At 68.3% G+C, this 55,920-nt stretch carries 58 protein-coding genes and 1 tRNA gene (1 of these 59 only partly in view); 19 read left to right on the forward strand and 40 right to left on the reverse strand.

The features are described from left to right. The 3 genes in view from AB0M02_RS41990 to AB0M02_RS42000 are tightly spaced (each overlapping or abutting the next) and all read left to right on the forward strand, a layout consistent with a single transcriptional unit that may run on beyond the window. Positions 1 to 1,116, forward strand: the 3' portion of a protein-coding gene (locus tag AB0M02_RS41990) for a hypothetical protein (RefSeq protein ID WP_364238000.1). Its footprint begins 756 nt before the window's first position; the window shows 1,116 of its 1,872 coding nt (coding positions 757-1,872); the start codon falls outside the window, past its left edge; the stop codon is at positions 1,114 to 1,116. Next, positions 1,109 to 1,993 carry a hypothetical protein gene (locus tag AB0M02_RS41995; protein ID WP_364238002.1) on the forward strand — a complete coding sequence of 295 codons (885 nt, stop codon included), beginning with the start codon at positions 1,109 to 1,111 and terminating at the stop codon, positions 1,991 to 1,993. Before AB0M02_RS41990 ends, AB0M02_RS41995 begins: the two co-directional genes overlap by 8 nt. Next, the gene (locus tag AB0M02_RS42000; RefSeq protein ID WP_364238003.1) at positions 1,990 to 2,742 is read left to right on the forward strand and encodes a hypothetical protein; all 753 of its coding nucleotides are present in this window, start codon (positions 1,990 to 1,992) and stop codon (positions 2,740 to 2,742) included. Before AB0M02_RS41995 ends, AB0M02_RS42000 begins: the two co-directional genes overlap by 4 nt. Here the strand turns inward: AB0M02_RS42000 and AB0M02_RS42005 are convergent. After that, a complete protein-coding gene (locus AB0M02_RS42005; RefSeq protein WP_364238005.1) occupies positions 2,726 to 3,841 on the reverse strand; it encodes a DNA cytosine methyltransferase in 1,116 nt (371 codons plus the stop codon). The two genes, AB0M02_RS42000 and AB0M02_RS42005, sit on opposite strands and share 17 nt — an antisense overlap. 54 nt (positions 3,842 to 3,895) lie before the next feature. Further along, entirely contained in the window at positions 3,896 to 4,369 is a 474-nt protein-coding gene (locus AB0M02_RS42010; RefSeq protein WP_364238007.1) for a very short patch repair endonuclease, read from the reverse strand. A 145-nt stretch (positions 4,370 to 4,514) separates the two neighbouring features. Between AB0M02_RS42010 and AB0M02_RS42015 the strand changes: the two genes are divergently transcribed. Next, a complete protein-coding gene (locus AB0M02_RS42015; protein WP_364238009.1) occupies positions 4,515 to 5,354 on the forward strand; it encodes a phosphoribosylaminoimidazolesuccinocarboxamide synthase in 840 nt (279 codons plus the stop codon). Between the two features lie 25 nt (positions 5,355 to 5,379). Further along, positions 5,380 to 7,602 (forward strand): LLM class flavin-dependent oxidoreductase, encoded by a 2,223-nt coding sequence (locus AB0M02_RS42020; RefSeq protein WP_364238011.1) that lies wholly within the window; start codon positions 5,380 to 5,382, stop codon positions 7,600 to 7,602. Here AB0M02_RS42020 and AB0M02_RS42025 read toward each other — a convergent pair. Next, complete coding sequence (locus AB0M02_RS42025; protein WP_364238013.1) at positions 7,599 to 7,784, reverse strand: hypothetical protein; 186 nt, start codon at positions 7,782 to 7,784, stop codon at positions 7,599 to 7,601. The genes AB0M02_RS42020 and AB0M02_RS42025 overlap by 4 nt on opposite strands. Beyond that, positions 7,781 to 8,080, reverse strand: coding sequence for a hypothetical protein (locus AB0M02_RS42030; protein WP_364238015.1), 300 nt, complete (start codon positions 8,078 to 8,080; stop codon positions 7,781 to 7,783). The genes AB0M02_RS42025 and AB0M02_RS42030 overlap by 4 nt, the downstream gene beginning before the upstream one ends. Before the next feature lie 280 nt (positions 8,081 to 8,360). Here AB0M02_RS42030 and AB0M02_RS42035 point away from each other — a divergent pair, with 280 nt between their 5' ends. Then, a complete protein-coding gene (locus tag AB0M02_RS42035) occupies positions 8,361 to 9,251 on the forward strand; it encodes a helix-turn-helix transcriptional regulator (protein WP_364238016.1) in 891 nt (296 codons plus the stop codon). A gap of 89 nt (positions 9,252 to 9,340) precedes the next feature. Here the strand turns inward: AB0M02_RS42035 and AB0M02_RS42040 are convergent, their stop codons facing one another. Further along, positions 9,341 to 9,577: a DUF397 domain-containing protein gene (locus AB0M02_RS42040; protein ID WP_364238017.1), complete on the reverse strand. Its 237-nt coding sequence runs from the start codon at positions 9,575 to 9,577 to the stop codon at positions 9,341 to 9,343. Between the two features lie 599 nt (positions 9,578 to 10,176). On the opposite strand from AB0M02_RS42040, the gene AB0M02_RS42045 reads away from it, so the two are divergent. Beyond that, complete coding sequence (locus AB0M02_RS42045) at positions 10,177 to 10,455, forward strand: hypothetical protein (RefSeq protein ID WP_364238018.1); 279 nt, start codon at positions 10,177 to 10,179, stop codon at positions 10,453 to 10,455. A 119-nt stretch (positions 10,456 to 10,574) separates the two neighbouring features. Here the strand turns inward: AB0M02_RS42045 and AB0M02_RS42050 are convergent, their stop codons facing one another. The 4 genes from AB0M02_RS42050 to AB0M02_RS42065 all read right to left on the reverse strand — a co-directional run bounded on the left by AB0M02_RS42050 (position 10,575) and on the right by AB0M02_RS42065 (position 15,244). Then, positions 10,575 to 11,387, reverse strand: a complete 813-nt coding sequence (locus AB0M02_RS42050) for an SAM-dependent methyltransferase (protein ID WP_364238019.1) — start codon at positions 11,385 to 11,387, stop codon at positions 10,575 to 10,577. A 106-nt stretch (positions 11,388 to 11,493) separates the two neighbouring features. Further along, the gene (locus tag AB0M02_RS42055) at positions 11,494 to 13,098 is read right to left on the reverse strand and encodes a diguanylate cyclase (protein WP_364238020.1); all 1,605 of its coding nucleotides are present in this window, start codon (positions 13,096 to 13,098) and stop codon (positions 11,494 to 11,496) included. A gap of 113 nt (positions 13,099 to 13,211) precedes the next feature. Further along, entirely contained in the window at positions 13,212 to 14,780 is a 1,569-nt protein-coding gene (locus AB0M02_RS42060) for an MDR family MFS transporter (RefSeq protein WP_364238022.1), read from the reverse strand. Continuing rightward, the gene (locus AB0M02_RS42065) at positions 14,777 to 15,244 is read right to left on the reverse strand and encodes a MarR family transcriptional regulator (protein WP_364238024.1); all 468 of its coding nucleotides are present in this window, start codon (positions 15,242 to 15,244) and stop codon (positions 14,777 to 14,779) included. Before AB0M02_RS42065 ends, AB0M02_RS42060 begins: the two co-directional genes overlap by 4 nt. Before the next feature lie 105 nt (positions 15,245 to 15,349). Between AB0M02_RS42065 and AB0M02_RS42070 the strand changes: the two genes are divergently transcribed. Continuing rightward, the gene (locus AB0M02_RS42070; protein WP_364238026.1) at positions 15,350 to 15,940 is read left to right on the forward strand and encodes a TetR family transcriptional regulator; all 591 of its coding nucleotides are present in this window, start codon (positions 15,350 to 15,352) and stop codon (positions 15,938 to 15,940) included. Between the two features lie 92 nt (positions 15,941 to 16,032). On the opposite strand, the gene AB0M02_RS42075 is transcribed toward AB0M02_RS42070, so the two are convergent. Then, positions 16,033 to 16,590 carry a helix-turn-helix domain-containing protein gene (locus AB0M02_RS42075; protein ID WP_364238028.1) on the reverse strand — a complete coding sequence of 186 codons (558 nt, stop codon included), beginning with the start codon at positions 16,588 to 16,590 and terminating at the stop codon, positions 16,033 to 16,035. A 90-nt stretch (positions 16,591 to 16,680) separates the two neighbouring features. Here AB0M02_RS42075 and AB0M02_RS42080 point away from each other — a divergent pair, with 90 nt between their 5' ends. Next, positions 16,681 to 17,433, forward strand: a complete 753-nt coding sequence (locus AB0M02_RS42080; protein ID WP_364238030.1) for a dienelactone hydrolase family protein — start codon at positions 16,681 to 16,683, stop codon at positions 17,431 to 17,433. Here AB0M02_RS42080 and AB0M02_RS42085 read toward each other — a convergent pair. The 12 genes from AB0M02_RS42085 to AB0M02_RS42140 form a co-directional block, all read right to left on the reverse strand. Continuing rightward, positions 17,430 to 17,780 (reverse strand): hypothetical protein, encoded by a 351-nt coding sequence (locus AB0M02_RS42085; RefSeq protein ID WP_364238032.1) that lies wholly within the window; start codon positions 17,778 to 17,780, stop codon positions 17,430 to 17,432. The genes AB0M02_RS42080 and AB0M02_RS42085 overlap by 4 nt on opposite strands. 6 nt (positions 17,781 to 17,786) lie before the next feature. Beyond that, entirely contained in the window at positions 17,787 to 19,412 is a 1,626-nt protein-coding gene (locus AB0M02_RS42090) for a polysaccharide deacetylase family protein (RefSeq protein ID WP_364238034.1), read from the reverse strand. Beyond that, entirely contained in the window at positions 19,412 to 20,593 is a 1,182-nt protein-coding gene (gene wecB / locus AB0M02_RS42095; protein WP_364238036.1) for a UDP-N-acetylglucosamine 2-epimerase (non-hydrolyzing), read from the reverse strand. Before wecB ends, AB0M02_RS42090 begins: the two co-directional genes overlap by 1 nt. A 49-nt stretch (positions 20,594 to 20,642) precedes the next feature. Next, positions 20,643 to 21,977 carry a glycosyltransferase family 2 protein gene (locus AB0M02_RS42100; protein WP_364238038.1) on the reverse strand — a complete coding sequence of 445 codons (1,335 nt, stop codon included), beginning with the start codon at positions 21,975 to 21,977 and terminating at the stop codon, positions 20,643 to 20,645. A 347-nt stretch (positions 21,978 to 22,324) separates the two neighbouring features. Continuing rightward, positions 22,325 to 23,248 carry a hypothetical protein gene (locus tag AB0M02_RS42105; protein WP_364238040.1) on the reverse strand — a complete coding sequence of 308 codons (924 nt, stop codon included), beginning with the start codon at positions 23,246 to 23,248 and terminating at the stop codon, positions 22,325 to 22,327. Between the two features lie 92 nt (positions 23,249 to 23,340). Further along, complete coding sequence (locus AB0M02_RS42110) at positions 23,341 to 23,970, reverse strand: ATP/GTP-binding protein (RefSeq protein ID WP_364238042.1); 630 nt, start codon at positions 23,968 to 23,970, stop codon at positions 23,341 to 23,343. After that, positions 23,948 to 24,409 (reverse strand): DUF742 domain-containing protein, encoded by a 462-nt coding sequence (locus tag AB0M02_RS42115; protein WP_364238044.1) that lies wholly within the window; start codon positions 24,407 to 24,409, stop codon positions 23,948 to 23,950. The genes AB0M02_RS42110 and AB0M02_RS42115 overlap by 23 nt, the downstream gene beginning before the upstream one ends. Further along, positions 24,406 to 24,852: a roadblock/LC7 domain-containing protein gene (locus AB0M02_RS42120; RefSeq protein WP_364238046.1), complete on the reverse strand. Its 447-nt coding sequence runs from the start codon at positions 24,850 to 24,852 to the stop codon at positions 24,406 to 24,408. Before AB0M02_RS42120 ends, AB0M02_RS42115 begins: the two co-directional genes overlap by 4 nt. Beyond that, positions 24,849 to 27,932, reverse strand: a complete 3,084-nt coding sequence (locus AB0M02_RS42125; protein ID WP_364238048.1) for a nitrate- and nitrite sensing domain-containing protein — start codon at positions 27,930 to 27,932, stop codon at positions 24,849 to 24,851. The genes AB0M02_RS42120 and AB0M02_RS42125 overlap by 4 nt, the downstream gene beginning before the upstream one ends. After that, positions 27,919 to 29,088, reverse strand: a complete 1,170-nt coding sequence (locus tag AB0M02_RS42130) for a hypothetical protein (RefSeq protein WP_364238050.1) — start codon at positions 29,086 to 29,088, stop codon at positions 27,919 to 27,921. Before AB0M02_RS42130 ends, AB0M02_RS42125 begins: the two co-directional genes overlap by 14 nt. Before the next feature lie 431 nt (positions 29,089 to 29,519). Further along, positions 29,520 to 31,190 (reverse strand): DUF885 domain-containing protein, encoded by a 1,671-nt coding sequence (locus tag AB0M02_RS42135; protein WP_364238052.1) that lies wholly within the window; start codon positions 31,188 to 31,190, stop codon positions 29,520 to 29,522. 44 nt (positions 31,191 to 31,234) lie between these two features. Continuing rightward, the gene (locus AB0M02_RS42140) at positions 31,235 to 32,296 is read right to left on the reverse strand and encodes a PHP domain-containing protein (protein ID WP_364238053.1); all 1,062 of its coding nucleotides are present in this window, start codon (positions 32,294 to 32,296) and stop codon (positions 31,235 to 31,237) included. Positions 32,297 to 32,395: 99 nt separating this feature from the next. On the opposite strand from AB0M02_RS42140, the gene AB0M02_RS42145 reads away from it, so the two are divergent. Further along, entirely contained in the window at positions 32,396 to 34,246 is a 1,851-nt protein-coding gene (locus AB0M02_RS42145; protein WP_364238054.1) for a M48 family metallopeptidase, read from the forward strand. Then, the gene (mtnA, locus tag AB0M02_RS42150; RefSeq protein ID WP_364238055.1) at positions 34,246 to 35,208 is read left to right on the forward strand and encodes an S-methyl-5-thioribose-1-phosphate isomerase; all 963 of its coding nucleotides are present in this window, start codon (positions 34,246 to 34,248) and stop codon (positions 35,206 to 35,208) included. Before AB0M02_RS42145 ends, mtnA begins: the two co-directional genes overlap by 1 nt. Here mtnA and AB0M02_RS42155 read toward each other — a convergent pair. The 3 genes from AB0M02_RS42155 to AB0M02_RS42165 are packed head-to-tail and all read right to left on the reverse strand — an operon-like array spanning position 35,205 to position 37,538. Beyond that, a complete protein-coding gene (locus tag AB0M02_RS42155) occupies positions 35,205 to 35,777 on the reverse strand; it encodes a DinB family protein (RefSeq protein WP_364238056.1) in 573 nt (190 codons plus the stop codon). The genes mtnA and AB0M02_RS42155 overlap by 4 nt on opposite strands. A 38-nt stretch (positions 35,778 to 35,815) precedes the next feature. Further along, the gene (locus AB0M02_RS42160) at positions 35,816 to 36,769 is read right to left on the reverse strand and encodes a prephenate dehydrogenase/arogenate dehydrogenase family protein (protein WP_364238058.1); all 954 of its coding nucleotides are present in this window, start codon (positions 36,767 to 36,769) and stop codon (positions 35,816 to 35,818) included. Between the two features lie 10 nt (positions 36,770 to 36,779). Then, positions 36,780 to 37,538: a peptidoglycan DD-metalloendopeptidase family protein gene (locus AB0M02_RS42165; RefSeq protein ID WP_364238059.1), complete on the reverse strand. Its 759-nt coding sequence runs from the start codon at positions 37,536 to 37,538 to the stop codon at positions 36,780 to 36,782. A gap of 116 nt (positions 37,539 to 37,654) precedes the next feature. Between AB0M02_RS42165 and AB0M02_RS42170 the strand changes: the two genes are divergently transcribed. The 4 genes from AB0M02_RS42170 (at position 37,655) to AB0M02_RS42185 (ending at position 39,407) form a co-directional block, all read left to right on the forward strand. Next, positions 37,655 to 38,041, forward strand: coding sequence for a hypothetical protein (locus AB0M02_RS42170; protein WP_364238061.1), 387 nt, complete (start codon positions 37,655 to 37,657; stop codon positions 38,039 to 38,041). Positions 38,042 to 38,129: 88 nt separating this feature from the next. Further along, complete coding sequence (locus tag AB0M02_RS42175; RefSeq protein WP_364238063.1) at positions 38,130 to 38,333, forward strand: hypothetical protein; 204 nt, start codon at positions 38,130 to 38,132, stop codon at positions 38,331 to 38,333. Positions 38,334 to 38,457: 124 nt separating this feature from the next. Next, complete coding sequence (locus AB0M02_RS42180) at positions 38,458 to 38,964, forward strand: tRNA adenosine deaminase-associated protein (RefSeq protein ID WP_364238065.1); 507 nt, start codon at positions 38,458 to 38,460, stop codon at positions 38,962 to 38,964. Beyond that, a complete protein-coding gene (locus AB0M02_RS42185; RefSeq protein ID WP_364238066.1) occupies positions 38,961 to 39,407 on the forward strand; it encodes a nucleoside deaminase in 447 nt (148 codons plus the stop codon). Before AB0M02_RS42180 ends, AB0M02_RS42185 begins: the two co-directional genes overlap by 4 nt. Positions 39,408 to 39,641: 234 nt before the next feature. On the opposite strand, the gene deoD is transcribed toward AB0M02_RS42185, so the two are convergent. Then, a complete protein-coding gene (gene deoD / locus AB0M02_RS42190; RefSeq protein ID WP_364238068.1) occupies positions 39,642 to 40,349 on the reverse strand; it encodes a purine-nucleoside phosphorylase in 708 nt (235 codons plus the stop codon). Between the two features lie 115 nt (positions 40,350 to 40,464). Between deoD and AB0M02_RS42195 the strand changes: the two genes are divergently transcribed. Continuing rightward, positions 40,465 to 40,554: transfer RNA gene (locus AB0M02_RS42195), tRNA-Ser, on the forward strand. A 706-nt stretch (positions 40,555 to 41,260) separates the two neighbouring features. Here the strand turns inward: AB0M02_RS42195 and AB0M02_RS42200 are convergent. The 10 genes from AB0M02_RS42200 to AB0M02_RS42245 all read right to left on the reverse strand — a co-directional run bounded on the left by AB0M02_RS42200 (position 41,261) and on the right by AB0M02_RS42245 (position 50,050). Then, a complete protein-coding gene (locus AB0M02_RS42200) occupies positions 41,261 to 42,514 on the reverse strand; it encodes a site-specific integrase (protein WP_364238070.1) in 1,254 nt (417 codons plus the stop codon). A 13-nt stretch (positions 42,515 to 42,527) separates the two neighbouring features. Next, positions 42,528 to 42,740 carry a helix-turn-helix domain-containing protein gene (locus AB0M02_RS42205; protein ID WP_364238071.1) on the reverse strand — a complete coding sequence of 71 codons (213 nt, stop codon included), beginning with the start codon at positions 42,738 to 42,740 and terminating at the stop codon, positions 42,528 to 42,530. Between the two features lie 326 nt (positions 42,741 to 43,066). Continuing rightward, positions 43,067 to 44,290, reverse strand: a complete 1,224-nt coding sequence (locus AB0M02_RS42210; RefSeq protein ID WP_364238073.1) for a DUF3631 domain-containing protein — start codon at positions 44,288 to 44,290, stop codon at positions 43,067 to 43,069. Further along, positions 44,287 to 44,544 (reverse strand): hypothetical protein, encoded by a 258-nt coding sequence (locus tag AB0M02_RS42215; RefSeq protein WP_364238074.1) that lies wholly within the window; start codon positions 44,542 to 44,544, stop codon positions 44,287 to 44,289. Before AB0M02_RS42215 ends, AB0M02_RS42210 begins: the two co-directional genes overlap by 4 nt. Continuing rightward, complete coding sequence (locus AB0M02_RS42220) at positions 44,541 to 45,425, reverse strand: bifunctional DNA primase/polymerase (protein WP_364238099.1); 885 nt, start codon at positions 45,423 to 45,425, stop codon at positions 44,541 to 44,543. Before AB0M02_RS42220 ends, AB0M02_RS42215 begins: the two co-directional genes overlap by 4 nt. A gap of 170 nt (positions 45,426 to 45,595) precedes the next feature. After that, a complete protein-coding gene (locus AB0M02_RS42225; protein ID WP_364238075.1) occupies positions 45,596 to 45,871 on the reverse strand; it encodes a hypothetical protein in 276 nt (91 codons plus the stop codon). A gap of 22 nt (positions 45,872 to 45,893) precedes the next feature. Further along, positions 45,894 to 46,178: a hypothetical protein gene (locus tag AB0M02_RS42230; protein ID WP_364238077.1), complete on the reverse strand. Its 285-nt coding sequence runs from the start codon at positions 46,176 to 46,178 to the stop codon at positions 45,894 to 45,896. Between the two features lie 137 nt (positions 46,179 to 46,315). Further along, on the reverse strand, positions 46,316 to 48,481 hold the full coding sequence (locus AB0M02_RS42235) for a cell division protein FtsK (RefSeq protein ID WP_364238078.1): 2,166 nt from the start codon (positions 48,479 to 48,481) through the stop codon (positions 46,316 to 46,318). Positions 48,482 to 48,970: 489 nt separating this feature from the next. After that, positions 48,971 to 49,765 carry an ABC transporter permease gene (locus AB0M02_RS42240; RefSeq protein ID WP_364238080.1) on the reverse strand — a complete coding sequence of 265 codons (795 nt, stop codon included), beginning with the start codon at positions 49,763 to 49,765 and terminating at the stop codon, positions 48,971 to 48,973. A gap of 33 nt (positions 49,766 to 49,798) precedes the next feature. Continuing rightward, positions 49,799 to 50,050, reverse strand: a complete 252-nt coding sequence (locus AB0M02_RS42245) for a DUF6284 family protein (RefSeq protein ID WP_364238082.1) — start codon at positions 50,048 to 50,050, stop codon at positions 49,799 to 49,801. Positions 50,051 to 50,415: 365 nt separating this feature from the next. Between AB0M02_RS42245 and AB0M02_RS42250 the strand changes: the two genes are divergently transcribed. Then, on the forward strand, positions 50,416 to 51,219 hold the full coding sequence (locus AB0M02_RS42250) for a GntR family transcriptional regulator (RefSeq protein ID WP_364238083.1): 804 nt from the start codon (positions 50,416 to 50,418) through the stop codon (positions 51,217 to 51,219). A gap of 33 nt (positions 51,220 to 51,252) precedes the next feature. Further along, positions 51,253 to 52,071 (forward strand): glycosyltransferase, encoded by an 819-nt coding sequence (locus tag AB0M02_RS42255; RefSeq protein WP_364238085.1) that lies wholly within the window; start codon positions 51,253 to 51,255, stop codon positions 52,069 to 52,071. Between the two features lie 39 nt (positions 52,072 to 52,110). On the opposite strand, the gene AB0M02_RS42260 is transcribed toward AB0M02_RS42255, so the two are convergent. Genes AB0M02_RS42260 through AB0M02_RS42270 form a run of 3 tightly spaced genes read right to left on the reverse strand, consistent with a single transcriptional unit; the run spans position 52,111 to position 53,815 of the window. Further along, positions 52,111 to 52,950: a helix-turn-helix transcriptional regulator gene (locus AB0M02_RS42260; RefSeq protein ID WP_364238087.1), complete on the reverse strand. Its 840-nt coding sequence runs from the start codon at positions 52,948 to 52,950 to the stop codon at positions 52,111 to 52,113. A gap of 10 nt (positions 52,951 to 52,960) precedes the next feature. Beyond that, positions 52,961 to 53,476: a DUF6879 family protein gene (locus AB0M02_RS42265; protein ID WP_364238088.1), complete on the reverse strand. Its 516-nt coding sequence runs from the start codon at positions 53,474 to 53,476 to the stop codon at positions 52,961 to 52,963. A gap of 3 nt (positions 53,477 to 53,479) precedes the next feature. After that, positions 53,480 to 53,815, reverse strand: a complete 336-nt coding sequence (locus AB0M02_RS42270; RefSeq protein WP_364238089.1) for a hypothetical protein — start codon at positions 53,813 to 53,815, stop codon at positions 53,480 to 53,482. 778 nt (positions 53,816 to 54,593) lie between these two features. Between AB0M02_RS42270 and AB0M02_RS42275 the strand changes: the two genes are divergently transcribed. Continuing rightward, positions 54,594 to 54,815, forward strand: a complete 222-nt coding sequence (locus AB0M02_RS42275; protein WP_364238091.1) for a hypothetical protein — start codon at positions 54,594 to 54,596, stop codon at positions 54,813 to 54,815. A gap of 34 nt (positions 54,816 to 54,849) precedes the next feature. Here the strand turns inward: AB0M02_RS42275 and AB0M02_RS42280 are convergent, their stop codons facing one another. Beyond that, positions 54,850 to 55,614 (reverse strand): hypothetical protein, encoded by a 765-nt coding sequence (locus AB0M02_RS42280; protein WP_364238092.1) that lies wholly within the window; start codon positions 55,612 to 55,614, stop codon positions 54,850 to 54,852. Positions 55,615 to 55,920: the final 306 nt, after the last annotated feature.

Below are 55,920 nucleotides of genomic sequence, written 5' to 3' on the forward strand. Positions count from 1 at the left end.
GTGCGAGAGCGCAGCCCTCACGAAGCCGCGACCTTCCTTGCGTCGTCGATCCTCTGGCACCTGTGGCCCAAGATGGTTCCCGATCGGGACGGGATGCGGATGCGTTTCTCTGTAGGGGTGGACGGCCGTCGAGTTCCCGTGCCCGCGCCCGAGAAACTCGAAGATCTGGCGCCCTTCGTGCAGGCCTTGAAAGAAATCCGGGACGACCGAGGCGACAGTTACGCGCGAACTGTGCCACCGAAGAACGCCGGTTCGGTGGCGTTCGCGCTGGGCGTCGCCGACCGAACCAGCCGTCGCGAGCTTGTGACCGCGGCTCGTCCGTTCTCAGGTCCGACCCGTCACATCGCGCGCATGCGTGTCGCCGAACTTGTTGTCGACTACTTCGAGGGTCCGCCGCATCCCGACCCGCTGCTGTCGTACGCGGGCGTGTTCAGAGCATCGGAGGACGCCGACGAGTTGTTCGCCTCCGCTGAACCACCCACTCACGACGACTGGGTCTCCAAGGGACTCAGTGGTTCGGCTCGTGGCGTGGTTCAGGGCCTTCGCGCCTTCCTGATGAAGCGCATCGACGAGCGACTCGGATTCGGCTCTCAAGCAGGCGGTTCGGGCGGGAAAGGCCTCGGGCAACTGGCTGCACGCCTGGGATCGGTCATCCCACCGCGACTCGCCGATGATGAGAGCAGCGAGGAGTTCGGCAGCAACAGCAACATGTCCGACGGTGGCGACACCGGCGGGCCCGTTGGTGGGCGCGCGGTTCGCGGCTCACGGACCTCGACCGGTGGCAAACCGCGTCTCGTGGGATCACCGCGCCTGCATCTTCACGAGGGCCGGCCATTTCTCGTAGCAGTCGTGAAGGTGCCCGCTGCAACGACCGGGCGGACACTGACGGCAGGGGTCGACGTCGTGGTCGAAGGCGGTGGCAAGGAAGGCGAACCGCCTGCGGGGATGAGCCCTCCGACGGTGCTGCAATGGCAGTCGGGTGACGGCGCGACCATTGTGCGTGGTACCGACATCCGAATCCCTGCGGGAGGAGAGTCCGACTGGTACGTCCTGGCTGATTACGTGCCGGACGCGGTGATTCGATTTCGCATCGGGCAGGTGATGAGCAATGGCTGACGTTCTGCCCTACTTCGTTCCGGCGCCCGGGACAGTCATCTGGGAGCCTTGGCAGTTGTTCGACGGTCAGGAATGGTCCGCACTTCCTGACGAGATCGATGGTTGGGATCCGGGAACGGATCTCGAGGTGGCCCGAAGGGTAAGGGTCGATGGCGGTCGCCTGCGGGACGAGACCGGTCTTGACCTGGCCGACGTCGTACTGGCTGTTTCCTGGACCAGCTCGACGACCAGCATGACCGATGCTGCTCCGCTTGTGTCGTTCGATCAGGACGGGTCAGCAATCGCCCATGCGGCTCTTCCCGGTGAACGAATCTCGGGTCTGCTCAAACTGCGCAGCACGATAAGCATGGTGCGGCCGCCCACGTCGTATCGCCCTGGAGTGGCGTGGATCCCCGGATCGGTGCTGTCCGAGCACACGCATCAGGTGTTGCTCGACAGTTCATCCTCGATGTTCCCGACCCATGAGATCGACTTCGCGGGGACCAGGTTGTCGCCCGAGGCGAGTTGGCATCTCGAGACCACCACCGATATGTCAGCGGCGTTCTTCGCCACGTTCCGCGTTCTCATCAACAAGCGGGACACAGAACTGAGCAGGGCGGTGGCACGGGGTGCCAAGGACCGCCGTCAACAGGCGCTGCTGGACGAGCTCGAATCTGGCGTGGCTGAGCTATTGCTGGAGATCGCGGTCCATTGCCGAGAAGAACTCGACGAGAGGGCGGACTGGCCATCCGACTCGGTGGGCGACGTGCTGTCGAGGATCGTGCGCTCCTCCAGGCTGACGCAGCAGGCGCCATCGACTCCGCAGGAACTTGCAGACTTCCGGACTGCGCTCACCGGAGCCGTCCGGGCCGGAGGTAAAGGTCGGGTGTTTCAGTGACCGTGCTGTGGCCGTATATACCCGAGGCTGTGGCGGTCGCGTTGTATGCCGAGGTGGCCGACGGGAAGCAGATGGTGCCGGCATCGGCCCACGAGAGCCAGTTGTGGGCGCCTGTCGGAGCCCGAATCAGCACTCGGCAGGTCACGGATCTGGTCACAACCATGGTCGGCGTCGCGGAACGTTTCGGATTCCCGACGCCCGCCCCGGCGGAACGTCGCATCGCCTTCGACCGTGAAGCCGCCTTCCTGATCCGTGCGGGTATGGATCTGACCTGGTCGGAAGCGGGGAACCGCGGTATCTGGTCCTTTATGTCGCTCGTCGCGCTGCCGCATCTCACCGAGTGGCGGTTCGGCACCGACAACAACGAGCGCTGGATTGCGACCGACCTCACGCGGCACACCTGGGCACGGCTGTGGTGGCAGGCCGTCGTATTCGAGGGACGTGAGTCGTTGCTCGCTGCGCTTTCGGAGAGCGATCTGAACCAGCTGCTGGAGCGTCGCAGTATCGGGGGCGACCGACGTCTGGTCGCTGCTATGGCAAGCGCGATCATCGATGTTCCCGCTGACCTGTCACGCCGACTCTTGATCCGCGACGTCAGCCGCCGGCTGCGCCGTTACCTGGCCTTTGTCGACGTGAAGGCGCTCGACGACAGCCAGGTGGACATGCTCTGCCGCAAGTTGTGTACCGACAGCGTGCGTCTGCTACGTCCCGAGGACGGGCCCGTCGTCGGATTCAGCCCGTCTGGCTGATCCGTGCCGCGATGTGCGTGGCCATAGCCTCGGCGAGCTGCACCGGAACGGCGTTGCCGATCTGCCGAGCGATGTCGTTCTTGGTGCCGCACCATTCGAAGGTGTCCCTGAAGCCCTGCAAGCGAGCTGCTTCGTGGTGACTGATCGTGCGGTTCTCGACCGGGTGCAGGTAACGCCCCTTCTCCGGTTTGAAGAACTCGGTTCGGATCGTCACCGAAGGGCGGTCCCATCGCAGTCGGGCCATCACGTCCATCCCCGCCGTGCGCCCGATCCAGCACTTCGCCATCAGCTCGATCGGGAGGCTTCGCCGATCGCCGCCCTCCGGGATGTTGTTCATGCGGTCGATGGTCAGTTGCCGGTAATTCCGGGCTAGATCGAGGTCGGATGCTTTGAACCGACCCGGAAGCGACTTCCGGAAAAATGTTGTTGAGCTGGCGGGAAGTTCGGTGTTGCCGGGGTCGACGCTGAACTGCAGGTCACCGATCTCGTCACGTACCGTCCGCCATTCAGCCTCACGAACCGTCGGAGCAGGGATCTCGACGGCAGGGAGATCCCTGTGGGTACCGATGACGATGAAGCGTCGGCGCAACTGGGCAGCGCCGTAGTCGGTCGCGCGGACAACCGCGAACCGGAGCTGATAGTTCTGCAGCCGACCGTTGGCGGTCTCAGCCTTCAGCGAGGCAAATTCCTGTGACTTACCGAACTGTGGAACGTTCTCCAGCAGGAAAGCCCGGGGGCCGCTCCGGTTCAGTACATCGACGTACATGTTCCACAGCTGATTGCGCGGATCGTCGGGGTCACGCCTTCCCAGGGTTGAGAATCCCTGACATGGAGGACCTCCGATTACGACGTCGGCGTCTGGAACTGTGCCGCTTTCCACCCATTCTTCGATGTCGCCTGCGAACATGTGGTCAGCGCCGAAATTGGCGGCATAGGTTGATGCGGCGGCGTGGTTCTGCTCAACGGCACCGACGGGTCGGAATCTGCCGGTGTTGACAAATCCGGAAGTCAGACCTCCACAACCGGCGAAGAGGTCGATCAGCCGCAGTTTCTCCGTCTCTTCCGAAGAAGCGCTGTCGTTGATCGGCTCGACCGTCAATGTCTTCCTCCTGGCGGGGGCCGTTCACGAGCGGGTCGGCATGCGGCCGGTCGCTCATACTAGATCCTCGGGGGTGGCCGGTGTGGCCGGCGCGCCGGGTGCGCAGGGTTCGTTCGCTTCCTGCAATCGTTCGATGATCCGACGCGCGGCGTTAGCAGGATCGTCGTGCTCCCAGATCCGCAGCACGTTCCAACCGAGCGCGGCGAGATGTTCGTCCGTCGTCGTGTCGCGGCGCTGATTGGTCTCGAGCTTGTTCGCCCACCAGGCGCTGTTCGAGGCAGGACTTGTCCGATGCTGCGGGCACGAGTGCCAGAAACAACCGTCGACGAAGATTGCGAGCTTCGCTCGAGTGAATGCGATGTCGACACTCCGCCGTGCCATGCCGGGTATGCGCCATGCCACCCGATAGCGAAGGCCAGCCGCATGGAGAAGCCGCCGGATGGCCAACTCGGGCACGGTGTTCTGGCGCTTCTGCCTGCTCATACGTGCGGATACACCGCTGGAGCTGGGCACAAGCTTGTCGACCACCCCGTAACGTTAGCCAGGGTGCCCGCGATACGCACTACCGGGTGGATCGGCGGCCTCGTCACGGCAATGTCGTGCGACCCGAGGGTCGGGAACCCCGTGTTCTAGGGTGGCATTGACGTGATCGGGTACGTGTGAAGGGACATACGTGGAGCTCCTGCACTCCGGCAAGGTTCGGGACGTTTACTCCGACGGGGATGATCTTCTTCTGGTCACCTCTGACCGGATCTCGATCTTTGATGTCATCCTTCCCACGCTGATTCCGGACAAGGGCAAGATCCTCACCCAGCTCTCCCTCTGGTGGTTCGACCAGCTGAGTGACACCGTCCCCAACCACGTCATCTCCGCCACCGACGTCCCCGACGAGTGGCGTGGCCGTGCCATCCGCTGCCGCCGCCTGGACATGGTCATGGTCGAGTGCATCGCCCGTGGTTACCTCGCCGGCTCCGGCCTCAAGGACTACAACCACAACCGCAAAATCTCCGGCGTCGAGCTCCCGGAAGGGCTCATCGAGTCCTCCAAGCTCCCCGAGCCGATCTTCACCCCCAGCACGAAAGAGCCCGTCGGTGGTGGCCACGACGCGCCGTTGACGTTCGAGGAGACGCAGGAGCGGGTGGGTAAGGAGCTTGCCGAGGAGCTCAGGCGGATCACGCTCGAGGTCTACCGGCGCGGGTCGGAGATCGCCGCGGCCAAGGGGATCATCATTGCTGACACCAAGATTGAGTTGGGTATGACGGAGACGGGGCAGCTCACGCTCGCCGACGAGCTGCTGACGCCGGACTCGTCCCGGTTCTGGAGTGCGGACGAGTGGCAGCCGGGCAGTGTGCCCCGCTACCTGGACAAGCAGTTCCTGCGGGACTGGTCGACGAGCCTGACCGACTGGGACCGGACCGCGCCGGGGCCGGAGATTCCGGAGGAGGTCGTCGAGGCGACCCGTAACCGGTATGTAGAGGTCTACGAGCGTCTCACCGGAGATCGCTGGAGCTGACCGGGACCGGCATACGATCAAGGTTGTGGATTACGGTCACGCGCTGCGGTTCGGCACCTTCCTGACACCCTCGAACGCCGACCCGGAGTCCGTGGTCGCGCTGGCTCGCCTCAGCGAGGAACTCGGCTATGACCTGGTCACCTTCCAGGACCACCCGTACCAGCCCGGTTTCCTCGACACGTGGACGCTGCTGAGTTGGGTGGCCGCGCGTACCGAGCGGATCGAGCTGGCCGGCAACGTGCTGAACATCCCGATGCGCCCGGCGCCGGTGCTGGCTCGGGCGGCGGCGAGCCTGGACCTGCTCTCCGGTGGCCGGGTGGCGCTCGGTCTGGGCGCGGGCGGGTTCTGGGATGCCATGGAGGCGATGGGCGTCACGCGTCGCACACCCGGCGAGTCCGTGGATCAGCTGAGCGAGGCGATCGATGTGATCCGCGAGCTGTGGCGGACCGGTGAGCGGGGCGGTGTTCGCTACGGCGGTGACTACTTCCGGCTGACCGGCGCGAAGCGGGGGCCGGCGCCGGCGCACGAGGTGCCGATCTGGGTCGGTGCCTACGGGCCGCGGATGCTGCGGCTGATCGGGACGAAGGCGGACGGCTGGCTGCCGTCACTGTCGTACCTGAAGCCTGGTGCTCTGGAGACCGGCAACGAGATCATTGACCAGGCGGCGAAGGCGGCCGGGCGTGATCCGCGGGAGATTCGGCGTCTGCTGAACGTCTTCGCCGAGCCGGAGAAGAGTGCCGCGCAGTGGGTGGAGGAACTGGGAGCGCTCGCACTGGAGCACGGAATCGGCACGTTCATCGTGGGTTCTGACGATCCGGGCCTTCTGGAGCTTTTCGCGGCGGAGGTGATTCCCGGGGTGCGGGAGGCGGTCACGCGGGCCCGTTCCGCGGGTGGTGTCGCCACCGGCCCGGTGCGGCCGTTGGCCGCGCTGGCGCTGCGACGAGACGGCATCGATTACGACGGGCTACCGGATTCGCTTGCGGCCGTTGCGATTGAGCCAGGCGATTTTTCGTACGCGAAAGTGCGCTCGACCTATCTCCGCGGAGGCTCTCCCGGTCTGGTCCTGCAGCCGCGCACCGCCGACGAGGTGGCCGAGGCCCTGGCGTTCGCCCGTGAGCAGGAGGTCCCGCTGGCGGTCCGCAGTGGCGGTCACGGCATCAGCGGCCGCTCGACCAACGACGGCGGCATCGTGATCGACCTGTCCCGGCTCAACGCCATCGAGGTCCTCTCCGAGCCGGACCGGCTCGTACGCGTCGAGGCCGGCGCCCGCTGGAAGGACGTCGCCGCCGCGCTGGAGCCGCACGGCTGGGCCCTGAGCAGCGGCGACTACGGCGGTGTCGGTGTCGGCGGGCTCGCCACCGCGGGAGGTATCGGCTGGCTGGCCCGCGAGCACGGCCTGACCATCGACCGGATGCGTGCTGCCGAACTGATCCTCGCCGACGGCACCCGAGTCCGAGCCTCCGCCGACGAGAACTCCGACCTGTTCTGGGCGGTACGCGGTGCCGGCGCGAACTTCGGTGTGGTCACCGCGTTCGAGTTCGAGGTCGACGAGGTGGGACCGGTCGGGTTCGGTCAGTTCGTCCTGGACGCGGGGGACGGCGCCGGTCTGCTGGAGCGGTGGGGCGCCGCGATGGAGGCGGCACCGCGCGACGTCACCACGAACCTGATCATGGGGCCGCCGCGGCGTGGGCGGTCGCTGGCGCAGATCTACGGCGTGGTGGACTCCGCCGAGCCGGACACGATCATCGAGCGGTTCACCCCGATCGCCGGGGTGGCGCCTCTGTTGGATCAGCAGGTGCAGTTGGTCCCGTACGCCGGAGTCATGAACGTCCCGGACGCGCCGCACGACGGCCAAGGCGAACCGGCCGTGCGCTCCGGTCTGATCGACCACCTGACGCCGGAGTTCTGCACGGTGGCCGAGCGCCTGATCTCCTCCGGCACCGTTTACTTCTTCCAGGTCCGCTCGGTCGGCGGCGCGGTCGCGGACGTGCCGGCCGAGGCAACCGCGTACGCCCACCGCGAGGCGAACTTCTCCGTCGTCGCATTCGGCGGCTCGAAGGCCCGCCTGGACGCGGCCTGGGATGAGCTGGCGCCGTTCTTCCGGGGCTTGTATCTCTCGTTCGAAACCGATCAGCGCCCGGAACGCATCGGCGAGGCTTGGCCGCCGGCGACGCTGGACCGGCTGCGTGAGCTGAAGCGGCGTTACGACCCCACGAACCTGTTCCGGGACAACTTCAACATCAGTTAGTGGTGCGCGGCTGTGGCCGGCTCCTCGTGCCAGGCCACTCCCACCGGGCACACGCCGCACGTGAGCTGCTCGCCGCACGTGGGGCACCAGTCGTTGGTGCGCCGCAAATACCACCCGAGGGCTACGCCTGCGAACAGGCTCAGCAGGCCGACGATCGCGGAGACGGTGACTGCCCCGGTCATAACAGCGGGCTCCGTCGCACCAGGTGCAGTCCGCGATGGTCCAGCGTGGGGTCGCTGTCCTCGCGCAACGTCACATACGGCGCGGTGAAGGTGTCGACGCCGGTGCCCCGGTGTGTCCCCGGGCGGTAGGTCACCGTGACCGCGCGCGGGGATGACGCCTCGATGATCCCGGCTCGCCAGCCGTCCCGATAGACCCACACGGGGTCCGCGGGGCGGTAGCTCTCGGCCGGTGCCACGTCCGCGGGATCGCGCTGCGGAGGTGCGACGGTCGGCGTGGACGCCGTCCAGTTCGACATGCGGTGCCTCCCAGAGGCGGGCGTCGGGGGGACAACAGACAGCCCCAACTGAACGCAACGTCCGAGCAGCCGCAATTTTCGGCACGCTGTGTTAGCAGTCGGTACGTGTCTGTCAGCTATCATGCTCGTCATCCAGTGCGTTCGCAAGGCCAGATGCACGTGCATCCGGCGCGCGCAGACGCTCGGAGGCTACGAACCAGCAGGTTTCGTAGTGCACGATCTCCGCTCTAGGATGCGTAAGACTGCGCCGGGCAGTCACAGAGCAGCGACGAGGAGTCAGGTGAGCGCGGGTTCGCAGGAGGAGGCGCCGGGCGGCGGCCCAACCGTGCTGCGTATCCTGCTCGGCTCCCAGCTTCGGAAGCTGCGGGAGTCGAGAGGGATCACCCGTGAGGCCGCGGGCTATGAGATCCGCGCCTCCGGTTCGAAGATCAGCCGGATGGAGCTGGGCCGGGTCAGTTTCAAGGAACGCGACGTCGCGGACCTGTTGACCTTGTATGGGGTGACCGACCCCGCCGAGCGCGAGGCTCTCATCGGGCTGGCTCGTCAGGCCAACAACCCGGGCTGGTGGCATCACTTCAGCGACGTCCTTCCCGGCTGGTTCCAGGCTTATCTGGGGCTCGAGGCGGCGGCCACGCTGATCCGGACGTACGAGATCCAGTTCGTTCCGGGTCTGCTGCAGACGCAGGACTACGCCCGTGCCGTGATCATGCTCGGTCACGCCGGCGCCTCCGCGGACGAGATCGACCGGCGGGTCGAGGTTCGTAAGCACCGGCAGCAGATTCTCACTCGTTCGGGTGCCCCTCAGCTGTGGGCGGTGATCGACGAGGCCGTCCTGCGCCGCCCGATCGGCGGGGTGGACGTGATGCGCCAGCAGATCGAGTTTCTGATCGAGGCGTCGAAACTTCCGAGCGTCCGGCTCCAGATCATCCCGTTCCACGCCGGCGGGCATGCGGCGGCGGGCGGACCGTTCGCGATTCTGCGGTTCCCGGAGCCTGAGCTGCCGGACGTGGTCTATGTGGAGCAGCTCACCAGCGCCATCTACCTCGACAAGCGCGAGGATGTGGACCACTACGCGATGGCGATGGAGCGCGTCTGTATCGACGCCGAGCCCCCGAATCACACACCCGAGATACTCGGCAAGCTGTTGCACGAGGTGGGTCGTCCCGCCTGACCTCGGTCAGGGGGGAGGGGTCCGGTCGCAGGCGGAACTGCGCCGCACGCTGGAACGCCGGCGACCGGACCGTTGGGGGTAGATGAGTTTCAGGCGACGAGGTTGTCGAAGTCCCCGTCGCGAACGCCACCCAGGAAGGCCTCGATCTCGGCCCGGGTGTAGATCAGCGCCGCACCCTCTGGGTCCCGGGAGTTGCGCACGGCGACATCGCCGCTAGGCAGGACGGCGCACTCCACACAGTTGCCGCTCGGGTTGCTGCGACCGCTCTTCTGCCAGGTCACACCCTGCAGCTGGGTAGCGGGCATGCCGTTGACCACGTAGGTCATTCCAAGCTCCCTTGGTATGCCCCGGATCGCCGATCGATCCGGGATGTGTCTCCGCGTGCCTATTTTGTGACGGCGATGCAAATGCACGTGCATCTGGCCTTGCGTAGTCACGGGATTCTGAGCATGATAACGCACGTGAGACTCCCAAAGGGGTCACGGAGGGTGACATCTTTGGGTGATGGGTCGGTCGCGGAGCGACGTCTGCGGCCTCGGCGCGAGGCTCCCTTGGCGGGGGGCGTCTGAGCGAGAGGACGAGATTGTGTCGATACCGAACATCGGCCCGGAGCTCCCCGATCCGAGTGACCCCGGTGCGGGCGAGAGCCCGCGTCGGGGGAACCCGCCGCTGGTTTTCCGGGACGAACCGGTCACTGACGAGGTGATCGCGGCCTCTACCCGGGCCAGTGCGGTGACACATCGGTTCGGCGGGGTGCGATATGCATTGACCCGACCGGACGGAGCGCACGCTCCGGAGCCGCCTAGCGAGGAAGGTGAGTCCGACGCGCGTGACTGAGCTCGTTCGCTGCCGCGGGCTGCAACCCGCAGGGCGCCATCTGGCTCGCGCCAGATGGATGGCCTCCGCGCCACGACTTCGTGACCATGTGTTACGACCGAGTGAGCCGCGCTGGCCGGTGTACGAGTTCGCCGAGTCGGACTACTGCTATGGCGTTGGACCGATCCGGCTGCGCCTGGTGCGCGTGGATTGGGACAAGCCGATTCCCCACGAGGACGACACCTGGCTGGGTGTCCGGGGCGTCGTCATCGATCGGGCCGGACGTGAGGTCGCGGTGCGCGAGATGCTGATCCGGGCGGGACGCGTGCCCGTCCCTCCGGCCTGCAAGCGACCGCGCCTTCGGGTGCTGCGAAGCACGCCCGTGTGACGCCGGGTGGGCGGTTCGGTTCCCCGTGCCAAGCCGCCCACCCGGTCCTACATAAAAGAAGGCCTCGCCGGCGGCAACCGGCGGGGCCTTCTGCCGCAGTCAGCGGGGTGAGCAGCGGGTCAGGGCTTGCGCGCCACGCCGGCCCAGTAATAAGCCGCCTTCGGATCGACGTTCGGGTCGTCCGGGCGCCAGCTGGAGACCGGCACCAGGCCCGGCTCGAGCCAATCCCAATCACCGAAGAATTCGCGGACCTGATCCTCGGAGCGGGCGACCAGCGTCATCCCCGCACCCGTGGCGGCCTCCACCGCAGCGTCCACCTCGGTGGGGTTGAAGTCCGCGGTCGGGTGCGTGATCGCCAGGCAGCTGCCGGACGGCAGGGCGTCGCGCAGCTCGGCGACCTTGCCCCAGGGGTCGTCCTGGTCGGCGAGGAGCATGAGGATCGCGATCAGCGTGAGCCCGACCGGCTTGGTCAGGTCGAGCGTGTCGAGCAGTGCCCGGTCGCGCACGATCGACGACGGGTCGCGCAGGTCGGCCGAGATGTACTCACTGCGGCCCTCGGGGTGGCTGAGCATCAGCGCCCGGGCGTGGACCAGCACGATCGGGTCGTTGTCCACATAGACCACGCGGGTCTCCGGGGCGAGTTTCTGCGCGACCTCGTGCAGGTTGGGCCGGGTCGGGATGCCGGTTCCGATGTCCAGGAACTGGCGGATGCCCTCTCCGGCGACCAGGTCACGGGCCACCCGGTGGACGAACTTGCGGTTCTCCCCGGCCATGTAGCGCATGCCGGGAATGGCCTGCATCATCGCCTCGCCGACCGCGCGATCGACGGCGAAGTTGTCCTTGCCGCCCAGCCAGTAGTCGTAGATGCGGGCCGAGTGAGGCACGTTGATGTTCACGCCCGGGGGTGCCACCTCATTGCCGCCCTGCACCACGGAACCGCCTCCTCACGCTGCCGATCTTCGCCGGCCCGTCCAGACTAGCCGGAACTATCGACCGGCTTAAGCCACGGCGACCGAATCTGGCAACACTGGGGTGTCGTCAGGCGGCCTCGGCGTGCTGGGCGTACCCACGACGGCCACCGTGGTGATCCGCGGCTGACACGACGCGATCACGTCCGGCGTGCTTGGCAGCGTACAGGCGACTGTCCGCAGTGGACAGTAGGGCCGGCTGTGTCGCGTCGGGCACCTCGGCGACGCCGGCGACTCCGATGCTCACGGTGACCGGGAGACCGCAGGTGAGTGGCTTCCAGTCGTGGCCGCGGACGACCCGGCGAACGTGGTCGAGCAGGACAGCGGCGCCGGTGACCGAGGTGTCGGGCAGGACGACGAGGAACTCCTCGCCGCCCAGGCGGGCCACGAAACCGTCCGGGCAGGCCATCGAGAGCTCCCGGGCGAGCAGGTCGGCGACCTGCACCAGCACCTGGTCGCCGACGTTGTGCGAGAGCCGGTCGTTGACCTGCTTGAAGTGGTCGAGGTCGACCAGGGCGACGGTCAGCTTCGGGTCGGACTGGATCAGGCCGGGCAGGCGCTCGTCGACGTACCGCCGGTTGTGCAGCCCGGTGAGCTGGTCGCGGCGGGCCTGCTCGCGGAAGCGCTCGGCCTCCTGCCGGGCCTCAGCGGTCTCGAACATCGCCTGACGGGTACGCGTCCGCGCCTCCCGCTGCACCGAGTGCCGAGTCTGGTACGCGCCGAAGAACACCTTGTGCACAGCGAACGCGCCCGCGAAGTCACCCTGTGCCGCGTGCAGCTCGGCCTGCTCCTCGTGCACCCGAACCATCAGGTCGCCGAGGTCGCGCTCGAGGCAGAGGATCCGCGACGCGTCGAGGCTTGCCTGCGCCTGCCGGTACGCGCCAAGCCCGCGCTGCGCCCGCGCGAGCGTGAGCAGGTACATCGGCATGGCGTCGGCGTTGTCGTACCGGCCGTCGGCGTACCGGTCGATGCAGACCTGCATGGTCCGCTCCGCGTCCTCGTACCTCTCGTTGCCGATCTGGATCCAGCCGATGGTGTCCAGGTACGCGGGCTCGAGCAGCTCACCTCGCTCGTCCGCGAGGACCTGCAGGCGCTCCGCCACCTCCTCGGCGCGCTTCTGGTTGCCGGTGTCGAACTCGGTGTACGCGTAGTTGTTGAGCAGGCAGAGCAGCGCCGGCGAACCGGACTCGACGGCCAGTTGCTCGGCCTGGCGGTACCGGATCCGGGCCGCGTCCATCGAGCCGGCCGCCCAGAGCGCGTCGGCGAGCTTGGTGCGGTGCCAGATGTGCATGTGCGTGGTCGAGTCCTCGTCGAGCAGTTCGACCGCCAGCACCGCGTGCTCCAGGGCCTGCTCGGCGTCGCTCAGATGCTGGTGGATGTTCGACCAGACCAGGTGCGTCCGCGCCAGCAGCAGCCGCTCGTCGTGGCTGACCGCCCACTGGTGCACCTGCCAGATCTGCGCCGCCGCGCCGGACACGTCACCGGAGCGCAGCCGCATGTTGGCCTGGCACAGTTGCGCCCGGGTGACCAGCAGGCCGTCGCCGAGGGCGAGTGCGGCACGCTCGATCTCGAGGGAACGTGTGAGTTCGGCCTCCGCGTTCCAGGACCGTTCGTCCTCGATCGCGAGGAGTGCGGCCGAAAGCCTCTCGGCGTCGGTTGCCAGCCCGTCCAACACGGTTCTCCTCTCCGGTTGCCCGGCCGAAGCATCGTCACCGCAGACCCGGAGATGAGAAAAGCGGCGCCCGGATCCCACAAGGAGATCCGGGCGCCGTGGAGGAGGAGCAAGGTCTATTCGGCGAACGCGGGCTCCTTGAGGGGAGCCAGGTCGACCGTGCTGCGCAGCTTCGCCGGCTTCATCGCGATCGCCGCGATCACGCCGACCACCGCGATGCCCATCGAGATCAGGAAGATGTGACCGGTGGCGTCGCCGTACGCGTTGCGGACGATGTGCTGCACGGCGTCCGGCAGGGCGCCGAGGTTCAGGCTGCTGCTTCCGCCGCTGCCGGATGCCGGGTAACCGGCCGCCGTCAGGTCGTGGGTGATCTGGTCGGTGACCCGCCGGGCCAGCACCGCGCCGAGCACCGAGACGCCGATCGTGCCACCGAGCGACCGGAAGAACGCGATCGTCGAGCTGGCCGCGCCGATGTCCTTGAGCGCCACGGTGTTCTGCACCGCGAGCACCAGGTTCTGCATCGAGAGGCCGACACCGACACCGACCGCTGCCATCGCGAGGCCGACGTACCAGAGCGGGGTGTCGTGGTCGAGGAACGAGAGCCCGGCGAAGCCGGCGACCAGCACGATCGTGCCCGCCACCACGTACGGTTTGATTCGCCCGCTCTTGGTGATCATGCGGCCGGCGACGGTGGACGAGACGAGGACGCCCGCCATCATCGGGATGGTCAGCAGGCCGGCCTCGGTCGGGCTGTAACCGCGGCCGATCTGGAAGTACTGACCCAGGAAGACCGCGCCGCCGAACATCGCCATGCCGACCGCGAGGCTGCCGATGATGGCCAGCGCCGTGGTGCGCTCCCGGACGATCGGCAGCGGAACCACCGGCTCGGCGACCCGGGACTCGACCCAGACGGCTAGTGCCAGGAGCACCGCGCCGGAACCGACCATCGCGATGCTCTGCCAGGAGATCCAGGCGAACGCGTCGTCGACGAAGGAGATCCAGACCAGGATGATGCTGACACCGGCGGCGATCAGGGTGGCGCCGACATAGTCGATCTTCACGTTGTCCCGGCGGATGACCGGCAGGTGCAGGGTCTTCTGCAGGACGATCAGGGCGATCACGGCGAGCGGCGCGCCGATGAAGAAGCACCAGCGCCAGCCCAGCCAGGACGTGTCGACGATGAGTCCGCCGAGCAGCGGGCCGCCGACGGTGGCCAGAGCCATCACGCCACCGAGGTACCCGTTGTACCGCCCGCGCTCCCGCGGCGGGATCATCGCGGCGATCGCGACCTGGACCAGCGCCTGCACGCCGCCCATGCCGAGGCCCTGGAACGCCCGTGCGGCGATGAGCTGCTCGGTGCTCTGCGTGAAGCCGGCCGCGAGCGACCCGATCACGAAGATCACGATGGAGAGCTGGACCAGCAGCTTCTTGCTGTAGAGGTCGGAGAGCTTGCCCCAGATCGGGGTGGTGGCGGTGGCCGTCAGCAGGGTCGCCGTGACCACCCAGGTGTACTGGGTCTGGCTGCCGTTGAGCGATCCGATGATCTTCGGGAGCGCGGTGGAGACGATGGTGGAGCTCGCCATCGCCGCGAAGAGCACGAGCAGGAGGCCGGAGAGCGCCTCGAGGATCTCGCGGTGTGTCATCGCGCCGGGTTCGGCGGCGCGGGTTTCGGTCGGGGCGCTCATCGCGCGGCCTCCAAGCTGAGCGTGTGGTTTTCCTGGTCGATCAGGTCGCGGGCGAAGCGGTGCAGCGCCGCGGTGAACTCGGCGATCTCGTCGGGGCTCCAGTGGCGGAGCGCGTCGGTGAGCCGGTCCTGGTACTGCTGCTGCACGCTGTCGAGCACCGAGCGGCCTCGATCGGTGAGATGAAGGGTGCTGGCCCGCCCGTCGTCCGGGTCGGCCGAGCGTGTGACCAGTCCGGCACGGACCAGAGCGGCGACCGTGCGGCTGATCGTGGAGGGGTCGAGCGCGTGCTCGGCGGCGAGGTCCTTGACGTGGCAGGGCCCGGCGCGTCCCCGGTTGTGGATGGCGGCGAGGACGCCGACCGAGCCGACCGGCACCGTGGCCGGCTGACCCACGCGGTTCTGTTTGAGCAGGCGGATGGCCTTGAGCACCTCGTGCATCGCCGCCACGAGCGGGTGTTCCTGCATGACCGCCTCCCCAGTGATGCTTGCTGCATACAACTATCTGCCTAAGTTGCCCAGTGCGCAAGTTTGCGCAGTGGGAACTGAATCACACGTCAGTATCCTCAGGTCATGAGCATCGAGACGGGCCTCCGTGAGCGGAAGAAGGCGGCGACCCGCCAGGCCCTCTACGAGGCAGCTGTCCGGCTGGCGATGGAGCACGGGCCGGAGCGGATCACGGTCGAGGCCATCGCCGACGAGGCCGGCGTCTCACGGCGTACGTTCTCGAATTATTTCGCCAACAAGGAGGAGGCACTCTTCCACGGCGACCGCGCACGGACCGGCCTGCTGATCGAAAAGGTCCGGGCTCGCCCGGCGGGCGAGGCTCCCTGGGCCGCGCTCAGCGCGGCGGCGATCGAGTTCTACGGCCAGCTCGGTGATCTCAATCCGGAGTGGATCTCGCAGACGCGCCTGCTGCGCCGGCATCCGTCGCTTGCCGCGGCGCAGGCACAGACCTTCGCGACGATGGAGCACGAGCTGGGCGAGGAGGTCGCGGCCCGGATGGATCAAGACCCTTCAGAGGTACGCGCAAAGCTCATCGCCGCGACGTTCCTGGCAACGCTGCGGGTGTCGTTGACGGTGTGGCTGGAGCATCCGGCCGACGCGTCCTATCTGGACGTGGCCCGGCGCGCGCTCGCCGAGACCGGCCGCGGGTTCGCCTGACACCGGGAGAGTACAAACGCGGCTCCGGGTGGGGGCTCCCGAAGCCGCGCTCGTTCGGGGCCTGTCATACCCATTGACGGAACCCGTAAACCTCAACGTGTGGCGAGGCCGCCCAGAACCAGGGCGAGTTGTCTGCGCCAGGCCATCGGGTCGCGGGAGTGCTGTGCCACCCCGGCGTTCGCCATCATCAGCAGAGCCAGGTCCTGCCGGGTGAAATCGGACCGGAGGCGGCCGGCGCGCTGCGCGCGGGCGAGCACGTCGACGGCACGCTGCTGTGCGGTGGCGCGCAGTACGGCGAGCCGCTCGTCATCGTCGAAAGCGGTCGTGACCAGCAGCTCCGCGAGTCCGCGGTCGGTCGCCTGAAGTTCGCAGACCCGGGTGAGGTAGCCGACGAACGCCGCCCACGGGTCGGGGTGTTCCAGGGCCTGTTCGGCGAGGCGCACCGCGGAGGTCATGTGACTGGCGAAGACCTCGGCGATCAGGTGCCGGCGGCTGGGGAACCGGCGATACAGCGTGGCGTTGCCGACTCCGGCCCGGCGGGCGATCTCGTCCAGCGACGCGTCCAGGCCGTGTTCCGCGAAGACTTCACGAGCGGCCTCGAGAAGGGCGGCTCGGTTCCGTCGGGCATCCGCGCGTAGCCGGGTGGCCATGCGCCACAGGATACGACTTTCCGGCGGAGATCCAATCCCCCTGATGTTACGGTCCCGATGATCTAGACGAATGGTGCAGGAGGTGCGGGAATGCAGCGCAACGAGATCGACGTCCCGGCGGCGGACGGCAGTGCGGACGCGTACTTCGTCAAGCCGGACGGCCCCGGACCGTTCCCCGGCCTGGTGATGTTCATGGATGTCTTCGGCATTCGCCCCCGGCTGCGGGAGATGGCCGACCGGGTCGCCGAGCGCGGATACGCCGTGCTGCTGCCCAACCTGTTCTACCGCGACGCCCGAAGCCCGCTCGTCGAGGCGGCCGACCTGACCGACGCCGACCGGCGCTCCGCTGCTTTCGGCCGGCTCGCGCCGATGATGGGCCCGCTGGCTCACGGCGTCGTCGCCGACACCGCCGCCTACCTTGACTTCCTCGCCGCGCAGGACGGCGTCGCGGCCGGGCCGGCGGGCCTGTTCGGCTACTGCATGGGCGGCCGCAACGCGCTGATCGCGGCGTCCGCGCTGCCGGAGCGGGTGGCCGTGCTCGCCAGCTTCCACGCCGGCGGCGTCGTCACCGACCAGCCGGACAGCCCGCATCTGGGGGCCGGCGCGCTGACCGGCGAGGTCTACTTCGGTCACGCCGACAACGACGGCTCGATGACGCCGGAGAACATCGCGGCGCTGGAGGCGGCGTTCGACGCGGCCGGGGTGACGTACACGTCGGAGGTGTACGTGGGCGCGCCGCACGGGTTCACGATGGCGGACACCGCGATGTACCACGAAGAGGGCGAAAAGCGCCACTGGGCAGCGCTGTTCGCCCTCCTGGATCGTGCCTTTCCGGCGGCCTAGTTGTCGTAGAGGCCCGGGAAGTAGCGGTCGATCGCGGTCACGTCGTAGACGTGGCGGACCTCGCTGATCTGGTTCTGCTCGACGGCCAGGAACTCGACCAGGCGGGCCGTGCCGAACGGCGCCGCCAGGTCGTACACCAGGGCCGCGCCGTCGACCGCGTCGGTTCGGGCCGCCACCGTGACGCCGTCCGCGAAGGCTGCTATCCGGTGCAGGACCTGGAGGAGCTCCTCGTCGTCCACGGGGGCGTCGAGGTTCCACTCGGTCTCGACGTCCGCGGTGAGCAGCTTGCGCGCCGCGGGCACGTCGTCGGCGGTCCAGGACCGGACCCAGAAATCCACTACGTCCACAGAGTCTCAGCCGTTCAGCATCGAGTCGGCGCTGACAAAGGTGTAGCCGGCGCCCTTGATACCCGTCACCAGGTCCTTGAGGTGGTCGGTGCCCAGGTACGGGTGGTAGAAGCAGCTGGCCACACCGTCGCGGACGACCAGGTTGCGCTCGGCGGAGGCGACCAGGTCGGCGGGGAGGCGGACCGGGTGGTTGTTGAACGCCTCGGGCTCGACGTTGCCGATGTTCTCGGGTACGACGGCCGAGCCGTACACGTCCCGCACCGTGTACGGGAAGAACTGCCCGAACTGGCGGGTGTAGTCGTACTTGCCGCCGGTCAGCACGCCGGGGAAGTAGAGGCCCCGCTCGTACCGCTTGCCGAACAGGGTGTGCGCGGCCTGGTAGTCGGCCGGGCTGGCGGCGTAGTGCGGGAACTCGAAGATCTTCGGGGCGCCCAGGCCGGCGGCCAGGAACAGCGCGCCGGAGGAGACCATCCGGCCGGTGGCGTACGCGACGGAGTCGCCGGGCACCGGGCCGTCGTAGATCACGTAGTCGCGGGAGTCGACGTGCGCCGAGTAGAACTCGAAGTCGTTGCCGCTCTTGCCGTCGTACGGGTTCGCCACCGCGTTGAACTGGTGTGTGTAGCCGTGCATGATCAGCGTGCCGCCCCGGGCCTGCATGTACTTGAGGGCGGCCACCACCTTCGGCTTGTTGAGCAGCGTGTAGTCCTCCGCCTTGCCGCCGTTGTCGACGCCCTTCGGGTCGCGGTACCGCGGGTACACGGCGACGCTGAACGGGACCTTCTCGGCGTACAGGTAGTCGGCGATGGCCTTGAGCTGGTCCGGGTCGGCGTCGGGGCCGACGTCCTCGAGGCGGATCAGCGCGCGGTGCCGCTCCGGGGTGTTGCTCGCCAGGGCGTCGAAGAGCAGGTCCGCGAAGATCAGGTAGCGGTCGTCGTGCCCGACGTACGAGAACGGGATCTCACCGACGTAGGTGAGGTTGCCGGACCGCACCGCCCACGGGAACCTGCTGCCGTCGGCGCGGATCGCGTCGGCCAGCGAGGTGACCTTCGCGGTGTCGCTGACCGGCAGGTTCATGATGCCGGCCTTGTTGTCGGCGCTGCGGGTCAGCTTGCGGCCCTTGTAGCCGACCTCGGCCACGTCGGCCAGGTCGAACGTGCCGCTGGCGAAGCCGTACTTCGCGGTGAAGCCGTCCTTCGCCGCGAGCTGCCAGATGTTGTCGTAGACCCAGATCACCGGCTTGCTGGTGGCCATCACGTCGGTGAGGAACGCGGCCGGCAGCGGCTCGTCGTACGTGGAACCGAGGTAGATCACCGCGGTGTACGCGTTCAGGTCGCCGGCCTTGTACCCGGCCACCGGCGCCGCGGTCCACGTGCCGAAGTGCGAGGCCAGGTGCGCCGTCTGGGTGGCGTACACCTCGCCGAGCCAGCCGTACTCGCTGGTGGTGTCGTAGAGGACCAGGGCCTTCGCGCTGCCGGCACCGGGCGCGCCCTTGCCGGTCTTCACGGCGGTGGCGTTGACAGTCGTGTTGCTGGCGGCGTCCGCCTCCATCGCCGTCAGCCCGACGGCGGTCACCGCCGCGCCCGCGGCGCTGACGGCGAGAACGGTACGGCGGGTGAGCTTCGCGGTACGCATCAGGCAACGGCTCCAGACGTGAGGGCGGTGTTCGGGGCGACGGGCATGGCGTCGGGGAACGAGGCGAGGCCGAGCAGGGCCGCGGTCGCCTGTGCGGTGCGGCGGGCGGCGAGCCCGTCGCCGTACGGGTTGCCGTTGGCGGTCATCGCGTCCCGCCGCACCCGGCTGTCGAGCAGCGCGGACGCCTCGGTGACGATCCGCTCGGTGTCCGAGCCGACCAGCTTGGCGCAGCCGGCGTGCAGCGACTCGACGCGCTCGGTGACGTCCCGCAGCACCAGCGCCGGTACGCCGAACGACGGCGCCTCCTCCTGGATCCCGCCCGAGTCGGTGAGCACCAGGTACGCCTCGGACAGCAGCCGGGCCAGGTCCGGGTAGGGCAGCGGGTCGGTGACCGTCACCCGCTCCACGCCGGCGAGCGCGGTGTCGACCTGCTCGCGGACCGCCGGGTTCGGGTGGCTCGGCAGCACGACCTCGATGTCCGGGTACCGCGCGATCAGGTCCTTGACCGCGGTCAGGATCCGGTCGAGCGGCTCACCCCAGGACTCCCGCCGGTGCGCGGTGACCAGGACCAGCCGGCTGTTCGCAAAGTCACGGCCGGTCAGAAGCGGGTTCTCGAACGGCAGCTTCCGTCCGGCCACCGCGAGCGTCGCGTCGACAACGGTGTTCCCGGTGATCAGCACGTCGGCCGGGTTGATCTTCTCGTCGAGCAGGTTCATCGCGGCCAGCGGTGTCGGCGCCAGGTGCAGCGCGGCGACCTGGGCGACGAGACGGCGGTTGCCCTCCTCCGGGAACGGCGACTCCAGGTCTCCGGAGCGCAGCCCGGCCTCCAGGTGCACGACCGGGATGCGCCGCCAGAACGCGGCGAGCGCGCCGGCCAGGCTGGTGGTGGTGTCGCCCTGCACGATCACGGCGGCCGGGGTGCGCACCGACCAGAGCTCGTCGAGCTCGCGGATCATCGCGGTGAGCAGCTCGGCCTGGCCGCCGGTCTCGCGCTCGACGGTCAGCGTGATGTCCGGGCTGAGGCCGAAGGCGGCGAGGGCCTGGGTGACCATGGCCGGGTGCTGGCCGCTGGCGAGCAGCACCGGCTCGAGCAGGCCGGCCTCGCGCATGGCGATGGCGACGGGGGCGAGCTTGACGGCTTCCGGTCGGGTGCCGCCGATGAGGTGAACTTCGCGAAGCATGGGGGAGCCTTTTCTTCGGGGGTGGGTGGGGGTGGTGACGCCTGCGGGATCAGGCGGGGAGGGCTTCGAGGAGGGGTTCCTCGGCGAGGCGTTCGGTCTTGGCCCAGGCCTGGCGGCCGCTCGCCTGCCGGCCCAGCGCGCGGTAGGTGGCGGCAAGACCGAGGATCAAAAAGGCGGGGTACGCGAGCGCGGCCGTCAACATGCGGGGCATGCCCTCGTCGCCGCGCTTGTGCCGGTGCACCAGGGCCCAGAGCAGGCCGGGGAACGTGGTGACCGCGATCCAGACGGCGGCGCTCTCGGCCAGCGCGGCCCAGGTCGGCAGGAACGGGACCGGGTGCCCGATCAGCAGCCCGGCGGCGCCGGCGAGCGTCATCGCCGCGAGCAGGACCGTGACCATCGCGTTGGCCCACGGGGAGAGCAGGTAGTGAAGCATCTCGACCAGCGCGGTCCGGGCGATCCGCGGTGAGGAGAAGAGCCGGCCGAGGTAGCGGGCGCACTGCATGTTGCCCTGCGCCCAGCGGGTCCGCTGCCGGGTGAGCCGCCGTACGTCGACGACCGCCTGCTGGGTGACCGAGGAGCGGGAGGTGTAGCGGATCGCCACGCCGCCCAGGTGCATCCGCAGTCCGAGTTCCAGGTCCTCGACGAGGCAGCTGGACCACGGCGCCGAGCCGAGCGTCTGCAGCGTGGAGAGGCGGCTGAACTGCCCGTTGCCGCCGAGCCCGACGGTGTCCAGGGCGTCGCGCATGTTCTGGCAGGCGTCGACGATCGCGCCGAACTCCAGGTCCTGCACGGCGCCGAGGAGCTTGTTGCGGTTGCGGATGCGTACCTGCACCTGCACCGCGCCGACGCGGGCGTCGCGGGTGAGGCGGGAGACCTCCACCAGGATGTTCTCGCTGCCCTGGCCGTCGCCGTCGATGATGCCGAGCACCACGCGCTCCGGGCTGATCCCGGACTCGGCGGTGCGCTCGCTGATGTAGCGGTACGCGGCGTTGAGCGCCTCGCCCTTGCCCTGCCGTGCCTCGGGAAGGTCGCGGCGCATGATGTGCAGGCGCGGGTGGTCGATCGCCGCGAGGACCTCGGGCGTCCGGTCGTCGGAGCCGTCGTCCACCACGAGGACCCGGGCCAGGGTGCCGGCCGGGCCGCGCAGGTTCAGCGCCGAGTTGACCGTGTTGGCGACGACGGCTTCCTCGTTGAGCGCCGGGACGATGATCCAGAAGTGCTGTGGCCGGGCGTCGCCACCGGCCACCGCGCGGTTGACGACCGACGCGCGGTGCGTGCCGTGGTACCGGACCGCGAACCACACCAGGATCACCGTGGAGAGGGGCCAGGCCAGCAGCACGGAGTAGCCCGCGATCGCGACGAGCCAGCTGTCCGACGCTGTCATCGGTTCCTCCTCGCCCTAGTCACTTTTCGTGATTTTCCGCGAGCGAGGGGGGCCGCGCTCTTGGACGTAATAGGACATTAAGGAGCTACCCAGCGTGACTCAAGAGCGGTGGGCGGAACGGAGAGCGATCCTGGCCAAACGGGCGAACCCAGACATCTCAGACCGCTCTGAGCCGGCGAAACCGGACGCGATTCGCCCGTTTCGCGGCGGTAAGCCGAGATCTCTCTAGGCGCTCAATTGACTGCGGAGAGTAACTAGACGCGTCGTGATCGCACGACTACGCAGAGTGTTGAGGCGGGCACGAAAAAGCCGGCCTCGCGCGTGGCGGGGCCGGCGGGACGGACCGGTTACTGGTGGTGGGGGTCGTCGAGCAACGTGGGGTCGTCGCGCAGCATGGCGGCCAGGCGGCGAGCGGCCATCTCGGTCTCCTCGGGGCGCTCCACCTGAAGGGGGATCGGCTGCGCGAGCGGCTCCGGGAAGCCGGACGAGGGCGCCGGAGGCTCCGGGAAGCCGGGCGCGGACGGGTGCACCGAGGCGGGCTCGATGTGCGGCGCCGAGTACGGCGGGGCGGCCGGCTCGGCGTGCGGGGCCGAATACGGCACGCCGGACATGGGTGGATCCGAGTACGCCGGTGGCGGCGGGGTCGCGGCGTACGGATGTGGCTGCGGTGGCGGCGCGGACGCGTACGCATGCTGGGTCTGTGGCGGAACCGGCGGCGGAGGCGGCGCCGCGAACGGATGCGTGCCCACCTCCTCGGCCGCGCTCTCCGCCTGATAGCCGTAGACGGGCTGCCCGTTGGGCGGGGTGGCGAACTCCTGGTAGCCACCCGCCGGAGAGGTGGGCGTGACATAGGGGCGCTCGGCGGTCGGCGGCTCGGTGTAGGCGAAGTCCGTCGGGCCGAACCGGTCCTGGTCGTCGAGGCTCGCGCGGGGCGGCTCGGCCGGCGGCTCTTCGGTCTGATCGTCGATGTCGATCTCGAAGTCGGCGTGCCGGGGAGCGGCTTCGGTGGCACGGGCGGCGACCGAGTGGTCGGCGCTGACCTGCACGACACCGTCGGCGAAAGCAAAATGCAGCAGGGTGGGCTCACCGGCGCCCTCGACGCCGACCGTGACGCTCAGGTTCGGGTTGCGGGAGATCACGCCCGCGATCGCCTCGACCAGTTCGGTCACCGCCGGCGGAGTGCCGGGGGTCTCGCCGGTGGCGCGGCGCCTCAGCTCGTCCCGCCGGGCGAGCTTGTCGAGCGCGTCGTCCAGTCCGCCTCGCACGTCCACCGTCCTCATTCTTCACGCGGTCGCCCGGTACTCCCACTTTGCACTCAGCAGAGCGGATTTGAAACCGTCACCGGGCGACCCGATGCGACACCCTACGACGACTTCATCCGGATCGCCTTGTCGAGTGCCTGGTCGAGGACGACCAGAAGGGCATCCCGCACGGACCCGCGGAAGCGGGCGTCGAACGAGATGACCGGTACGTCTTCACGGACCGCGAGAGCCCAGCGCACCTCGTCGAGGTTGTAGCTCAGCTGTCCGTTGAACGTGTTCACGCCCACCACGAAGGGCAGGCCTGCGCGCTCGAAGTAGTCGACAGCCGGATAGCAGTCGTCTATTCGGTTGGTATCTACCACAACCAGGGCACCGAGGGCACCCTTGACCAGGTCGTCCCACATGAAGGCGAACCGGGTCTGGCCGGGCGTGCCGAAGATGTAGAGCTTGAGCGTCTGATCGATGGTGAGAACGCCGAAGTCCATCGCGACGGTGGTGCCGGTCTTCATGGTCGCCTGACCGGGATCGTCGATGCCGACCGACTCCGAGGTCATCTCGGCCTCGGTGGTGAGAGGCGCGATCTCGGAGATGGCACCGACCGTCGTGGTCTTGCCGACTCCGAAGCCGCCGGCCACGATGATCTTGACCGGGACCGGTGCCTTCTTGGGCGCCCCGCCCGGCACCCGTGCGGTACCGACGACGCGGCGGTCAGTTGATGGATCGAAGTCCACGGATCACTCGCATGATGGTCTCGGGGTCAGGTGTGTCGTTGTCCAGCACGTGGACATCCAGTTGGCCGGCGGCACGCAGGTCGCCGACGAGGATTCGGCACACCCCCAGATGGAGGCGCAACCGAGCGGAGATCTCGGCGACCGAGATCGGGCTCTCTTCGCAGAGGGCCACGATCGCCCTGGTTTCCGGAGACAACCGCGACGGGGGCGCACCGGGCACCACCGTCACCTGAGTTTCCATACCGATGTCGGGGTCGCCTCCATCGGTCCGCCCGGACGTGATGACGAACGGGCGCAGACTGTTGGTCGACGCCTCGACCGGCGGGTGCTCCCCGGTGGGGGTGTAGCCGCCGGTCGAGTGCTGCGGACCGGATTGCAGGAAGGGCCGGACTCCGGGACGCGCCGGAGGAACAGGGTCGTCGGGGTCCGGGTATGTCATTGCTGGACGGCGTTCTTCAGCTCAGCGATCAGGCGGGGGCTCAGTGCGCCGCCGGCCCGCGTGGCGAAGAGCGTCATCTCGTACGCGAGCGTGCCGAGGTTCGCGGTGCGGTCCGCGATGACGCCGAGAACCGAGCCGGCGCTGATCGCGGTGACCAGCAGATAGCCGTCAGCCATGTCGATGATGACCCGGTTGAGGGCGCCCAGCCGGTACCAGCTGGCCGCACCACCGGCCAGGCTGGTCAGGCCCGAGACGACCGCTGCGAGGCGCTCGGCGTTGGGCCTGTCCTTGATGGCCGACATCGCCATCAGGAGACCGTCGGAGGATACCGCAATGGCTTCGATCACGCCCGCTGTACCGGAGGTAAACGAGTCCAGCAGCCAGTTGAAGGTCTTGGCTTCGGCGCTGAGCTGACTTTGCGCGGTGGAGTAGGGGGAAGTCATCGCGGTTGTCCCTCGTGTTGTGGCTGACTTTCATTCAGAGCGAGTGCGACTCCGTACTCGAACTGATCCATCAGGGCTCGTGCGGCATCCGGATCCAGCTGGGCCGGGGCCGGCGGCGGTGTCGGGCGGTTCGGCTCGTCGCGCGGCAGGGTTGCGCCGGGGACGCGACGGGTCAGCGGGGAGCCGCCGGACGACGCCGGCCGTGCGGGCGGTGCCGCCTCGCTCCACTGGGGGGTGGCGGCCGGAGCGGGGGTGTTCCACTCGGGCTGAGCCACCGGGGCCGGGGTGTTCCATTCCGGCTGTGCCACCGGGGCCGGGGCCGGGGTGTTCCACGTGGCCTGCGGGGCCGGTGTGTTCCACTCCGTGGTGGCGGGCGCCGGCATCGACACGCTGGTGTCGTGTGCACGGCTGACGCCGGCCTCGAAGGCGTCGAACGCGGCCCTGGCCGCGAGCGCGTCGTCCTGCGACGGCGTCGTGGCGTGCTGCTGCGGACCGGCCTCGGCCGGCAGCTGGCTGCCCGGAACCCGGCGCCGCAGCGGAGCGGCGTTGCCGGGACGCTGCGCGGGTGCCGCCTCCGGCGGGTAGCCGTAGTCGTCACCGGTGCGCTGCTGCGGGATCGCCGCGGCCTCCGGCGGGATGGCGGACGCCATCGGGGCCTCCACTGCGGGGGTGTTCCAGGAGGCCTGGACCGGCTCGTTGTTCCAGCTGGGGCCGGCCGACGGCGCGGACGGCAGCTCCGGCAGAGCGGCCGGTACACGGCCGGCGACCGGCGTGCCCATGTCGTAGGCGACCACGGGCTCGGTGTACGAACCGGCGTGCGGGTAGAGCGGCGCGGCCGGCTCCTGGTACGCCACACCGGGCGAGTAGACCGGCTCGGCGTCGTAGACGGGCTGTCCCGCGTACGGGTCCGGGGCCTGATCCAGAGCCGGTGCTCCGGAGGGCGCTGCCGACGGGCCGAACGCGTTCCACGAGCTCGTCGCCTCGAGGGTCTGCGTGGCCCGGCTCAGCACGTTCGGGTCGAACGGCTGCTGGCTGCCCGGCACCGAGCGGACCCCGGCACTGGTGATCGCGACCTCGGTGGTGTTGCCGCGCAGAGCGCCGGACCAGGCCGGTGCCATCTCCGGAACCTGCAGGTGCGGCGGGATGCCGGGGGACGGCACCGCCGAGGGGTAACCCGGCGCCGGTGCCACCGCGAGGTTCTCCACGCGGGCGATCAGGTGCGACGCGTTGAGGTCGACCCAGGCGGTCAGACCGCCGTCGGGGGTGTCGGTCAGGGTGACCTCGATGCCGTGCCGGCGGGCGAGCCGGCCGACCACGAAGAGACCGAGCACCTCGGTGGGCGCCAGGTCCAGGCGCTCACGGCGGGTCAGTCGCGCGTTCTCCTCGGCCAGACGCTCGGGCGCGAGGCCCAGGCCGTGGTCGATGATCGCGAGGCGGGCGCCGCCGCGCAGCTCGTCGGCGGTGACCGTGACGTTGGTGTGCGGCGGGGAGAACGACGTGGAGTTCTCCAGCAGCTCCGCGAGGAGCAGCGTGAGGTCGGCCAGGACGGCCGGCACCACGACGATGTCCTCGGGGATGTCCACCTGAACACGGGTGTAGTCCTCGATCTCACCGAGGGCGAGACGAACGACGTCGGAGAGCGGCAGCGGGGCCATGTGCTCGTTCGCACCGGCGGCACCGGAGAGCACGACCAGCGCGGACGCGTTCCGGCGGAGACGGCTGGACATGTGGTCCAGGCGGTAGAGCTCGCGGAGGCGGTCGCTGTCGGTCTCGCGGCGCTCCAGGCCGTCGATCAGGGACAGCTGGCGGCCGACCAGGTTCTGTGTACGCCGGCCGACGTGGCCGAACATCTGGGCGACGTTACGGCGGCCGAGCACCTGGCGTTCCACCAGCCGGGCGGCGGTGGTCTGCACGCGGTCGAACGCGCGGGCCAGGTCACCGATCTCGTCCTGGGCCTCGACGTCGACGGGGTCGAGTCGAATCGGCCGGACCTGGGCTTCCTGCTCGTCGTCGGCCACGCGCTCGAGCTCGGCCTCGGCGGCGCGGGCGATGCGGTCGGCGGAGACGGTCAGACGGCGCAGCGGCCGGGCGACCGCGCGCGCCATGAAGATGCTGAGCGTGATCACCAGGATCAGCAGCAGGAACGAGCCGCCACCGATGAGCAGCGCCTGACGGATGGCGCTCTCCCGGTTGCTGTTCACCGTGATGTCCACGTCCTGGGCCACGCGCTTCTCGACGAAGCTACCGAGGACCGTCACCGACTGCAGCGACGGGAACAGCGTCCGGATGTCCAGCGACTGCAGTGCCGCGTTCGGGTCCGTGGCGAGCTGGGCCTGGAACCGCGTGCCGACACGGAAGACGAACGCGTCCTGCGTGTTGATGTACAGCTTGTACTGGCCGTCGGTGAAGTAGACCTGTGAGGTCGTGATCAGCGACTGGATCTGGCTGAACGTCGCGTTGAACGCGCTGAGCAGCAGGCCCGCGCCCGCCGCGCCCTGCGGGGTCTTGGAGATCACCGCCGCGGCGGCCAGGTAACAGGTCGCCTGGCTGATCAGGTCGTCGGAGCGCATGGCGCGGTCGAGGGCGTAGACCTGGCGGCCGACGCCGGTCGTCAGGTCGGCGCTCACCGACAGGCCGAGGCCGTCGATGAGCGGCGTGATGACGCCGGTGAAGTCCTCGACCACCGCGGGCGGCTGGATCGCACCGTTCAGCACGTTCTGCCGGGTGCTGGCGAGCGTGTTGGCGCGGCTGATCGCCCGGCGCAGGTCCTCGGGAAGGTCGAGGTCCAGGTCGGACAGCTCGGCGACCGCCTCGGCGGCCTCGGCGCTCTGCACGACCAGGGTGGGCCGTTTAACCAGGCCGAGCAGGAAGCCGACCGAGAGCAGCCGTTCCTCCTGGAGCTCGATCAGGGCCGAGCTCACCTGGGTGGCCATCTGGACGGTGTCGGAGGTGTCCTGGGCGACACGGGCGGCGTCGACGCGCTCGAAGATGACCGGCACGCTCAGGCCCACGACGCCAAGAAGCGGTACGAGCACCAACAGAGCCAGTTTGCCCAGGATGCGGAACTTACCGAAGAGCACCGGAACGCTCCTGCCGCGTAGCGCTGCCGCCGTAGTTGGGGATCTCGCCGTAGGCGGGCATCTGGTCGTACGGGTTGCTGTTGCCGTACGGGTTCGGCTGGGCCGGGCCGTCGATCTTGACGGAGACCTCGCGGGCGCTGTCGATGTCGCCGAACGAGTCACGGACCTGCACCGAGCGGACCCGCGTCCAGTACGTCGCGACCAGGATCAGCGCGATCGCGACGGCGAGCAGCGCCCAGGCCTCGGCCCGGCGGTAGTTCAGATCGTCGATCCGCTCCTTGAGCAGGCCGTCCATCTCGGTGAGCACGACGCCGGACAGCGCGCGCAGCGCGGTCTGCAGGGTGCTCTGCGCGGTCACCAGGGCGGAGACGTTCGGCGCGCCGCCGAAGTTGGCGCCACGGTTGGCCGCCTCGATACCGCGCCGGAACGCGTCGAGGTTGGTCACCAGGTTGCCGCTGAGCGACGAGCTGGTGGTGTCGTTGGCGGCGTCCTGCAGGGTGTCGGTCAGGTCGTCGCCGGCGTCCTGGACGGCGAGGAGCTCGTAGCCGAACTGCGTCTGCAGGGCCGGCCGCTGCCGGGCCTTGGCGCCGGCGGTCATGTTCGCCCGGTCGCCCATCCGGCTGACCCGGGTGACCGCCTCAGGCATCAGGACCGAGACCGCCTCCTGCAGGTACCAGATGTCGTTCTCCTCGTCGCGGTTGAGCGTCGAGTTCTCCCGCACCGCGCCGAACAGCTCGAGCGTCAGGTCGGAGACCTCGACGTGAGCCTCGTAGATCTGCTCCGCGGTGCCGGTGACCTTGGTGAGGCCGGCGATCTTCTCGCGCAGGCCGGTCCACCGCGTGGTGGTGCCGAGTTCCTCACCGAGGCGGCCGTCGGCGTCCTGCACGCGGGCGACCGCGGCGGTCACCGAGGCCGGCTCCGCCGCGACGCCCTGCAGGTGGGCGGCCTGGTACTCGGCGAGCGCGCTGACCAGTGGGCTGAGGGCACCGAGATACTCGACGCCCACCCGCTCCAGCTCCGTGTTGCTCCGGTGTTCCGAGTTGTCGTCAAGGACACGCAGGAACAGGACTGCCGTCGGGAGCACGACGAGGACCGTCAGCACCACCGCGATGGCGGAGCGTAAACGGGTTCGCCGGCTGTTCACCGAGACTGACATTGCTTTAGTCCTCCGCCATGCACACGCGATGGGCCATTGGGGGGCTACGGACAGTAGCCATGCGGGCGCACCGATCCGGGTCAATCTATCCGAGAAAACCTCAGAAAACCCCTTTCCAAGGGTCAGAGTTCTCTCGGCTGATCGGGGGATACGCGGCACTGCCGACTCGGCTGTACGTCCGCGTGGGCCGTGGCTAAGCCCAGCCCACGCCGGTGTCGGGTGTGAGTGTCGAGTGCCGCGGAGGATCGTATCCGGACCGTGGGCGGGACGTGAATATGAGATCTACTTCGGATTTGTTACGTCTGGGCAACTCGCCATTGCGGAAAGTGGTCACGCAATTGCGTAGAGGCAGCATATTACTCTAAGTAGTGAATCAAATACGGAATAGCGGGCCTCTCCGTCCCGTTTTCGGCACGGAGAGGCCGAATGACTCAAATCCTGGTTAGTGCTTTCCGAAGCGGATCAAGGCCCAAGGAGCCGAGATCGAGAGCCGCTCGGTGGAAGCTTTTGAGGTCGAAATCACTACCTTTTCGGATCTTTGCCTCGTCCCGCGCCCGCATCCAGATGCGCTCGCCGACCTTGTACGAGGGCGCCTGCCCCGGCCACCCCAGGTACCGCTTCCATTCGAAGCGGAGCACCTCCTCCGGCTGCCGGGTGTGCGCCCGCAGGAACTCCCAGCCCAGCTCCGGTGTCCACCGCTCGCCGGGGTGGAAGCCGAACGGGTTGTCCCGGGGGATTTCCAGCTCGAGGTGCATGCCGATGTCGACGATCACCCGGACCGCGCGGAGCGCCTGCGCGTCCAGCATGCCGAGCCGGTCACCCGGATCGGTCAGGTAGCCGAGCTCGTCCATCAGGCGCTCGGCGTACAGGGCCCAGCCCTCGCCGTGCCCGGAGCACCAGCAGAGCAGCCGCTGCCACCGGTTGAGGGTGTCCGCGCGCAGCAGGGTCTGGCTGACCTGCAGGTGATGGCCCGGCACGCCCTCGTGATAGACGGTGGTCACCTCGCGCCAGGTGGAGAAGACGTCCTGTCCCTCCGGCACCGCCCACCACATCCGCCCCGGGCGGGAGAAGTCCTCGCTCGGCCCGGTGTAGTAGATGCTGCCGTCGCTGGTCGGGGTGAGGCAGCACTCCAGCTTCTGGGCCGGCGGCTCGATGTCGAAGTGGGTGCCGTTCAGCTCGCTGATCGCCCGGTCGGAGAGCGCCTGCATCCAGTCCCGGAACGCCTCCTTGCTGCCGATGTTGCGAGCCGGATCCGCGTCGAGCGTCGCGACCGCCTCGTCGACCGTCGCGCCCGATCCGGCGATGACCGCCGAGACGGCGCGCATCTCCCGCTCCAGGCGGTCGAGCTCGTCGAACCCCCAGTGGTACGTCTCCAACTGGTCGATCTTGGCGCCGAGGAAGTACTGAGAGGCGAGTGCGTACCGCTCCAGCCCGGCGGCCTCCTTCTCCCGGCCGAGCGGTGCCAGCTCGTCGCGCAGGAAGACACCGAACGCGGCCGTGGCGGCGGTCGCCGCGTCGGCGCCGCGCCGCAGCTCGGTGGCGAGCGCCCCGGAGGCCTGCAACCGGCCGACCAGGCCGCCGAAGAAGTCGTCCCGTGCCGGGTCGGTCCAGGCGTCGCACTGCTCGGCGACCGCGAGCAGCTGCGCCCGCGCGCTGACCTGCCCGTCGCGGGCACCCTCCAGCAGCGTCCGCCTGTACTGATCGAGGGCGGTGGGCATCGCGTTGAGGCGGGCGGCGATGTTGGCCACCGCCTCCTCGCCCTCGGAGGGCATGACGTCGAAGACCATCCGCAGGCCATGCAGGCCGCTGGAGATCACGTTCACCTCGGTGGCCGTGTAGCCCGCGTCCAGCCGGGCCAGCTCCAGGCCGAGCCGCTCCAGCATCGCCTCCTTGGCGACGTGTCCGGACTCGTGCTCCGGCTCGATCACGTCGAGGTCGTTGATGGTGCGGCGGAGCAACTCGGCCTGCGCGGCGAAGCCGTCCGGCGAGAGGTCGTCCGTCTTGTCGTCATGGCCGGCTATACCGACGGCGGTCGCGCCGGTCGGGTTGAGCTCGGCCCACTCATCGACGTATCGGTTGGCGAGTTCGTCAATTCGTCCCACCTCGCCGACACTACGGGACGGAACGGGCAACGAGCTGCCTGATTTCAGCCGTGCGAGCCGGTCCATTCGAGCAGCCGGTCGGCGGTCCAGGTGTTGACCACACGGTCCGCCGGGACGCCGCACAGCGCCGCCCGTCCACAGCCGAAGTCGAGCCAGTCCAGCTGGCCGGGTGCGTGCGCGTCGGTGTCGATGCTGAACCGGCAGCCGGCCTCGACCGCGACGGTGAGCATCCGCTTCGGCGGGTCCAGCCGGTCCGGCCGTGAGTTGATCTCGATGGCCTTGTCGTGCTCCAGGCAGGCGGCGATCACTCGGTCCAGGTCGAACGTGCTCGGCGGACGGGTGCGCACACGGGAGTGCGCGGCGTCGCCGGCCCCGGCCGCGGCCACCTTGCGGCCGGTCATGTGCCCCAGGATGTCGAGGTGCGGGTTGGCGATCGCGGTGACCATCCGCCGGGTCATCCGCGGCGACTCGTCGCGCAGTTTGCTGTGCACCGAGCCGACCACCACGTCGAGCCGGGCCAGCAGCTCGTCCTCCTGGTCCAGTGAGCCGTCCTCCAGGATGTCGACCTCGATGCCGGTGAGGATCCGGAAGCCCTCCGGCAACGCCTCGTTCAGCCGGGCCACGTGGTCGAGCTGGCGGCGCAGCCGGGAGGCGGTGAGGCCGCGGGCCACGGTGAGCCGGGGCGAGTGGTCGGTGAGCACGAAGTACTCGTGGCCGAGGTCGGCGGCAGCCAGCGCCATCTCCTCGATCGGCGACCCGCCGTCGGACCAGTCGGAGTGGACGTGGCAGTCACCGCGCAGCGCGGCGCGCAGGTCGGCCGCCGCCGACGGCAGGTCTGTGCCCTCGGTGCTGGTCAACCGCCGCAGGTAGACCGGTTCCTCACCGGCGAGCGACTCGGTGACGCAGCGCGCGGTCACCTCGCCCACGCCGGAGAGTTTCGCCAGGGTGCCGGCCTCGGCGCGGGAGACGAGTTCCTCGTGCGGTGTCTGGGACACGGCCGTCGCCGCCGACCGGAACGCCTTCACCCGATAGGTCGCCTCGTTCGCCCGTTCCAGCAGAAAGGCGATACGCCGCAGATCGGCGACCGGGTCACGACTCGAAGCCATGTGATCAGCCTAGGTGCCTTCTTGCCGGGCCGATATCGAAGTCGGTATCTTCCGACGGCCGCCCGGCCGGGCGGGGAGGAACGGGGAGGGAAAACGGCCATGTCAACTGCCCTGCGGGCGGCCGTCTCGGTCGCCATGCTGGTCGGGTTCTACGTGCTCGGCCTGGTGCAACTGGCGGTCGTCGGGTTCCTGCTCTACGAGATCTGGACGCACCTGAACGGCGCCGGCGCGGCGAAGCTGAGCTGGGTGCTGCTGGTCGCGGTCGGCGCGGTGGTGGCCGGTCTCTGGCGCGCCATCCGGGCCAAGCCGGGTGAGCCGGAGGGCCTGCGGCTCACCCCGCAGCAGGCGCCCGAACTGTGGCGGACGGTCGGCGAGATGGCGGTGGCGGCCGGCACCCGGGCGCCCGACGAGATCCGGCTCGTCCCCGAGGTCAACGCTGCGGTCAGCGAGGACACCCAGCTGCTCGGCCTGGTGAGCGGCCGCCGTCGGCTCTACCTCGGCATGCCGCTGCTGCAGACGTTCACCGTCGACCAGATGCGCTCGGTGATCGCTCACGAGCTGGGTCACTACTCCGGCTCGCACACCCGGCTCTCCGCGGTGGCGTACCGGGGGCGGGTGGCCATGCACGAGACGCTCAGCCGGGTCGGCAAGTGGAACGTCTTCGGCTGGGTCTTCAAGGGGTACGGCCGGCTGTACCTGCTGGTCAGCAACGCCGTCACGCGGCGACAGGAGTTCGAGGCCGACCAGGTCTCGGTCCGCGTGGCCGGTGTCGAGGCGGCGGTCAGCGCGATGCGTGAGATCCCGGTCGTCGACACCGCCTGGAACTTCTACTTCGGACGCTACGTCGCGTACGGCTGGGAGATCGGGTACGCGCCGGACGACATCTTCGGCGGCTTCCGCGAGCTGTACACCGCTCGCACCGCCGAGCTGGCCGAGCTGCGCGAGCAGGAGCCGGACGAGGAGACCTCGCGCTGGGACACCCACCCGGCGACCGGCGACCGGATCGCCGCGATGCGCGCGCTTCCGCCGGTGTCGCACCCGCTGGACCAGCGGCCGGCCTCGGTCCTGCTGCCGCGGCTGGACGGCGCCGGCCTCGAACTGCAGGCCGCGGTGGTCAACTTCGGGTCCCGGACCGTGCTGCCCTGGGCGGACTTCACCGCCGCGTCGCTGATCGCGGTGCAGCAGCGCCGCGCCGACCGGGTGTTCCGCTCGGTGGCCCGGCTGCTCGGGGTCGGCGAGGCCGGTCTCGCCGAGGTGTTCCAGCTGGTCGCCGCGGGACGGCTGGCCGAGCTGGCCGGCGAGTTCTACCCGGACCGCAGCCGGTACGAGGCGCCCCTGGCCTTCGCCGACCCGATGGACGACCTGATCACGCTGGCCGCCGTACGATCCGGCGCCGTCACCTGGCGGCACTCCTGGTCCGAGCCGGCGAAGCTGATCGGCCGCCACGGCGACACGGTCGACTTCACCGAGATCGCGAAGCTGGCCGTGGCGCCGGAGACGCTGGACCGGGCCCGCGAACAGCTCTCCCTGCTCGGCGTCCAGGTGGAGGCGGCCCGGGTGATCGAGACCAGGGCCGGCGCGCAGGGCTCGGACGTGATCGGTGCGCTCGCCAACGTGAAGGTCGACGACCAGGAGAGCGACGTCATCCTGCTCGACCGCGGCCTGGTCTTCGTGCCCGCGCCGAAGGACACCGGCGAGGGTGAGAAGCGGATCGGCCAGCTGCTCGCGGCGAACGACCCGGCTGTGCTGGCGCACCACTACCGGTTCGTGGCGTACGAGGACATGGCGGCTGCGCGGATCCTCAAGGCGGTGCCGATCAACGCCGAGCTGAACCTGCACGACGGGTCCACGGTCACGCTGAAGGAGCGCTGGTCGAGCGACACGATCGGCAAGAGCCGCGACACCCTCGAGTCGATCCTCAAACGGATCAACGAGCGGGCGAATCGCTGATGCGGACGATCGACTGGGTCAACGGGGCCGTCGAGATCATCGATCAGACGGCCCTGCCGGGCGAGCTGCGCGTCCTGCGGCTGCACACGGTGGGCGAGCTGGTCGCGGCGATACAGTCGCTGGCCGTACGCGGCGCCCCCGCACTCGGCGTGGCGGGCGCGTTCGGGGTGGCGCTGGCGGCCCGCGTGCACATCGATGATCCGGCGGCGCTCGATCTCGCCGTACGCAAGATAGAAAGCGCTCGCCCGACGGCGGTGAACCTGGCCCGCGGCGCGCAACGGGCCGCCCACCTGCTGCCGCACGGTCCGGAGGCGGTGCTCACCGAGGCGTTCGCGATCCGCGACGAGGAGATCGTGGCGTCGCAGGCGATGGCCGCTCTCGGCGCCGACCTGGTCGTCGAGCTGTGCGGCGCCCGCCCGCGGCTGCTCACCCACTGCAACACCGGCGGGCTCGCCACGGTGACCATCGGTACGGCCCTGGGCGTGGTCGGCGAACTGCACCGCCGTGACCGGCTGGCCGGCGTGATCGCCAGCGAGACCCGGCCGCTGCTGCAGGGCGCCCGGCTGACCTCCTGGGAGCTGGCCCAGTGGGGGATCGAGCACCGGGTGGCGGTCGACTCGGCCGGCCCGTTCCTGATGGCTCGCGGCGAGGTGGACGCGGTGATCCTCGGTGCCGACCGGATCTGCGCGAACGGCGACGTGATCAACAAGATCGGCACGTACTCGCACGCGCTCGGCGCGCGGCGGGCCGGCATCCCGTTCCTCGTGGTGGCGCCGGAGTCCACGGTCGACCTGGACACCCCGTCGGGCGACCGGGTGGAGATCGAGGACCGCGGGGCGGCCGAGATCACCGCGTACGGCGACGCGGTGAACCCGGCCTTCGACATCACCCCGTTCGACCTGGTCACCGCGATCGTCACGGACCGGCGGGTGATCCGCGTCGACCGCGGCGAGACTCCCTAGACGGCGGGCTTCCAGGCCTGGAGCCACGGCGTGTCCGGCCAGCCCTCCGCGGCGGCCATCAACGGGTACGCCGTGGCGCCGTCCACCGACTCCCGGATGACGTCCGCCTGCCCGGTGTGCCGCGCGGTCTCCTGGATCAGGTGCAGCAGCACCCAGCGCAGCGACCAGAAGTCGTGGTCCTTCGGGTTCCACGGCACCGAGTGGTCGATCGGCACCGGGTGGTCGAGGTTCGCGAGGCCGGTGACCGTCTTCTCGGTCTCCTCGGCGATCCGGTCGTAGCGGGCGAACACGTCGTCGATGCTCTCCCCGTCGGCGAGCCGGAAGTTGTCCTCGTACGCCTGGTAGTCGACCGGCCGCTCCTCACCGCGCACGATCGCCAACCAGCTGTCCTCGGTGGACGCGACGTGTTTGATCACCCCGCCCACGCTCAGCGCGCTGGCGCTCGGTGTGGCACGCAGCTGGTCCGGGGTGAGCCCGTACGCCGTCAGCTTCAGCACGTGACGCATCTGGGCGAGGTAGGCGAGCAGACCCGACTGCTCGTCGGCGATGGGTGCGACCTGGCCGGGCATCCGAACTCCTTCGGTGGGTGTCTTCGTCACCCCTCACGTTAGGAGAGCTTGCGGCCACTTTCTGGCCGCAATGCGACAACTTCGCCGTCGTGCACCGCCGTCACCCATCCGCCGGACCGTCCGAGCTCCAGCAGCGGGTCGACCTCGGCCTTGATCGTCTCCGGCTCGCCGGGGGCCGGCGGCCACGCGCGGCGCAGGTCACCGGCGGCTGCCAGGGGCGGGACGAGCGCCGCGACCGGGTCCGGCGACTCCAGCCGATCCGCGAACTCCTCCAGGTCACCGATCAGGCGGCGGAGCTCCCGGTGTACCGCGCCGGCGTTGCCACCGCACATCGCGGCGGTCAGCTCGGCGCGGGACGCGGCCACGCGGGTGCCGTCCCGGAAGGATCCCGCGGCGAGCGCGGCGGACAGCGGATCTCCCGCCAGCTGTGCGGCGAGGGCGGAGGCGAACAGGTGCGGCACGTGACTGATCCGGGCGACCGCTGTGTCGTGCTCGGCCGAGGTGACCGGGACGACGCGGGCGCCCAGCACGGTGAAGAGCCCGGCCAGCGTGAGCCAGTCGCCCAGGTCGGTCTCGTGCGGCTCCAGGCAGAGGACCCACGCGCAGCCGGCGAAGAGATCCGGATCGGACGCGGCGAACCCCGAGGTCTCCTTGCCCGCCATCGGATGGCCGCCGACGAACCCGCGCACGCCATGCGCGGCGATCAGCTCACGCACCGGGCCTTTGACCGAGGTGACGTCGGTGACCAGGCCGTTTTGTCCGGCAAGGTCGGTGAGGACTTGCGGCAGGACCGGCAAGGGTACGGCCAGAGCCGTCACGTCGGCCCCCTCGACAGCCGCCGAGACGGAATCGGCGACCCGGTGACCGGCCGCACGGGCCAGCTCCCGGGTCGGCGGGTCGGCGTCGAAGCCGACGACGTCGTGTCCCGCTCTTGCGAGAGCCCGCAACAGCGAGCCGCCGATCAGGCCAAGTCCGATAACAGCCGTTCTCACGGGCACGACTCTAGGCCTTGCAGTTGTTCTTGGCCTTCCAGGACTTGACCTCGGAGACCGGGCTCTTCGAACCTCCGGCGCGCCACGACTTCAGGTAGGTCGCGGGCCAGATCACGCCACGCCGCACCTGCCAGTCGCCGGTCTTCGCGCACGGCGGTGAGATGCCGTAGTGCAGGTGGCAGACGTTGTTGGCGTTACCGGTCTTGCCGGTCTTCCCGAGCAGCTGACCGGCCTTGACGCGGACACCGGGCTTGATGCCGGTCTGCACCTTGCTCAGGTGCGACCCGTAGTAGCGCACGCCGTCGTCGCCGAGGATCGATACCGAGAGGCCGCCGTTGAGCGGGCCGTCCGGCCTGCCCTTCACGTACTCGTCCGTGAGGCTCACCTCGAGCACCACACCGGCCGTGGTGGCGACGAAGCGCTGACCGCAGTTCACGAAGATGTCGGTCGCCGGGTATTTCGCGTGCGTGGTGTGCCAGTCGACGTTCGAGGCGTCGACCGGGAAGGCGTACTTCACCGCTTTCGGCACGGTCGACGGCTTGCCCGGCTTCGTCGGCGTGGGCTTGGGCTTGGCGGCCGCCGCTCCGGGGTCCGGCACCGCCTCGGTCGACAGCTCCGGTGCGGCGGTCGTGGCCTCGGACGACGCGGTGGCCCCCGCGGGCTCCACGAACTGCGGGGTGGAGGCTGCCGAGGACCCGCCGGTGTCACCACAGCCGGCCAGGCAGACCGCCGCGATCGTCAGACCCGAGAGGGTACGGAGAAAACGCACCGCGACATCCTGACAGAAGCTCGCGATCGGCGCAGGCCCGCATCGACGGCCGCGCGGGCGGTTACGGTGGCTACGCTGCAAGGGAAGGGGCCGACGGGTTTCGAGGGGGACGCGCGATGGTTGACCGGCAGGGTTCCTGGCCCGCGCCGCCGCCCGGTTACCTTCCGCCCGCTCACCCGCCGGAGCCGTCGTTCGCGGTGCTGCCGTCACGGCCGGTCTACCGCGAGCCGTACCCCGTTGCGTCCCTGCCGGTGCTGAGCGGCCTGTCCGCCACCACCCTCTGGTTCATTCTGTTCGGCAGCCTCGGCCGCGACCTCGCGTCGTACGCGTGGTGGACGATCCTGGCCGCGGTCAGCGCCTGGCTCGTCGCCGGCGTCCTCACGCTCCTCGGCGACCGCGGGGTGGCCGTCGGCGTCGCCGTCGCGAGCGGTCTCGGCCTCTCCGTCGCGCTCGGCTTCACAGCGCTCCGCTGGATCGAGACCTACGACTTCCCGCTGTGGTGATTGTCCGACTTTGACCAGCTCTTACGGACACCTGGCGTACCGCTTCGGTAGCCGTCGGGAGTGGCTCTGCCGAAGTGTCCATCGACCCTTGACGAACGTCGTACGGCTCGGCACGCTCGGCATCATGGCCCCCTCGCCGCAACGGCTCGACCCCGATCGCTGCCGTCGCCGTCTGGAGTTGCTGGCGGCTCTCGCCCATGCGAAATCCGCACGCGAGACCGACCCGTCGCAGCGCCTGCGCGGCATACGGCTGCGTGAGCTGATCGCCACCCGGCGCCGTCCGGGTAACTGAGCAGGCTCACGCCGATCGCCTGCTCGCGCGGCGGAATACCCGTTGTTCAGGCGTGGCGCGATGCACCCGCCGTACTACCCGCTACCGTCAGGCGCTGAGAGATAAAAGTCGCGTTGGGGGAATCGTGTCGATTTTCGCTGCCGCCGTCGCCCGGGCCAAATCCGGATGGACGGCGACGGAGCTGGACCTTTCGGGCCTAGCCGACATCGACGAGGTGGTGGACGCGCTCCGCGATGCCGAGCCGGACTCCGACCTCGCGCTGCTGTTCGTCGAGAGCGACGACGAGTACCTTGCGATCCTGCGGCTCGACGAGGGCGAGGATCTGCGGGTCTTCGGTTCGGACTCGGGGTTCGCCGACGAGTCCCGGATCGGATCGGTGCTGCTCGGCGAGGTGGAGGCACCGGCGCTCGGGCTCGACGACCTGGCCGCCCAGGACGACGAGGAGGGCACCGCCGCCGAGCCGGACGCCGATCCGGTCGGTGACGCCGAGCTGCTCGGTGACCTGGGTGTGCCCTCACAGCGGCTGCTCGCCCTCTGCGGGATGGAGGGCATGCTGCCGTCCGACGTCACGGCCGAGATCTGCCAGCGGATCGGCTGCGGCGACGAGATGGAGGAGCTGCGCGAGGCGTGAACCGTCGCGCACGGCACGAGGAGTGGATGCGGCGGGCTCTCGCCGTCGCATCCGCCTCGCCCGACGACGTCCCGGTGGGCGCGGTCCTGCTCGGGCCGGACGGCACCGAACTGGCGGCGGCCGGCAACGAGCGGGAACTCTCCGGCGACCCCACCGGGCACGCCGAGATCCTGGCGCTGCGCCGGGCCGCGGCCGAGCTCGGCACCTGGCGGCTGGACGGGTGCACGCTGGTGGTCACCCTGGAGCCGTGCACGATGTGCGCCGGCGCGATCGTGCTGGCCCGGGTGGCAACCGTGGTCTTCGGAGCCTGGGAGCCCAAGACCGGCGCGGTCGGCTCACTCTGGGACGTGGTACGCGACCGCCGCCTCAACCACCGCCCCGAGGTCTACTCCGGCGTCCTCGAGACCGAGTGCGCCCAACTCCTCCGCACCTTCTTCCGCTAACCCCCTTCCGTGTGGAGTACGGCCCCCCTCCGCACCCCAACTCCACACGCAATGTCCGTGCCCGCCCCAACCCGGCGTGTGGAGTACGGCCCCGCTCCGCACCCCAACTCCACACGCAATGTCCGTGCCCGCCCCAACCCGGCGTGTGGAGTTCGGCCCCGCTCCGCACCCCAACTCCACACGCAATGTTGCGGGGTGGGGGCGCGTGAAGTGGGCTGATGCCGATGCGCTCAGCTAGGCGATCGCCGTGTCCAGGCCGATGCGCGCCATGTTGCTGAAGCCCCGCTCGCGCTGCGCCGAGTCCATGGCCTCGCCGCGCTTGATGTGATCGCTGACCGTGAGGATCGTCAGGGCCTTGGCGCCGTAGCGGGCGGCGATCGTGTAGATGGCGGCCGACTCCATCTCGACCGCGAGTACGCCGTAGTCGGCCAGCGAGTCGTAGAGGTCGGGCCGGTCGGTGTAGAAGGCGTCGGCGGCCAGGATCGGGCCGACCCGGATCGGTACGCCATGGGCCTCGGCCACGTCGACCGCGGTGCGCAGCAGGCCGAAGTCGGCGACCGGCGCGTAGTCGATCAGGCCGTCGAAGCGGGCGCGGTTCATGTTGGAGTCGGTGGCGGAACCGATCGCGGCCACCACGTCGCCCAGGTTCAGGTCCATGGCCAGGGCGCCGCAGGAGCCGATCCGGATCACGGACTTGACGTTGTACTCGTTGATCAGCTCGTGGGTGTAGATCGAGGCCGACGGCATGCCCATGCCGGAGCCCTGCACCGAGACCCGCTCGCCCTTCCAGGTGCCGGTGAAGCCCAGCATCCCGCGGACCTCGGTGTAACAGACCGCGTCCTCCAGGAACGTCTCGGCGATCCACTTCGCCCGCATCGGGTCGCCGGGCAGCAGCACCCGCTCGGCGATGTCGCCCGGCTTGCCACCGATGTGCACGCTCATGCCAGCTCTCCGTCTCGCTTGTCCATGCCGCCGATCTTGCCAGTTCAGGACGGTGGTGCCGGGTTATGGGTAACCCGGTGGTAGGCGTCCTCGCGCGTCCGGTAACGTACTTCCCGGTGGTGTGTCCGAGTGGCCTAAGGAGCACGCCTCGAAAGCGTGTGAGGGTTTACGCCCTCCGCGGGTTCAAATCCCGCCGCCACCGCCATCTAGCAGGGTAAACGCCCGGCGACTCCGAGTGAGTCACCGGGCGTTTTCTCGTGTGGTCTCATTTCTGGTCTCAGTAGGTCCCCGAACCGGCGGAAGCGCGTCGATTTGCTCCGACTCGGACTGTAAACAAACTTGCCGTTGGCGCTGGTCACAGCCGTAGCCCCGGTGTCGGGTGACGCTAGACACACGTACGAAGTGGAGGGTCGCTGAACATCGTTTGACCCTTGCGGTGCTGCTAAAGTGCCTTCCAGTCCCGCGGGCGTGTGTTGCGCTTCCGGGGGGCGGGACAAGTGAATAGGAGGTACCGGACGTGATCCGGTACGAAGTTCGTAGGGGTACTAGTCCCTACCAGCCGTACTACTGCCGTGCCGTCTCTGTCGGTAACAACGCGGTCTTGATGACCAGCGAGACCTACCAGGCGAAGGCGGACGCCCTCTACGTGGCGAACCTCATGAGGGGTGGCAGTGCCGGGGCGACGGTCGTCGACCTGACGTAGTACGGCGAACGAACAGGCCCGCGGGTTCCGAGATGTTGGCATCAGCTCGGACCTCGCGGGCTCTGTCGTTAAACGACGCGAACCCGCCCAGCGTCACGGAAAACCGTACGCGCGTTCGGGTAAGTCGTCTTTCCTACACTAGGGGTGCCCGTACCTTGCCATCAAGGCATTCCCGTCAAGAGATGTGTGAACAACTTCGCTCTATGCCTCAATCGGGTTGCTCTGATCGGGTGTGCCAGAGTAGGCCGCCGACCCGCACCGCCACGTCGCGCCGCACCTGCTCGGTGATGTGTTGGTAGCGCTTCGCCATGGCGGAGTTGGACCATCCCATGATGCCCATCACGGCGCGTTCAGCAACCTCCAAGATCAGCAGCACGGTTGCGGCGGTGTGCCGCGCGTCGTGCAGCCGCCCATCACGCAACCCGGCGCACTTCAACAGCCGCTTCCACTCGTCGTAGTCCGTGCGAGGGTTGAGCGGTCCACCGGTCGGAGTGGAGAAAACCCAATTGCCTTCATTCCACAACTGCGCGGCCTTCTCACGTTCAGCTTTCTGATCCTCCCGATGCTGCTTCAGCAGCGAAACGAGTTGGTCGGGAAGGCCAATGCGACGACGACCCGCGCGCGATTTCGTCTCGGCTGCTTCAACCCGAATCGGTTGCCGTTCCGGGCAATAGCCACCGAATTTCCGGCCGCATGGTTCCTTGCATCCGTGTCGCCAGCGCGGCCGGAGTCGAGAACGCCGAACGAACAACGTTCCCTCGGTAAGGTCCACATCGGCCCATTTCAGGCCGAGTGCTTCTCCCTGACGTAGGCCGAGTGCGAGCGCGAGTGCCCACCGGACACCGTTGCGCGGCAACTCGGCCGCCGCCATCAGCAGCCGTTGTGCTTCCTGAACCGAATACGGTTCTACTTCCTCGTCATCGAGTCGCGGAGCTTTGGCGAGGCTCGCAGGGTTACGGCCGAGATGCCCCCGCCGCGTTGCCTCGTTGAGGGCCGTCCGCAGCGTGCGGAACGCCTGGTGTGCGGTCGCGGGCTTGCTGCCGTTCGCCTGCATCTTGCGGGTCAACTTCTCGATGTGCTCGGGTGTGAGCTTCTCCAGCCGGTGAGCGCCGATGCCGGGAATCAGGTGCACGTTCACCGCGACGCGGTAGCCAGCCGCCGTGTTGTCGCGGACGTTCGGCGGGGTGGCGATGTTCTCAAGCCAATGCGTGAGCCACTTCGCCACCGTCCAACTTTCGCCGGCCTTCCGGAGGGTGCCGTTGTCGCGCTCCTTCTCCAGGCGCTTGACCTTCGCCTTGACTATGGCTTCGGTCTTCCCGGTGACGTGCCGTCGGTCTGGCGTGCCGTCGTCCTTGGTGCCCACCGTGACGCGACCGTGCCATCGGCCGTCGGCCCCTTTATAGATCGAGGATTCGCCGTTCGCTCGGCGCTTCGCCTCTCCGTCGGATTCGTGTTTCACCATTCTCTGGTCCCTTTCAGGCGGCGGTCGGTAGTTGGGTGTTCTGTTTGCGAAGACGGCTGACGTATTCGGTGAGACATTCGGCGGGAATTCGGCGGAGTCGGCCGATCGTGACAGATTCAATTTCTCCGCTGGAAACGAGTGCGTACATGAGCGTTCGGCCGATTCCGAGTCGCCGGGCGGCCTGTTCGATGGTCAAAACAAAAGGCGTGGCGTCCATGTGCTGCAAGACGTCTCCCCGTGAGTTGTGCTGAGGGGTGCGTGCGGGTAGCCGACGGCGTCGTGACGAGCCGATCGGAGGCGATGTGCCATCTGCCGTGGGTTCCCGATGGGTCGGCGCTGAAGGCCGTACGGCGGCCCGCTGAGAGCGCCGTAGAGGCACGATCTATGGCGTCCGAGGGTTAACCCATGGGAACGCGTTTCTGTGGGCTCTCAGCGGGCCGGGTTGAACGATGATCGCTTGGCTGTCCGAGTGGCCCGGCGGGTAAGCCGTCCCAGCCGTCCCGGCCGTCCCCTTGCAGGTCAGGGCTGGGACGGCTTGCGTGGCGGGACGGCTCAAGCCGTCCCGGAAGCGTCGGCCGGCGGCGGGGGCATCTCGTCATCAAGGGTGGGTTGGGACGGCTTGAGCCGTACCACCTTGGCGAGCCGTCCCGCGTCTGAGCTGGGCGGGGACGACCGGGACGGCTGGGACGGATCACCCGCCGTCGGATCGGGGCAGTAGCGCTGCCACGCGTCGATGAAATCGGCGCGCTGGTAGCCCTTGGCCTGCCCCGTGCTGAAGCGAATGTTGCCTGACGTGATGTCGTACTCGCGGAGCAAAGCGCCCAGCTTCATCGCCGTCAATCCGGTGCCGCCGTAGTCGATCCAGGGTGCTTCGGGATCGGCTTTGAGCCGGTCGAGCAGGACGGCGGTCGGAATCGCGTCGTGCTGGCCGAACGCGGTGCGGCAGTCGGCCAGGAGCCGGATGCGGTCGGAGGTGACGGTGTGTCCGTCGCGTTCGGCGGTCAGTGTCTCGGCGGCGCGTCGGCCACGGTCAGGCCAGTCACCTCCGGCCAGGTCGGCGACGGCGATCAACGGTTCCCAGGTGTCGGCGGCGCGGTCTTCAAGCGGCATGGTCGGCTCGGCACGTTCCAGGGTGGCGAGGTGACCGCGTATCCACTGATTGAGATCATTGGCGATTTGCCGCAGACCTGGCCCGTCGCGCCGCTGGCGGTAGGGCGCGACCTTCTCGCCTTGCGCTCGGCGACGCATCCGGATCACTACGGCCCGGTCCTCGATGGTGTCGGGCATCTGGCCGATTCCGGCGAGCGCGGCCATGGCGAACGTGGCGATTTTCTCGATCCGTTTGGTGTTGCTGTCGTAGCGGATCGTGGGCCGATTGCGCTGGTGACCGGCGTTGAGCAACCCGCGTAGGTCCTCGTTGGCTTCGGCCTGTTTGCCGCCGAAGATCGTGTCGGCTTCGTCGAGCAGGATGGTCGGCGGGTTGTCGGTGCCGATCGACCGGTAGACGGCGGCCGGGGAGGCGTTGACGGTGATCAGCGGGTCATGACAGGTGCCTTCCACGATGTCGAGCAACCGTGACTTGCCGCATCGCTTCTCTGGCGCGCGGATCACCAGCCGGGGCGCGTATGCCCATGCGGGAACGGCGTGACTGGCAGCGATCCACAACACCACTGCGTCGATCGCTTCCGGCGACGGGAGCACGACGTACTTGGTCAGTGCGGCGTGAAGCCGGTTGAGGATCGCGGTTCCTTCGATGATCCGATGCGGCATGGTCATGCCTGCTCCCATCCGGCGCACTTCCGGCCAATGGTGATCCGCTCCGGGTAGCCGAAGATCTCGATCTCGTCGTCCAGGTCCATCCGGTCAAGAAGGGCGCGGAACCCGTCCGGGTGGAAGGTCTCCCCTCGGAAGTCGGCGACGGCGGCGATCGTCTCGGCGAGTTTGCTGCGGGTGATCGAACTGCGACCGCAGGCGGTGAGGGCATGTACCAGGGCAAGCACCATGTCGGCGGTTTTGTTGCGGTCGGTCATGCGGCAATCCCTTCCGTGGGGATGGCTTCGGCACGGAAGCCGCCGTCGATGGCGGCGCGGGTGTCACGGTCGGTCTGTCCAGCTGCTCGACCGGCTTGGTAGAGCGCGGTGTGAGCGTCGGCCGGGGTGATGGCTCCGGCGGCAACCATGCGTGCCACTCCTCGTGCAGCGCCGTACAGGGTGTTGCGGCGGCGGCCTTCCGGAGCGCTGGTGACGGCGGCCAGGTGCGCGGCGAGCAGCGCGGCCGGTGATGAGATGCCCCCTCCCCGGTCGAGCGGGATGGCGGTGGTGTTGGGGCTCGCGGCCGTGGGTGCCTCGGTTGGCCGGCACGCGCTGACCAGCGGCGGGGGCATCTCAATGACGGCCCGGTCGCTGAGCCAGCGGTACGGGCGGCGGGTGCCGGGGTGGATCGACGGGGGCGCGACGACGTAGCCGCCATCGGCCTTGATGTCGACGCCGGGGCAACCGCGGAGCTTGGCACCCAGGGTGCCGCCGGGATGGCGGTAGTACAGGTGCCAGCCGTCCGAGCCGGTGCGGACCGCGCGGGTCGGCGGCATCAGGTCGCGGTCGATGTCGCCGCCGTTGCGCGGGTCGATGTCGATGACGGCCAGGTTGCACACGCGGCCGGTGCGGATGGCGAGGAGTCCGCCCGGAACGGCTGTGTGCATGGCGGTGATCCGTTGCGGGTCGCGGGTCGCGGCGTAGAAGCCGTGGCAGGTCAGGTGGTCGCAGGTTTCCGGATCGTGGTGCGGGTCGAGTTCGGCTTTCGGGCATTGCGGGCAGTTGGCGACCGGCCGCTTAGACCGGCCGAGCAGGAACACGGGGTAGCCGTCGGCGGCCAGCGCGAGCGCGGCGGTCAGCGTCGGGGCAGGGTCGGGCATGGTCGGCTCCCGGAGATTCGAGACGGACGGTGCTTCGGGCGCGCCCAGCAGCGCGGCCGGGGTGTGTGTGGGACAGCGGGGTCCGGGCAGGTGGGGGCGTACCTGGTCGGTGGCGAGGCAGTAGCGGCGCTCGCCACCGATCCAGTGCCCGCACGCGGCGGGCCGGTTCATCAGGCCGCGTGCTTGACGGTCGGTCGTGCCGTGGCCATTCGGCGGGCCGTCGCGTGGAGGGCGGCGCGGGTGGCGGGGTCGAGCAGCATCCGGTCAGTGATGTCGGGGCCGTGTGTGATGACTCGGCGGCGGCGAGCCTCTAGCAGTTCGGGTAGGTCGGGGTGACTGATCTGGCGTCGGCCGCCGGGCAGCCGGACAACGGTGAGCCCGGCGGCGCGGGCGGCGGCGTCGTGCGGGGCGTGGATGCGGTCGGTGATGCGGTCGAGCAGCCTCACGGTTCGGTCCTTCCCGGCGCGGTCAGTGGTCGGCTTTGGAGTGGATCTCGCGGAGTGCGTTGATCACGCGACGGCCGATGCGCAGTCGTCGGCCGTCGCCGCCGCAGCGGCGGCACAGGCCGAACGCGCGGCCGAACGGTGAGCGGCGCTTGCCCGAGCCGTGGCACTTGCGGCACGCGCCGAACGGCCAGAGCCAGCAGCCGAGCGCGTAACCGAGCGTGACCAGCAGGAGGGTGATGAAAAGCAGTCCGATCAGGACGGCGTAGGCGCCGTTATCGGAGGTAGCGGTAGCGGTGATGAAGGGCATGAAAGTGCCTCCAGGGCGGTTTTCGCTGGGGGGAGGGGTGCCGCCGCTACCCGCTACCGGCCGGTGTATGTGCTGACCAGGCCGGTAGCGGGTAGGGGTAGCGGTTGCGCTACCGGTAGCGGAAGATCCGCTACCGCTCAGGCGCTCTTGCGGCGGCCGATCGCGGTGTCGATGTCGGCCACTCGGCAGCCACGGTTGACGACCCCTTTGACCTTGACGCTCACGCTCGGTACATGCTCGCGGAGCAGTGCAGAGACAGCGTCGGCGGTCGCGTCGGCGTAGTGCTCGGGCAGCCTGTCGGCGAGCCGCTCGGCGATCACAGCCCAGTGCAGGCCGTTCTCACCGGGCAGGAACACCGACCGGACATCGGCGAGGCTGTCCCGCAGTTCGCGGGCGACCTTCTCCCCGGCGGCGTCGCCGGTGAGCGTTCCGGCCGCCTCACGGTGCTTGCGGGCGGCGGTGAGGATCCGTTCGGCGTCCTCGTGATCGGCGAGGTAGGTCCGCACGGTGGCGGTGTCGTCGCTGTGGCCGTAGAGGATGCCGACACCCCGGTAGTTGCTGCCGTTGGGCAGCGCGGACGCGTCGAATCCTTCGGTGTAGGCGTCGCCGCCGAGTACCGCCTCGCTGACGATCCGGTTACCGCAGCGCAGCGCGAACCGCACGCCGTGGTTGTCGCGGTAGCGGTTGAACAACCGGCCGACGTCCCCGGCACCGACGCCGGACGGCTTCTGCGACGACGACAGGATGATCACCCCGGCGGACGGGCCAACGGCCATGATGAACGACAACAGCCCGGCGATCTCTTTGTTGATGTCCTGATCGTCGGTCTCGAAGTAGGTTTGGAACTCCTCCATGACCAGCACCCACACCCGCAGCAGCGGGTACTTGCGGGACAGTTCGCGGGTCAGCTTGCCCTCGGGGCATTCCGATGTGGGCAGTGAGGCGAGGAAGTCGTTGACGTCCTCGATGTGCTTCTTGACCTCACGCAGCATCTCCAGCAGGTGCTCGATCGGGTCGTTGTCGCGGCTGTTCGGGACCACACCGCAGACGAACCGGTGCGCGATGAGCCGGAACTTGTCCCAGTCCGCCGACATCTTCCCGTCGGCCAGCAACAGCACCGTGTACGGGTCGAGCGCGGCGTACAAGGCCAGCAGCCGGGTGGCGAACGTCTTGCCCTTACGCGGCTGAGCGCCGACCAGCACGCTGATCCACATCATCAGCAGCCCGACGTTGCGGTCCCGTTCATCCTTGCCGAACGGGGCAGGCTGCCAGATGTCGCGGGGCTTGCAGTCGAGCAGCGGGGTCCGCCCGGCCGGGATGGCGAGCGGGTCGCGGTCGGCGACGAACAGCACGTGCCGCCGGTGCGAACTCGGATCGCGGGTGATGTAGACCTGATTGATCGACACGTCCAGCCCGGACGCGATCGCGCCCTTGGCCTTGACCACGTCGTCGAAGGTCTTGCCGTATGGCAGATCGATGGTGACCTGAGAGCCGGTGTTGGCGGCATCGCGGGCCATGGTCGACCCGAACGCGATCTGCTGGCGCGGCTTGTCAGGGTGTCCGAGCCCGGCGGCGTAGTAGGCCCGGAGGATGATGTCCGGGTCGATCCGGCGGAATCGGCCGGCCACCGTGGCCGGGGTGATGATCGGCCGGTCCTCGGGGCGGCCGACGTGGGCGAGGAACGCCACCAGTCCGGCGCCGACCAGCAGTAGTGCCCAGGTCGGTGCGGTCGCGTAGAGGACCGGGCCGCCGATCACGGCGGTGAGCAGTCCGGCGAGCAGCACGATGCCGCGCCACAAGCGGGTGGCCTTGACCTCACGGTGCAGCTTGAGCCACATCGCCGGGTCGTTGCCGTCGGCGGCGGCCTGGCGCAGCCCGTACTGCTCCGTCACCCACCACCACTTGATCTGGCGGCCGAGCAGCCGGAACAGGCCGACTATCGACCAGAACGACGCGAGCAGCGCATACCAGGGTGAGCGCAACGCGTGGAAGCCGATCCGGTACGCGGCGAGCGCGGCGGCCTGCTTCGCGCTGTGCTTGATGTTGGGCCAGGTGTTCCAGCCGACCGGCACGATCGGTATCCGGCTGCCGGACCCTGCCGGGGGCGGGTCCACCAGCGCACCGCCGGGGCTCGGCTCGTCATCGAGAGTTACCGCATAGTGGGTGTCACCCGATACCGCCGCGGACTTGCGCGCACGGGCTGAGTCCAGGTCCATCACGTCGGCGTCGGGCCGGTCCGCCAGGTCGTGCTCGGCGGCGGTCCAGTCGAATCCGTCAGCGTTGGGTGTCGGGTTGTCGGTCACTGACGGTCCCCCTTGAGGCCGAAGGTGAAGCCAGCAGCAGCCGCGAGGCCGACAGCGGGCAGGGTGCGCCCCGGACCGGGATCCACGAGCGCGGCGAACAGGTTGAGGGCTGCGGCCGACGAAAGGCCGATGCGATGCAGCGTCAGGAACGGTCCTCCACTCCGGAGGTCGAACCTGGGTCTGCGAGGTAGGTGACCTCGGCTAATGCATTGATCGTCTTTTTTTCTCATGGCAGTCACCGGCCCCGGCGGTGCTGGGGACGGAGCGGGTCGCAGCCGTGCGGACACCGCGCGGGGGCGGTGGTCTTCGCGCCGGTCGGGAACTTCGCGGAGTGGCCGCACGCCGAGAAGGTGATCTCGACGTTGGCTTGAGGCGGTGAGGTCTTGCGGGCGGCCATACTGGACTTCTCCTCTGAGGTTCTTGCAGCGGATGGGGAGACCGGCGGCACGGCACGTGCTTGCAGGCTGTGGGCCGTGCCGCCGGGCGGAGTCAGTGCGAGCGGTGCATCAGGTGCGCGAGACCGGCGCCCATGCCGAGCACGGCGACCGGGATGCAGGAGACGGCGGCGGTGATCGGCCACGGGGCCGAGTCCCACCCGGCGGCGGCCATCAGGTGATAGGCCACCTGGCCGAGCGCGCCGAGCCCCAGTGACGCGAGCGCCGACCACTTGGCGAACTTGAGCGCCGTGCCAGCGACCATGCCGGACAGCCACACGTACAGCGCGTACGCGGCGTAGGTCTCCACGCCGATGGGCAGCGTGATCGCCGTGTTGAGTTGGAACTCGGAGATGCCGGGCAGCAGCGTGACCATGCCGAAGCCGGTCAGCCTGCCCATCTCGACCCAGCCGCCCCAGATCGCGACGAACGCGGGGAGGCACAGGATCAGGACCGGCCAGACGATCGGGCGGCGCCGCTTCGGCGCGGGCTCGACGACCGGGTCGGCCGCCCCCGGCTCGACCGGCTTGGCGGGTCGCAGGGACGGATCGAGCAGCCGGGCCATCTCCTCGTCGATGGCGATGAAGTCGGCCGGATCCGGCGCGGGCTCGATGACCGGCTCGGCTGTCGCGGCCTCGACCGGTTCAGGAGTGGTCGACGCGGGCGCGGCCGGGGTCGGGGCGAGCGCGACGAGGAGCGCGTTTGCCTTGTCCTTGCCGACGTGCAGGGTCTTCATGAGCTTGTTGCGGCTCGGCGTCTCGCCAAGCTGCTCGGCCAGTTCCCTAGCGTGCGGGATCAGTTCATCGACCGTTCGCGGGTAGGCGCTGCGGGTCGCGGTCGCGGTAGTCAATGGCTTGTCCTCTCAGAGCAGGTAGCGGGGCGATCAGGCCGCGCGACGCGGACTGGGGGAGCGGGTCAGCCGAGCGACGTGGGCGAACGTCTCTCGGATCACCGCCTGCTCGGCACGGCGCAGACGCCGCACGTCCAACTCGCTCGCCCTGCCGCGCTCGATCGCGTTCATCAGAGCGATCTCGGCCTCCAACCACGCCAATTCGGCGTCGATCAGGGGCTCTTCGGCCTCGATCGCCGCCAGGTCGGCAGCGGTCGGCTCGATGTCGAAGTCGTAAGAACTCATGGAGGATTCCTCCGGAAGAAGAGTCGGCGCGGCAGCACAAAGAGACGTCAATGCCGCGCCGACCAGCGGATTCGGAGAGCAACCGAGCGCCACCCTTTCCCGACGCTCGCTCTCCTCCAGGGGGTCACGGCGGGGCGTCTACTGAGGCAGGCCTCGGTTCTATGCAGTTCTCAGAGAACAGCTCACGGCCGGCCTTCCTGTGGACACAGGCGAACCCAACCCGAGTAGCTCGGTACTTCGGTACCGAAGTCCCGAAGTGGTGCCAGACTATGGGTATAAGTGGCCGGAGCGCAAGCACTTCGGTACCGAAGTACCAAAGATGCTGGTAACCTGCGGGTATGACTGCCGATCGGACTCTCGGAACCGTGGCGATCCATGACCAGATCGCCGATGACCTACGGGCGCGGATCGATTCCGGCGAGTACCCGGCCGGAGCTTCGTTGCCGTCCGTCCGCGAGCTTCAGGCTCAGTGGAAGTGCTCTGACGGGCCAGTGAGGGACGCTCTTGCGATCCTTCGAGGTGAGGGGCGCATCACTGTCAGTCGGGGCGCTCCGGCGCGGGTCAGGATCCCTCCCGAGCGAAAAGACCTGCTCATCTCGATCACTCCGGAGTCGGCGCAGACCCAGAAGGATCTAGCGCTCCGCTCCGAAGCGGAGCGTGCCGAGACCGGGGCCGTGGAACTTTCCCTGGGGATGCCGATCGATCAGACGTCGTTCACGGCCGAATACTTCCGAGTGCCGGCCGACGACGACCTAGCCCGGACGTTCGGGATCGAACCGCGAACCGAGCTGCTCCGGCGCATCTACCGAACGGTTGAGAAGCAAACGGGGCGGCTCATTCTCTCCAGCGTGTCTTACATCCCGGTGTCACTCATCGAGAGCAACGAGGCGCTTCTAGACGCCGCGAACGAACCATGGCCGGGCGGTCACTGGCACCAGCTCTACACCGTCGGAATCGAGATCGACCGACTAGAGAACTCGATCGTCGCGATGCAGCCGACGACACGCCAACGCCAGGATTGGGGCATGGATCAGGGCGTTCCCCTCCTGTGCCTCCGCAGCCTCTCGATCGACATCAGCGGCCGGGTGGTCGAGGTTGCCGACTCCACCTACCCAGGGGATCGGACCGCCATCCGCTATACCCACCAACTCACCCGATGGACGGCCTAACAGCCTTCACTTCCGACCCAGAAAGGCCATGCCGTGCCTACGGTAACGATCATTACAGCGGCGTACGCGCCGAGCGCTGCGTATCTCGCGGAAACCATTGCCAGCGTCCAGGCGCAGGAACTTCCGGAAGGATGGGTGCTGGAATGGATCGTCCAGGAGGACGGCAAGGATCCCTCGCTCAGCCATCACTTTGCCGACGTCTCATGTGCCCGCTATGAGGCGAACGGCGTCCAGCTCGGGATCGCGGCTACGCGCAACCTCGGTCTAGCGCGCGCAACCGGTGACCTCGTCCAGGTCCTGGACTCCGACGACGTCCTCTTGCCGGGGGCACTGCTGGCACTGATTCCACCGTTCCAGGAGCAAGAGATCCACTGGGCCGTTGGTCAAGCCGATGACCTCATGCCAGACGGAAACCGTGTCGAGTGGGAATCCGCGCTGCCATACGGGATCGTCCCGGCCGGGTCGGTCAACCGGTGGGCCGAGAGCCACGGGGGTAACTGGCCGATCCACTGTGCCGGTCTCATGCTGCGTGCGGTCGCTCTCCGCGCTATCGGCGGATGGGTGGGTCTGCCTGGTGACGAAGACATCGCCATGTTTGCGGCGCTGTCCGAGATTACCGAGGGGTACAACGTCGAGGGCGTCACCTGGCTTTACCGCCAGCACCCGAACCAGATCACACGCTCGGCGGCAACTCGCCACCTTAGCGAGAACTGTCGACGACTTGCCCTTCAGCGAGTCAAGGCCGTTAAAGCCGCGGGATTGCAGTTCCAAAGCAAAAAGCAATTCGACCTAAATCACGACCTGCACAACGTCGATGTCGGACCGGCCGCCAAGGAACCCAAAGAATTCTGATCTGTATCAAGTAAGGCCCTCCCGTGCGACAGGAGGGCCTTATGCTTGCAAGCGGCGGAGTTCGTCCAGGATGAGGCCGCGCGCCTTATCGCCGTATGCGGCTTGTCCAGCGAGGGCGCTAAAGGCGCGCGCATACAGTGCGATCTCACGCGGTTGCGTTATCGTAAGTTCGGCGGAGACAGCCTCTACATGGACCAGGCGATCGTCAAACATGATGAACTGATTCGATGGCACAACGTACGGTGCCGAATCGGGGATTATTCCTAACCGCACTCGTCCCATAGACATGACTGACATGAGCCGATCAAGTTGACCCGCCATCACATCGATGTTCCCGACGGCCGTCCTCAGTGCCTGCTGGGCAATGACGAAGTGAAAGCTGTGTCCCCGGCGGTAAAGCACTTGTTGGCGTTCCATCCGGGCAGAAACACCCGCGTCCACGTCGTTCGGCACCTCATAGAATTCGGTGACCCGTCGCAGGACCGCAGCGGCGTATTCGGCGGTATGCAGAAGACCAGGAACGAGGACAGGCTCAAACCAGCGCATAAATTGCGTATCGGCTTCAAGAGTTTGCGATTTCTCCTGCCGAGCGCGCGTTCCGGTACGCAGCCGTCGGCGCCACTCGACATATGAGGACTCGATGTCTCGCGCAACAACGACCAAGTCTTCACATTGCTCAGGAACACCGCACGCAAGACACCAAGCCCGAATGTCACTCTCCGACGGTGCTTGCTTTCCATACTCGATTTTCGAGACCTTCGAGTTGTCCCAACCGGCAAGTGCGGCGAGGCCCCTGCCGGTCAGGCCGGCGTCTCGCCGAAGGTCACGGAGGCGCACGCCAAGGGCCTCGCGCGCCTGATGGATAGTGCTTGTCGCCAAGGAACACCACTTAGCTCGTGTAATCGGCGTGCGGGATGGCGAGTTTCCATAGCGCATCGCGGACCTGAACGCATCTGTTCACGATTTTGCGGTCCACGGTTTCAACACCTCCGGACCAGGTCCCGTCAGGAGTGAATACGGTGAACACCACGCGCTCATCGTCGATCAGCCAGAAATCATCAGCGGTTACATCAATACCATTTAGGAGACGACGGGGAAGCCAGCGGATATCCTCTCCTGCTTCGATATTGAGCGGCGCTACCGTCAGACCCCATCGGGTGTAGTCAACATGCGGCGTCGAGACAATGCGCACACGATCAATTCGTTTTCCGGCACCCGTAACGTCTCGAACCAGATCAAGCCACGGTTTATGCCACTCGAAATCGTCAGGCTCTCCGCTGAGAAACTTGCGGAACGGCTCTGACTCGTCCGGGGTGTTGTACGAATCCTCGACCTCAAGATGGAAAGCGGAATGATTGAGCAAACGGAAGATGTCGAAAAAGGCTTCACCCTGTAGCAATCGCACCTTTTACCCGTCCTTCCATCGCCGCCGAACCTCGATGCAAGCCTCGTGACTCGGAACGGTTAGTTGTGCGAGCACACCATCATCCAAGCCTTCACCGGTGACCGTGAACGTATCGCATTCGCCACTGTCGCCATTCCAGCGCCGTCCGGTCCGGCTCAGCGTTACGTCGAGAGCCACGTTCGACGGCAGATGCTGCAACAGAGACTCCGGGATCTCCACCGTGGTCAACGGCTGTCCCGCCACTCTCCACCCCTGAACCACGAACGATCCACGATCCGTCGCGTACAACGTCGGCGACCCGCCGCCCTGTGTCTCCTTGCCCAGGAACGTTAGCTGCATCTCCGATCCCTCCGATCGAAAGTTGCTTGGTTTTGCTCGACTTCTGCGATCGTTCGCGTCTGTTGTTGGGCCTGTCAAGCCTTTGAGTGACAAGCAAACTTGAGCAAACTCGTTGATCTGGCGCAGGGCGGCTTCATAACTTCATGAGCAACTGGGTTGCCTGAGCGACGGGGAACGGTGTTGGGCATACATCGCCCGATCACCGGCATGGACCCTCTCGCGATCAGGGGTGACCGTTCGGAGGTCATCGGTGAGTCACAGAAGAAGGAGAGTCCTGCGGGTCGTCCCGACCCGCCGATGCGTGTGCGGTTTGGTGATGCCGTGCCCCGATGCCGGACAGCCATTCGGGGTCGAGGTCCAGCCGGAATCGCGCGGACCGTTGAGAGCGCGCCTCAACCATCGCTTGCTACTGGGCAGCACTCGGCCTGTTCCTGCCGATCATCAACCGAGGCGGACAGCATGAGACTTCGCGAGTACCCGCCGGGCGCGATCTTCCATACCTCGTCCTGCCCCGAGATCAGCGGTCACTCGGCACCGAGTCTGCCCGTCCTCCAGGCCGTCACCACCAATCCGAGTCACCGCTACTGCCTCTGCACTGGCGGTGGTCCGGATACCGCTCCGTACGTTGTCGTCGAGCGCGTCGACTACGGCCCGCACCTCTACGTGCCGTCGTCCAACCGGCCTCGCGATGCGACCCGCGCACTGTGCCGGACGTGTCGCGGTACACATGGTGACTCCGCGCCGGGAGCGTCCGGGCCGACAGGGCTGGTGGTTCCACGTGTATGAGCGGCTGGTGGTCGGTCCACGATTGCTGGACCACGAATGGGCTGAGGTGTGGATCGACACGGGAACCGGTCCGGGGTTCGTGACCCGAGTGCCGGCCGACCGGCTAAAGCTGGCCGCCATCGATGACGGGAACGGCGATGACGCCATCTACCGCCTTCACCTCGCCACCGAAGATGTCCAGCCAATCCAGCCGGGGAAAAGGGACCATGATTGAAGTCCAGGCAACCCCGGGCGGCTTCCGGCCGCAGCTAGGCACTCGGAGTGGTAGTCGGACCGGTTGGAGGGCATGAGTGCCATGCCCGGAACGGATCACGCGGACCGCACCTGAGCATCTCGCGGGGATGCTGCAACGGGTCGGGCGACGGCGGGTCTGAGGGCGTCGCTGTCGGTGCCGGGGCAGGGTTATTGCCGCACTCGGGTAGGTATCCGCCGGTGCCACACCAGGGCGGTGCGTCAACCCGCGTCACTCTCCAGCCGTCGTCCTCGCGGGTCTCGATCACCCACGTCCTAGGCTTGCTTTTGTAGCTGGCTCCTCCGCCATCGGTGTCCCACCACACGGCCTGAACGTCGATGCGCACAGTCGCATGGTCACCGCTCGGCGACCCAGGATCGACGATGTTGAGGTCGAGACCGAACGGTGCCGGATCGGTCGAACGCATCGCGGCGAGGTAGCCGCGCCACTGTTCTAGTAGGTGATCCTGCTCGTCATCCAACACCGGCAACAAGCCGTCCTCGTCGCCGTACGACAGCCGCACCAAGTACTCATCGGCAGCCGCGACCGGTGCCGGTGCACCCCGTCCCGCCTCAACCGTCTCCCGAAGCAACCACAGAACCGGAAGCCCAGTAACTCCACCGCAACAGATCAACATGGTGGGTGCGAGCACGAACACCAACAGGCGGCGGCGCACCGACCAGCCAGAGAACCTGCGGGCAACTTGACGTTCTTCCCAGCGCTCATAACGTTCCTTGATCCACACGCCGTGACGCCGCAGCCGGTCGAGCGTCTTGATCATGTGATCACGATAGGCGGGTTGATCAACTGCTGTCGATCACTGGACCGTCCGGACGTGGTCTCAGTTTTGGTCTCGTTCGCCGACGTTCAGAGTCGGTCACCGGTGTTCGATGGGGAGAGCAGCACCAGGTCACGGACGGTACGGGACGTATGCGGACAGAGGCTCACAGACCTCGAAAGCGTGTGAGGGTTTACGCCCTCCGCGGGTTCAAATCCCGCCGCCACCGCCATCAAGAGCCCGGTCTGTGTGACCGGGCTCTCTTGTTTTTCTCCGTCCCATGCGTCACTCTGTGTGCCCTTCGACGGG

Source organism: Actinoplanes sp. NPDC051861 (assembly GCF_040681145.1).
GTDB lineage: Bacteria > Actinomycetota > Actinomycetes > Mycobacteriales > Micromonosporaceae > Actinoplanes.

Excerpts from the sequence above, each read along its gene's own strand:
- AB0M02_RS42025 (WP_364238013.1), bottom strand. The coding sequence starts at position 7,784 with ATGACCGGGGCAGTCACCGTCTCCGCGATCGTCGGCCTGCTGAGCCTG.
- AB0M02_RS42090 (WP_364238034.1), bottom strand. The coding sequence starts at position 19,412 with ATGCGTACCGCGAAGCTCACCCGCCGTACCGTTCTCGCCGTCAGCGCC.
- mtnA (WP_364238055.1), top strand. The coding sequence starts at position 34,246 with ATGCGGACGATCGACTGGGTCAACGGGGCCGTCGAGATCATCGATCAG.
- AB0M02_RS42030 (WP_364238015.1), bottom strand. The coding sequence starts at position 8,080 with ATGTCGAACTGGACGGCGTCCACGCCGACCGTCGCACCTCCGCAGCGC.
- AB0M02_RS42115 (WP_364238044.1), bottom strand. The coding sequence starts at position 24,409 with ATGACATACCCGGACCCCGACGACCCTGTTCCTCCGGCGCGTCCCGGA.
- AB0M02_RS42210 (WP_364238073.1), bottom strand. The coding sequence starts at position 44,290 with ATGACCATGCCGCATCGGATCATCGAAGGAACCGCGATCCTCAACCGG.
- AB0M02_RS42070 (WP_364238026.1), top strand. The coding sequence starts at position 15,350 with ATGAGCATCGAGACGGGCCTCCGTGAGCGGAAGAAGGCGGCGACCCGC.
- AB0M02_RS42080 (WP_364238030.1), top strand. The coding sequence starts at position 16,681 with ATGCAGCGCAACGAGATCGACGTCCCGGCGGCGGACGGCAGTGCGGAC.
- AB0M02_RS42155 (WP_364238056.1), bottom strand. The coding sequence starts at position 35,777 with ATGCCCGGCCAGGTCGCACCCATCGCCGACGAGCAGTCGGGTCTGCTC.
- AB0M02_RS42075 (WP_364238028.1), bottom strand. The coding sequence starts at position 16,590 with ATGGCCACCCGGCTACGCGCGGATGCCCGACGGAACCGAGCCGCCCTT.
- AB0M02_RS42215 (WP_364238074.1), bottom strand. The coding sequence starts at position 44,544 with ATGACCGACCGCAACAAAACCGCCGACATGGTGCTTGCCCTGGTACAT.
- AB0M02_RS42040 (WP_364238017.1), bottom strand. The coding sequence starts at position 9,577 with ATGACCTACGTGGTCAACGGCATGCCCGCTACCCAGCTGCAGGGTGTG.
- AB0M02_RS42140 (WP_364238053.1), bottom strand. The coding sequence starts at position 32,296 with ATGGCTTCGAGTCGTGACCCGGTCGCCGATCTGCGGCGTATCGCCTTT.
- AB0M02_RS42245 (WP_364238082.1), bottom strand. The coding sequence starts at position 50,050 with ATGAGTTCTTACGACTTCGACATCGAGCCGACCGCTGCCGACCTGGCG.
- wecB (WP_364238036.1), bottom strand. The coding sequence starts at position 20,593 with ATGCTTCGCGAAGTTCACCTCATCGGCGGCACCCGACCGGAAGCCGTC.
- AB0M02_RS42220 (WP_364238099.1), bottom strand. The coding sequence starts at position 45,425 with ATGCCCGACCCTGCCCCGACGCTGACCGCCGCGCTCGCGCTGGCCGCC.
- AB0M02_RS41995 (WP_364238002.1), top strand. The coding sequence starts at position 1,109 with ATGGCTGACGTTCTGCCCTACTTCGTTCCGGCGCCCGGGACAGTCATC.
- AB0M02_RS42200 (WP_364238070.1), bottom strand. The coding sequence starts at position 42,514 with ATGGTGAAACACGAATCCGACGGAGAGGCGAAGCGCCGAGCGAACGGC.
- deoD (WP_364238068.1), bottom strand. The coding sequence starts at position 40,349 with ATGAGCGTGCACATCGGTGGCAAGCCGGGCGACATCGCCGAGCGGGTG.
- AB0M02_RS42230 (WP_364238077.1), bottom strand. The coding sequence starts at position 46,178 with ATGCCCTTCATCACCGCTACCGCTACCTCCGATAACGGCGCCTACGCC.
- AB0M02_RS42270 (WP_364238089.1), bottom strand. The coding sequence starts at position 53,815 with ATGCAGCTAACGTTCCTGGGCAAGGAGACACAGGGCGGCGGGTCGCCG.
- AB0M02_RS42280 (WP_364238092.1), bottom strand. The coding sequence starts at position 55,614 with ATGATCAAGACGCTCGACCGGCTGCGGCGTCACGGCGTGTGGATCAAG.
- AB0M02_RS42170 (WP_364238061.1), top strand. The coding sequence starts at position 37,655 with ATGGTTGACCGGCAGGGTTCCTGGCCCGCGCCGCCGCCCGGTTACCTT.
- AB0M02_RS42100 (WP_364238038.1), bottom strand. The coding sequence starts at position 21,977 with ATGACAGCGTCGGACAGCTGGCTCGTCGCGATCGCGGGCTACTCCGTG.
- AB0M02_RS42130 (WP_364238050.1), bottom strand. The coding sequence starts at position 29,088 with ATGTCAGTCTCGGTGAACAGCCGGCGAACCCGTTTACGCTCCGCCATC.
- AB0M02_RS42120 (WP_364238046.1), bottom strand. The coding sequence starts at position 24,852 with ATGACTTCCCCCTACTCCACCGCGCAAAGTCAGCTCAGCGCCGAAGCC.
- AB0M02_RS42060 (WP_364238022.1), bottom strand. The coding sequence starts at position 14,780 with ATGAGCGCCCCGACCGAAACCCGCGCCGCCGAACCCGGCGCGATGACA.
- AB0M02_RS42065 (WP_364238024.1), bottom strand. The coding sequence starts at position 15,244 with ATGCAGGAACACCCGCTCGTGGCGGCGATGCACGAGGTGCTCAAGGCC.
- AB0M02_RS42145 (WP_364238054.1), top strand. The coding sequence starts at position 32,396 with ATGTCAACTGCCCTGCGGGCGGCCGTCTCGGTCGCCATGCTGGTCGGG.